Consider the following 57,671-nt stretch of genomic DNA (forward strand, 5'->3'; position numbering starts at 1 on the left):
GGTGGTGAAGATAACATCATTAGCGCGACTCGCTGCGCAACTCGGCTTCGAATTGTATTAAAACGATCGCAATCAGATGCTAAGCGTAAGGTTGCTGCAATGCCTGGCGTTATTACAGTCGTTGAAAACAGCGGACAATTTCAAGTGGTTATTGGTCAACACGTCGGGGAAGTATATGACGAATTTATCGGCTTAGTCAATATTGAAACAAATGAAGAATCTCAGGAGAATAAAGGAACTATTTTAAACCGAATTATTGCGACTATGTCCGCAGTATTCGCACCTTTTATTTATATTTTGGCTGCTGCGGGTATTTTGCAAGGGACGCTTATTTTAGTTAACTTGGCTTGGGAAAGCTTTGCCGCGACCGGGACTTACCAAGTATTGAGCTTTTTATCTTGGGCCCCATTCACTTTTCTACCAATCTTTATTGCCATTACCGCATCCAAGCATTTTAAAACAAACATGTATATTGCAGTTGCTTGTTGCGCTGCGCTCGTTAGTCCGACATGGGCAGAAATGGCAGCAAGCATCGCAGACGGGAATACTATTACGTTTTTAAATTTACCTTTAACAGAAACTGTGTATACGTCTTCTGTTTTACCACCGTTATTTTTAGTTTGGATTTTGTCTTATGTTGAGAAGTTCTTAAATAAGCAAATTAACGTTATCGTTCGACCATTATTTGTACCATTGCTGTGCATGGTCATCATGGTTCCTCTAACAATCTTGTTAATTGGTCCAGCTTCAACAATGGGAGCTAATGGAATTGCAAACGGATACAACTTTTTAGCAGAAAATGTCCCTGCTTTAGCCGGAGCAATTATCGGAGGTTTTTGGCAAGCAATCGTTATTTTTGGCGTCCATTGGGGTGTAACGCCAATGGTGCTGGCTAACTTCGATCAATACGGCAGAGATTCTTTCCAAGCATATCAAACCATTGCGGTTATTGCTCAGGTTGGTGCTGTACTTGGGGTATTCTTAAAAGCAAAAAGTCAGGAAGTGAAAAAAGTAGGTGTCTCTGCTGGCATTACAGGTATTTTTGGTATCACAGAGCCGGCCATTTATGGAGTTAACCTTCGCTTTAAAAAGCCATTTATTTTTGGATGCTTATCAGGTGCGACCGGAGCGGTTGTAGCAAGCTTTTTTAATCCATATTATTTTGCATATGCAGGTTTACCAGGTCCTCTAACACTTGTAAATGGTATCAGTTCAGACTACCCAAGTTCCATTTGGGGAATTTTAATTGGAAGTGCTATCGCAATTATTATGCCAATTGTTCTTATTCAAATTTTTGGTTTTGGTGAAGATACTGCAACAGACGGTGCGGACAGCAATGCTATTGAAAATCAAGAGGTAGCAGCCGCTTCAGACAGTCAAACAATGAATAAAGATGAAGAAATGACGAGCCCAATGACCGGAAAAGTCATTCCTTTATCACAAGTTCCTGACGAAGTATTCAGCTCTGGTGCCATGGGTGAAGGAATAGCAATTGAACCTTCTGATAACAAACTTGTTGCTCCATTTGACGGTGCTGTTATCATGATTGCACCATCAAAGCACGCTATAGGCCTTCGTTCAGACAGCGGTATTGAACTTTTGATTCATATCGGTCTAGATACTGTAACCCTAGACGGACAACCGTTTACTTTACATGTTAAAGATGGAGATAAAGTAAAAAAGGGCGATTTAATAGCTGAATTTGACCTTGAATCTATTAAACAAGCAAACTTAAAAACGATTACGCCAATCATTATTACAAATTCACATGCTTATAAAAAAGTCATTGCTGAAGATGTTCAATCCAGCACAGTAACAACAAACCTATTTACCATTGTGAAATAAGGAGGAAATAACAATGAAGAACATGCCAAAGAACTTTTTATGGGGAGGCGCTTTAGCTGCGCATCAATTTGAAGGTGGGTGGAACGCCGGAGGCAAAGGACCGAGCGTTGTGGATGTCTTAACAGCGGGCGCACATGGCGTACCGCGTCGAATTACTGACAAAGTTGAAGAAAATGAGTTTTATCCAAATCATGAAGCGATTGATTTTTACCATCGTTACAAAGAAGATATCGCTTTATTTGCTGAAATGGGCTTAAAATGCCTTCGCACATCAATTGGATGGAGTCGCATCTTCCCTCGTGGTGATGAAGAAGAGCCAAATGAAGAAGGATTAGCATTTTATGATAACGTTTTTGATGAACTACTAAAACACGGTATTGAACCTGTTATCACTCTATCTCATTTCGAAATGCCACTTCATTTAGCGCGAGAATACGGCGGATTCCGCAGCAGAAAAGTAGTTGACCATTTTGCTAAATTCGCAGAAGTATGCTTCAAACGTTATGAACATAAAGTGAAGTATTGGATGACTTTTAATGAAATCAACAACAAAATGGACGTGAATAACCCCCTATTTTTATGGACGAATTCAGGAGTAATCGTTAAAGAAGGAGAAAACGCAAAAGAAATTATGTATCAAGCTGGACACCATGAGCTATTAGCTAGTGCTTTAGCTGTGGCAAAAGGAAAAGAAATCAATCCTGAATTCCAAATTGGTGCCATGGTTTCACATGTTCCTATCTACCCTTATTCTTCTAATCCAGAAGATGTAATGTTAGCTGAAGAAGAAATGAGACAGCGCTACTTCTTCCCAGATGTTCAAGTTCGCGGTTATTATCCAAGCTATGCTTTAAAAGAATTCGAAAGAGAAGGCTATCATATTCCATTTGAAGACGGAGATTCAGAGATTTTAAAGAACGGTAAAGTTGATTATCTAGGATTTAGCTACTATATGTCTACCACTGTAAAAAGTGATGTTCAAAACGACAATACTGGTGACGTTGTGAACGGTGGATTACCGAACAGCGTTGAAAATCCATACATCGAGTCAAGTGACTGGGGCTGGGCAATTGATCCTACTGGCTTAAGATATACGTTAAACCGCTTTTATGATCGTTACCAAATCCCATTATTCATTGTCGAAAATGGCTTTGGCGCTATCGATACGCTAGAAGAAGATGGATCAATTCATGACGCTCAGCGAATTGATTATTTAAAATCTCATATTGAAGCTCTTGAAAAAGCCGTTACGTATGATGGAGTGGACTTACTTGGATATACACCTTGGGGAATTATTGATATCGTGTCCTTTACAACAGGCGAAATGAAAAAGCGCTACGGTATGATTTATGTCGATCGTGACAATGACGGAAATGGCTCAATGAAACGTTTAAAAAAAGATTCATTCAACTGGTATAAGCAAGTTATCCAAACAAATGGTGAACAGCTATAAGAATGGACATAGAAAAACACAGCGGCTAAGCCGCTGTGTTTTTTAATTAAGCTTCATATTTTTTAAAGATAATTGTTGCGTTGTGACCGCCAAAGCCTAAAGAGTTACTTAATACTGCCTTAACTTCTTGCTTTCTAGCTTTATTTGGAACATAGTCTAAATCGCACTCTTCATCAGGCGTTACATAGTTGATTGTTGGTGGAATAATACCATCAGCAATTGCTTTTACGCTAAAGATTGCTTCGACACCACCAGCTGCCCCTAGCAAATGACCTGTCATTGATTTTGTCGAGCTGATTGCTACTGATTTAGCATACTCTCCAAACACTTCTTTAATCGCCATTGTTTCAAACTTGTCGTTGTACTCAGTGCTTGTACCGTGAGCATTGATGTAGCTGATATCTTGTGGTTCAAGACCTGCATCAGAGATGGCTTTTTTCATCGCGCGAACGCCGCCTTCTCCTCCTGGAGCTGGCGCTGTGATATGATGCGCGTCGCCTGTAGAACCATAGCCAACAATTTCTGCATATATGCGTGCACCGCGTGCTAGCGCATGTTCAAGCTCTTCCAATACAACAATTCCTGCACCTTCACCCATGATAAAGCCATCACGGTCTTTATCAAAAGGACGACAAGCTTTTTCTGGATCTGGATTAGTGGATAGCGCTTTGTTTGCACAGAAACCAGCGATTGACAGCTTTGTGATTGGCGCTTCTGTTCCGCCCGTAATCATCACATCAGCATCTCCGCGCTGAATAACTTTAAACGCATCTCCGATTGAGTTTGTACCAGTTGCACATGCCGTCACGGTACAAGAGTTTACGCCTTTTGCACCTAGAGCAATCGATACTTGACCAGTAGCCATATCCGGAATCATCATTGGAATAAAGAATGGGCTTACGCGACGCTGACCTTTTGAAAGCAATGTTTCAAACTGGTTTTCGAACGTTTCCATTCCACCAATTCCAGACCCGATCCAGACTCCTACGTTTGGTGCGATTTCATCTGTGATGTTTAAGTCCGCATCTTTAACTGCCATTAGAGACGCTGCTAATGCATACTGCGTAAAGCGGTCCATTTTGCGTGCATCTTTTTTATCGATAAACTCCTCAACATTAAAATCTTTTAATTCCGCAGCTACTTTGGCAGGAAATTCTTCTGGATTTAAGCGAGTTAATGGACCGATACCTGATACACCTGCAACTGCATTTTCCCAAGTTGTGTCCACGTTATTTCCTAATGGCGTTACCGCTCCAAGACCTGTTACAACAACACGTTTATTACTCATGTTAGCTTCATCTCCTTCAAAAAATTATCTACAATTATCTTCCCCATCTAATTGCGATTGCCCCCCATGTAAGGCCACCGCCAAAACCTACCATTACAAGTAGATCATCATCTTTAATTTTACCTTGCTCCAACTCATGCACAATTGAAATCGGAATTGACGCAGCAGATGTATTTCCGTAGTACTGAATCGTTTTTGACATCTTTTCTTCTGGTAAATCTAATCGCTGCCTTGATGCTTCCATAATACGAATGTTCGCTTGGTGTGGAATTAAGAAATCCACATCTTCTTTTGATAACCCAGCTTTATCAAGAACATTAATAGCTGATTCACCCATTTGACGTACCGCAAATTTAAATACTTCTCGGCCGTTCATGATGATGTGATCATGTTCATTTTGATATAGGTGCTTTCCACCTGTACCATCTGAACCTAGTTCAAATGATAGAATGCCTCGACCTTCTGATACAGGTCCAACAACAACCGCGCCAGCACCGTCACCAAATAACACGGCAGTATTACGATCGTTCCAGTCTGTAATCTTTGAAAGTTTTTCAACACCAACCACTAAGACATTTTTATAAGCATTCGTTTCAATGAACTGTTTTGCAGTAATGACGCCATACATAAAGCCCGCACATGCTGCGCTCACATCATAAGCTGCTGCTTTTTTCGCTCCTAGCTTTTCTTGTAACATACAAGAAACGGTTGGAAACGGTTGGTCTGGTGTTACCGTTGCGACGATGATCATATCAAGATCTTCAGCTGATATATTTGCATCTTCTAGTGCGTTCACTGCCGCTTTATACGCTAAATCAGATGTATCTTCATTGTCTGCAGCGATTCGTCTTTCCTGAATACCCGTTCTTGTACGAATCCACTCATCTGAAGTATCAACCATTTTTTCAAGGTCAAAGTTTGTTAAAATTTTTTCTGGTACATAGCGTCCAATTCCAATTACACCAGCGTTCATACTCTTCACTCCTTTTATAGAAGATGTGGGAACTACACACCTTAACGACTGCCTTTATGGAACAAAGCAGCCTCTTTTTGATCAATCCTCGCTACTAAGATGATCGTTTCTATATCTTTTACAGTTTATATAATCAAATATTATGAGTTGGTACTAATTTTACTTTATTTTTTATTTTTTGTCTATATAGGTGTTTGTCCTAGTCGAATTTAATCGCTTCTACATATAGTGTTTATACGCAATGTTTTTACTCTTACCAAGAAAGGATGAGCCAACATGGCGCGCAGACGCTCACCTGACTTTTTCTCACAAGTGATGTTTGGTCGTTCTCCTAAGCAAGAGGAAGAAAAAGTAGACTGGGAATCCTTGCTTGCTCAAATCGATGAGATTATCGTTTCAATCGATGAATTAGCTCCGCTGCTTCTGGAGCTTTCTCCACTGCTTGATCGCTTCCTCGACAAAAAATAACAGTCCACTCTGGACTGTTATTTTTCATTCTGTTCTTTTAACGCGTCTTCTTTACCAAGTTCATAAGCATCGTTCATTACTTTTGTTAGAAGCCCCAGAACTGGTTGAACGTGCTCCATAGATAGTTCTACGCCTGTTTGATCTAAAATCTCTTTTGCTTCTGGTAAATACTTCATTGCGATTTGCATAAACTGCATTTGTTGTTCCATTATTCTTTCTCCTTCATATAAAAATCTATTCTTTCGTTTCACATTTTATATTAGCGATTATTATGCAAAAGCACAACCAGTACAGCTTCTCCTTTTACTCACTCATGAACATCTTTAAAAGAATGTTCTCATATGCCTTCTTTGAGCGCGAATTCCCTCTTTTAAAGTTGTTTTTGTTTCATAGTTTAAAAGTGTTTTTGCTTTTTTACTATACTCGTAAACTTCGTGTCGATTATTTTCCTCCACGTAGTCTTTATTCAGCAACTGTGCACCATGCTCCCATTTTTCTATTTTGGGGTCAAGTAAGTGAATTACTTCATTTCCATTTGTTTTTTCTTCTTTACATTTTAAAAAGGCGGGTACAACATCTTCAATATACGCAATATAGTCGGTACCTTCTCTTATATCCGCTGGCTTTTGGTTACTTAATAGCTGTGAATAATACATGGAAAGCGGCTGCCATGGGCCATACAAGCTGGGGATTCGGACAATAATGCACGTTAACCCCTTGTCTCGATACTTATTAATAAGCTGCTCAAACTGGAGAAAGAGGCGCCCTTCACTATTGTCAGGTTCAGGTTTTGTTTCTTCTCTTACCTTTAACTGTTTTTTTCCAAATACGCGTAAAGATGATGTCAAGATTAGCTTAGTATGAGTTTGAATGCACTTTTTTACTACATCACGCAGCGTTTGATATGCATTGTTCATCTCTTCTCGTAAAAAATCATCATGATAAAAATCGCCACCGTCAAAGTATGCAAAGTATACAGCATCTGTTTCGAATGTAATCATATCTAGAACATCATGATCTGTTCGCTTTTCAAAATTAGCATTCCGTCCTAACAGCAACCCCATTTCATTTTGCAAACTTGTTTCAGAATTATGAGCTTTATGAACAGATCCACTCACTTCTTCTCCATTTTCTAACAGCGCCGTACAAAGATGGAACCCCAAAAAACGGTTCGCTCCTATCACTACACAATTCCCCATTTCTTCTCCCCCAGTCTTATTCATAAAAAAAAGCCCCTATGATATGTATAATCATAGGAGCTCTCCTTATAACACTTTTTCATTTAGTTTATAAAATTGTAAAAGCGAACGTTCAAACAGATATTTTTTTTCCATTAGATAAAGCGACAATGAAATCGGTGATTGTAAGCTTAGGCGGTGCTGCTCATACTGCTTGCTGTGAATAAGCGGATAGTGAGTCACTTCATTAGCAGTGGTCCAAATTTTCACAGGCAGTGTAGACGTTAGTTGTTCACATGTAGGATACTGAGCAATCATTTTCGCAACTTGTTTACGCTCTACATCATAGGCTAGCGTCATATCTCTTGTAAATTGCTTGTAAAAAAATTTATTCTGTTTCTCATGACTAGCATGCGTATGCAAATCAATACACGGATTCAAAAGAGCTACCGATCGAATAAACGTTTCTCCGCCTTCCATTAATTGCATGGCGAGCAGTGCCCCCATACCTTCTGCCAAAATGTGAATGCGTTTATTTAAGATTTCTTGTTTCATAATCAAGTGATATAACTGTTTGGCTAAGCGGTTTGCTTTCGGGCTGCCCCAATGGCGTCCGTATAAATTGGAATAAAAAACAGTATAGCCTTCATCTTGTAAATATTGCAGCAGTTGAGATCTGCCACCGTGCTGAATCCAAAGACTTGTAGAGCTTTCAACAAAGTGGTCTTTATCACCAAGTACTAACACACCGAAACCGTTCGGCTTTTCTGGTACATGTACGACATTCCATTGAGTATCTAGACTAAAAAAACGCCGATGCATCATGACTGATCCTCCGTATAAAAAGCTACTTTCCTTTCATACAGCTTATGATAAAGCGTCACAATGTGACCGATTCGAATGCCTATTTATTCATGAGTTTATCAATAAGGTATACACTTTTTTAAAATAAAAACGGGCTCTGTGTATAAACAAACTTAATAAAAAATACTATTCATAAAAAATTCAATTTCTTCTTTGTAAACGCTATGATAAAATAAAGTCAAACTGTACTGTGAATGGGGTGAAAGTTGTGCGCGTTATTGCTGCTTTATTTTGGGGATTTTTATTAATTAACATGTCTGTATACGTTATTTCTTCTATGTCTGGTCAAGCGTTTGATTTTGCAACCGCTTCGATTATCAGCGTGGTATTCACGTTGCTTGTTATTATACTTGGTGAAGCTGGTGTTCCAAACGAACCGGTTGAAAATCATCATTAAAAAACCGCTAGCAAAAGCTAGCGGTTTTTTTTATTCTTTGATTAACACTACTGCTTGAAGCGGCTTCAGCGGTAATTCACCTTTTACAAGCTCATTGGTTGCGGCTGCCTTCCATTTTCCATTCGGAAGCGCAACTGATGTTGTCTCTGTTGTTGAATGATTCAAGAAGCTATAGAATTGACCTCTTTTTACAACTTCAACTTCACCCTTGGTTTTAAATGTATCTACTTGTGCTTCAGCTAAGATATCATCATACAATCCGTCTAGCATAGCATCTTCAACGGCTGTACCGATATAATACACAGTTCCTTTTCCAAAGCTATTTTTTGTAATAGCTGCAGTACCTTCATAGAAACAATCTCTATACTCTGCCAGTACTTCAGCCGTTGTTGGTTCAATTAAATCACACCAAATTGTTGCTGTTGATGCTTGCCCTTTTATCGCACCTTTTGTACCTACAATCGTATTTTGCTGTGATGTTTGTAGAGATTCATATTCATGAATTTGAATACCCGTAAACTCCGATAATGCACCGGGAAGCGTTTGTCCTGTGACAAAATTATTTTCTTCTTTTACACCTGCACGGTATGATAAAATAGCTGTTCCGCCATTTGAGACAAACTGTTGTAGCTTCTCCGTAAACTCACTATTTGTTAAAAAGTAAATCGGCACGATAACCACTTTGTAGCGCGCTAAGTCATCTGCAGCGGTAACCAAGTCCGTTAATACGTTTGCACTATGCACCGGGCGATAGAAACGCAGAAACTCTTGCTTATAAGCAAATGCATCACTTTGAGGCTGAATTCCCCACGCCCATGCATTCTCAATATCATAGTAAGCTGCTACTTCCGCTTCATATGGAGCATTAATCCACTCATCACCAAACGTTTTTAGTTCTTGAATAACTTCTTTTACTTCCTCGTACTTGCGCTTTGGTAGTCCATCATGATCTAAAATGCCGTGACAAAATTCTTCTGTACCAAACTGCGCTGCGCGCCAGCGGAAATAAACAATTGCTTCTGCGCCTCGAGAAATAGCTTGGTACGTCCACAACTTAATATGACCCGGACGCGGTAAGTAGCCAATACGACTCCATCCTTGCGCTCCCGATAGTTCTTCCATTACCCAAAAGTTTTTCCCACCTTTTGCAGATCGACAAAGATCATGCTGTTGAGCAATCGCTGCTGGCTTAATTGGCTCAGCTAACCCGCCCCAGACAGGATAATTATCAAACGAGACAAAATCTAAATCCTTTGACATATCCCATTGATTAATGGCTTGATCTGTAAATACAAAGTTATGTGTAATAAATTGATCTTTACGAACAATAGAACGTAAGATATCAACTTGAAGTTTATTATAAGCAGTATAAGCATCTGCGCAGAATCGGTCAAAATCTAAAAGAAGACTCGGATTATGCTCTTGATAAACTTTACGCGGGGTTGGAATTTGTGCCCAGTCCGTATACGTTTGACTCCAAAATACCGTTCCCCATTTCTCGTTTAATTGATCAAGCGACTGGTACTTCTTTTGTAACCAGCGCTGAAACGCAACTCGGTCAAGCTCTCCATAGCTACGATCTGACTTCTCATGACCATATTCGTTGTCTACCTGCCAACCAATGACGTCACGGTGCTGACCATATTTTTCTGCCATTTTTGTTACGATTTTTTTCGTAAACTGATGGTATTTTTCACTATTAACCGTGTAATGTCTACGCGCTCCAAACGAGATCGTTACTCCATTTTCATCAACCGGTAAAATTTCTGGATAGTTGTGAATCATCCAAGCTGGTGGAGTAGCAGTTGGTGTACCAAGCACTACTTTGATTCCGTTACTTGTTAATAGTTCAATGGCTTCATCATATAGTGAAAAGTCGTATACTCCTTCTTTGGGCTCCATTAACTGCCAACCAAATTCAGCAATACGTACAACATTAATACCTAGCTCCTTCATTAAGCGTACGTCCTCTGCCCATCTTGTTTTAGGCCATTGTTCTGGATAATAGTCAACACCAATATACATATCTTTCAGTCTCCCTTTAGCTGTTTATTTATCACATGAATATAAGAATGTTTTCTAGGTTATTCGCTACGCGCCGTTTGTTTTTGTAGCTGTTTTGTAAATTGATGAAAAGCTTCTTTCCCCTGCTCGTCTCGCTTGAACACACCAGCATGCTCTAAAATCGTCATAAACGTGGTACCAAGCTCCTTACGAATAATTTGCTGAACAGTTTCTTTAGTAAAATCCTCATAGCTTTCGCGGAGCTTTTTCATCCATGCTTCATGCTTTTGAATATGCGCATGTTCATCTCGAATCGCACAATCTCCATTAATCAAGTATTCACTGACTAGACGCATTTCTTCTTGTAAGCGCCCCGGTAATACTGCAAGCCCCATCACTTCAATCAGTCCAATGTTTTCTTTTTTGATGTGGTGGACTTCTTTATGAGGATGGTAAATGCCATCGGGATGCTCACCACTCGTTCGGTTATTTCGAAGCACAAGGTCTAGCTCAAATAGCTGTTCTCTGCGCCTTGCAATTGGCGTCACCGTATTGTGTGGCGTATCACCTGTAAAAGCATGAATCCCAACGCTTTCATCACTGTACTGCTGCCATGTTTTGTATACATGATTAGCGCATTCTACTAGTTCATTTTTATCCGTGCTCTGCAAGCGGATAACGGACATCGGCCACCTTACAATCCCCGCTTGAACTGTTGGATAATCTTCCATTGTAAAAGTTGCTTCTACTTTTGCTTTAGCCATTGGAAATTCATGATTTCCACCTTGAAAATGATCGTGAGTTAAGATGGATCCTCCTACAATTGGCAAATCTGCATTTGATCCCAAAAAGTAATGCGGAAATTGATCCGTAAATGACAGCAGGCGTTCAAACGTAGCCGCTGAAATCTTCATTGGCGTATGTTCACCTGAAAAGACAATGGCATGCTCATGATAATAAACATAAGGTGAAAACTGCAGGTACCACTGTTCTTCTGCAAGTTCAACAGGGATGATGCGATGATTTTGCCTAGCTGGATGATTAACACGTCCGGCATAGCCTGCATTCTCTTTGCAAAGCAGACAGTTTGGATACGAGCTCTCCTTCAGTGTCTTGCTTGCAGCAATTGCTTTTGGGTCTTTCTCTGGTTTTGACAGATTAATTGTAATCTCTAACTGGCCATACGGTGTATCAGTCAGCCACCCTTCATTTTTAGCAATTCGATCTGTTCGAATATAGTGAACATCTTTTGAGTATTGATAAAAATTTTGCGTAGCTTGCTGAGCACCCTCTTGTTGGAATGTTTGATAAAAACGACGATTAACCTCAGATGGAAGTGGGACAAAACTGCCCATGATTTTCGTATCCAGTAAATCTCGGTAAGTGATGGTATTTTCTATTAGATTGTGTTCAGCCGCCCAATCAAGCATTTTCTCTAAAATATCAACCGGATTTTCATAGATTTCTTGATCAACAGCTGCTGGAATATATTCATCGAGCTGCAGTGTCTCTAATAGCCTATTCCGAACAACATCAACGTCCCATACTGTTATAAGCTCTTTTTGCAATCCGTATTGAATAAGTCTTTGAATTTGTTCATGAATGTTGACTGACATACAATCTTCCTTTCTTCTCGTTCCGTAATCTATCGATAAGCTATTTTCTCACAGCTTTTATCGTTGAGGCTGTTTATATCCTTCTGGATGTGCTTGAAACCATTTCCATGCACTTTCAATCATTTGCTCCATTGATGTATAGCGTGGATTCCATCCTAATTCATCCATTGCTCTTTGAGAAGACGCTACCAGTTTGGCTGGGTCTCCCGCACGTCTTGGTGCAACAATAGCTGGAATGGAGTGATTCGTTACTTTACGCGCAGCATCAATTACTTCTTTAACCGTAAAACCATTTCCGTTCCCTAAGTTATAAGTACCGCTCGTATTGTCACGAGCTAACTTTTCAAGCGCTAATACATGCGCGTCAGCTAGATCTGTTACGTGAATATAATCTCGAATACACGTGCCGTCTTTTGTATCGTAATCATCACCGAAAATTGAGATATGCTCTCTCTTCCCAAGAGCTACTTGTAAAATAATTGGTATTAAGTGTGTTTCTGGCGTATGATCTTCCCCTAGCTTCCCATCCAAATGAGCACCTGCAACGTTAAAGTAGCGAAGAACAACATAACGAAGTCCATATGCTTTCTCTGACCATTTCAGCATTTTCTCAATCGCTAGTTTCGTTTCACCATAAGGGTTGGTTGGCTCTGTTGGATCATCTTCTAAAATTGGAAAATTCTTCGCTTCTCCATAGGTTGCAGCTGTGGATGAAAATACAATGTGCTTAACACCGTGTTTATTCATCACCTTTAACAAGCAAAGTGCACCGTACACATTGTTATCGTAATACGTTAAAGGGTCCGTTACGCTTTCTCCAACAAGCGAATCTGCTGCAAAATGTACAACGGATTCAATCTCATTTTCCTGAAAAACTTCATCTAAAAACTCGGTATCTCTTAAATCTCCAACATATAAACGTACACCTTCTAAAATCGCTTCTTTATGGCCTTTTTGAAGGTTATCAACAACGACTACGTCTTTCCCTTTATCCAATAACTCTGCTACTGTATGGCTACCGATATAACCAGCGCCTCCACATACTAATACAGCCATTCTTGCTCCTCCTTTTATACCGTTTCTAATGCTAATTCTCGTGCGCCTTCTCCGACTTCTACCACATAGAAATCTGCTTGTAAACCTGTTGCTTTTGTATAAACAGCACCTACTTCATCAATAAATGAATTCACCTTATCTTCTTTTACTATGCTAATTGTGCAACCCCCAAAACCTGCTCCTGTCATTCGAGAGCCGATTACACCTTCTTGAGCCCAGGCTGCTTCAACTAATGCATCCAATTCTTCCCCCGTAACTTCATAATCATCTCGCAATGAACGGTGAGATTCATTCATTAATAAACCTAACCCCTGCAAGTCGCCGTTGTTCAGTTTTACCACAGCTTCTTTTGTTCGTTCATTCTCATAAACTGCATGTTTTGCTCGCTTTTGATTCGTCGGGTTCTTAATCAAATGTTTTAACTGCTCAAACTGTACTTTCGTTAAATCTCCTAATGATTCAAGTTCATAACCGCTTTTTAAATCTGCTAATGCTTGATCACATTCAGATCGACGCTCATTATATTTCGAATCTGCTAATCCTCTTCGCTTGTTTGTGTTTGCAATTACTAACACTGCATTTTCTAGCTGGAGCGGACTGTACGTGTAGTCAAGAGTTTGACAGTTTAAAAGAATTGCCTTGTCTGCTTTTCCCATTCCAATTGCAAATTGATCCATGATTCCACAGCTGACGCCAATAAATTCATTTTCCGCTTGTTGTGATATCTTAACCATTTCAACCATATCAATATCTAAATCTTCTAATTGATTTAATAAAACAGCTGTTGCTAATTCAATAGATGCTGAAGAGGAGAGCCCAGCACCATTTGGAATATTGCCATAGAATAACACGTCAAATCCATTTCTTAGTTGATGGCCATTTTTAATAAATGTACTGATTACCCCTTTTGGGTAATTAGCCCAATCATGTTGTTCTTCATATACAAGATTATCAAGGTTATATTCAATGACACCTTTATGCTCAAAATTGGCCGAGTACATACGAATCTTCTGATCAGTTCGTTTGCACACAACTGCGTATGTTCCAATACTTAAAGCACATGGAAATACGTGCCCCCCGTTATAATCTGTATGTTCACCAATCAAATTGACACGTCCTGGCGCGAAGAAGCAGCGAACGTTTTCCGTTGTTTGAAAGATTTCCTGAAACTTTTTAATTAATTCACCCATCATGTCACATCACCTGTTTCTTTTTTATATCGTTATCTCTAAACTGTAAACGTATTCATGACTCTATTTTAAAAGCGTTAAGCCCGTTTTCTCAATGGTAAAAATAATCCCTGTAAACGGTAATTTCTTGCTAAGAAACAAACTAACATTCATGAACACCTTCTGCTAATAAAAACGGTGAATATCTGTCGATAATGTGAAGCTAGTTAAGACTATAAAAAGCCTTTTTTAATATTTTCATAAATAAAGTGAAATATATGTAGCAAAATGAAAACGATTACGTTAAAGTATAAATAACAATATTTTTTAAAAAAGAAGGTGAAAATTTGCTACCACAATTTCAAACAAAGGAATATGCCACCTATGCTTATCGTTTCTTTGAATCTCGTACTAGTGATGTTGCACAGCTATGGTCAGTAGGATGGGACGAGGTATACTCTCCTCTTTATAATTGGAGCGGGAAACAGCGAAAAGAAGTAGGAAAATATATTTTTCAATATACAGTGTCTGGATATGGAATGATTGAAGTTGACGGAACTCAATATAAGGTAGATGCAGGTAAAGCCTTTATTGTCAGCACGCCTGGCGACTATAGATATTATTTACCTAAAGAGAGTGAAAATTGGGAATTTATTTTTTTAACGTTGTATGGTGATGAGGTGAAAAAATGCTGGGATTACATCCAAACAAAGTTCCAGTCAGTCATCCGATTTCACCCTGAATCAGCACCGATACAACTTCTCGCTCAAATCTATAAGCGTGCAAGTGAAAAAAATATCACAGACCCATTTTATGCATCAAGCCTGTGTTATCGCTTTGTAATGGAGCTTTATCAATATGTAAAGAATATGGACTCTTTTACTGAAGACTGGCCTGAGAGCATTATTAGCTCTATCTTGTTTGCTAGAAACCATTACCATGAAGAGATTGGTCCAGATGAAATGGCGGAATCAGCAAATTTATCGCGTTATCATTTTAGCCGCTTATTTAAGCAAACAACGGGCTTAACTCCGATTCAATATTTAACAAAAATGCGGATTCAAAAAGCAGCTGAACTTTTGAACCAAACAAAATACTCAATTGAAGAGATTGCAGAAAACGTAGGCTATGCAAATGCAAATTATCTTACAAAGGTATTTAGAAAAACTACAAGCATGACGCCTGGACAGTATCGAAAGAGCAATTCATCAATTGATGAACTTTTTACTCTTCCAAAATAATCGTTTAAGCAAAAAAATCCCCCTTGTTGTCTAGGACTCTCGACAACAAGGGGGTTTTTATTTATTTTTCCGGTATCTCGACAACAACGGATCCATTTTCATAAATAAAAGTAAGCTTCTTACCCGGAATAATCATATTCTCTAAGATATCGCGTGCTGCTTGCAAAGCAATTTCTGTACGCTGTCTTTTTTCTTTTATTTCATCATCTGCTTCTTCAGTGCATTCAACGCTTCTAATTTGTTGAAGTGCTTGATCAATAAAGTCATATGCCTCATCATATACGCGCTCAACATGTTCTTTCATAAATTCAATCGATTCCTTTCTTTAACCTCTAATCGAATTACGCTTTGTGCTTATTATCTTAAAGGATAGTACTTCGTTCGACAATATGCAAGACAAGAAATATTCATTCCATATGTAAGATCCTGTACTCTCTAGAGACAATTTTGTTACATCGCGCTCCAAACACTAGTTTTTAACTTGTTTTCCCAACAAACAAAAATATCCGAACGATTGCAGACTAGCAATTGTTCGGATATCTCGTTGACTGAAATAATTATGTCCAAGCCTCTTTTGTCTTATGAAGCAATTCCAATTGGTGAAAAGAGCGCGTAAACCACTAACATTGCAAGAACCGCTGCAATTCCCATCGGATACAAAAGCTTCCAAGGAGTTAAGTCTACTGCTTTTTGATCTTCTAACACATATACATCTTGTTTTGGAGCAATTTTTCCAATAATAAGCATTAATCCGCTGCATAAAACGAATAGGATTGCTAAAATATGAAGATAGTGTAAACCTGTATCCCATACTAGCTGCGTTACCGCATAGATTGAGATAAATACAGCTAATGACACTTTGGCTGCAAGTGCAGGCACTCTTTTCGTCACATAGCCGATGAACACAATTGTAAAGATTGGAACATTGTAGAATCCATTAACCATTTGCAAGTATTCAAAGAATCCGTTTGGTACATTTGCAATTAAAGGTGCAACACACATTGCGAAAATAGCTAAGAATACACCTACTACCTTACCGTTTTTAACAAGCTCTTTATCTGTTGCTTTTGGCTTAAAATAAGGCTTGTAAATGTTTAAAACAAAAAGCGTAACGCTCGAGTTTAACGCTGAGTTAAATGATGATAAAATAGCTCCGAATAACACAGCTGCAAAGAATCCAACAAGCGGCGTAGGTAATACATGGTTAACCAGCTTAGGATACGCTTCCATAGGTGCAAGCCCTGGGCCAAAAATATTAAACGCAATAATACCAGGTATAATTAAAAATGCTGGTCCTAATAACTTCAAGAAAGCCGCAATGAGTAAACCTTTTTGTCCTTCTTTAAGGTTTTTGGCAGCCAATGCACGCTGCATAATATGCTGTGCTGTACCCCAGTAGAACAAGTTAACGAGTAGCATTCCAGTAAACATTGTACCAAATGGTACAGGATCTTTTTCTCCACCAATTGAATTTAGCTTTTCAGGTGTATTTTCCATAATTTTATTAAATCCATCAACTGGAGATCCATCGCCTAAAACCATTAGCCCTAATACAGGAATCATTAACCCTCCGATTAATAATCCAATTCCATTTACTGTATCTGATACAGCAACCGCTTTCAATCCTCCGAATATTGCATAAATTGAACCAATAATACCAATGGTCCATACTGTAATCCAAAGTGCTGTTGTGGAACTTACTCCGAACATACCTTGTACATTAAAAATGCTGCTCAGTGCAGTGGCTCCTGAATATAAAATAGGGGGTAATAAATTTAGTACATAACCAAATAAAAATAAAATGGTAACAATCTGTTTAGTACCTGAATCAAATCGAGATTCTAGAAAATCCGGAATCGTTGTAATTCCGCCTTTTAAATAGCGTGGAAGTAAAAATAATGCAACCAATACAAGAGCGATTGAAGACCCTACTTCCCAGCCCATTGCAGACATATTAAACGAATAGCCATCAGCATTTAAGCCTACAAGCTGCTCTGTCGATAAGTTCGTTAATAAAAGAGAGCCTCCAATTACCCAGCCTGTTAAGCTTCTTCCACCTAAGAAATACCCGTCTGATGTTTCTAAATTTTCATCGCGAGTGAAGCGATATGAAATATATGCTACTAAAACGGTAAAGAATATAAACGATCCCACAGTGACTATATTCATTGATGAACACCCTTTTCTATTTTCTGTCGTGTGCATTTTTGATGAAGGAGAGATACTTTTGAGCCAACCATCTATTTTTGTACCGCTTACAATTAGTTGTTTTCATATTATCATACTGTTTTTTGTCAGACAGTTAGATGATAGCTATACCTCTTTAGTGAATCTATTTATACTGCTACTTACTTTTTTTTATGTGCTATTGATTCAGCAAGCATTAAACAAAGTAATGAAAGTAAGAGCCTGTCTTCTTTTTGTGCAAATTAACGACTTGTTTTTCTTCATATTATATATGGTCGTAATTTTCAATGGAATTTTTTCATTTGTAAACGAGCAAGTGTTGCATAGTTATCGCTTATTTACGCTCGTATGTATGATTCCATTCTATTTCATTTTAATCTGGCTTTCTCTTCAGCTCTTTATAGAAATGAAAAGAACCGGATTATTGACTGTTTCATTAGGTGCTCTGCTATTAGCTTGTTATCCTTTAACATCGCTTATTTTGTTAGCATCACCTTTATCTAGTTTACTATTGCTTTCCTCCTTTATCTCTATAAGTTCTTTTGAAACCAAACAAGTACATACATAATTGTTTACTGTCCATTGTTTCTTTTAGGATCCTAAATAGTGCTTTACTAAGAAAGCGAATTCAATAATTTATACTCATTCTATAAGCGCTTACAATTATAGTCAATAGTAAAAATCCACGCTTACAAAGGTAGTTTTTTGCTCAACGAAAACACAGATACTATCTTCCTACTATTTGCGATAATGTACTTCATTTTTTCAAAGCAAAAAAAGACCATTTAGCAACTACTAAATGGTCTTTTTTTTATTATTCAATAACGAACTGGTCTCCTTTATTATCAATAACTACATCGCTGTGATCGGTGATATGTCCAGCAATTAATTCCCTAGCAATTTTTGTTTCAACATACTTCTGAATAAACCGTTTCAGCGGGCGCGCACCATAGACAGGATCAAAACCTGCTTTTGCGATGTAATTTTTTGCTCCCTCAGTTAGCGTCAGCGTAATATGTCTTTCTTGCAAACGATTTTCAAGCTGCTTTAATAGCTTTTCAATAATTGATTTTACTTCACTCACTGATAATGGCTTAAATAAAATTGTGTCATCTACACGATTTAAGAACTCCGGACGAAAATGCTGTCGAAGCTGCTGAAGTACCTGTTCTCGACTTTCCTCCTCAATGTTTCCATCTTCTGTTAAACCTTCCAGCAGTGTTTGTGAACCAATATTAGATGTCATAATGATAATCGTATTTTTAAAATCAACTGTTTTTCCTTTTGAATCAGTTATTCTTCCATCATCCAGCATTTGAAGGAGTACGTTAAACACTTCAGGATGTGCTTTTTCAATTTCATCTAGTAAGACCACAGAGTACGGCTTTCTGCGAACGGCTTCTGTTAACTGACCTCCTTCTTCATACCCAACATAGCCTGGAGGAGCACCAATCAAGCGTGAAACCGCATGCTTTTCCATATACTCAGACATGTCAATACGAATGATATGATCTTCACTGTCAAACAACGTTTCAGCAAGCGTTTTAGCTAATTCCGTCTTTCCAACTCCAGTTGGACCTAAGAAGATAAACGAACCAATTGGCCGGTTTGGGTCTTGAATGCCTGCTCGCGCTCGAATCACCGCATCAGTTACAAGTGATACAGCTTCATCCTGTCCAATTACGCGCGCTTTTAAAATGGACTCCATTTTTAACAGCTTTTCTCGCTCTCCCTCTACGAGCTTTGATACTGAAATACCTGTCCAGCGTCCCACAATCTCTGCAATCTCTTCTTCTGTAACCTCTTCACGAAGCAAGCGTGACTCTTGTTTTTTCGAAGCTTCAGCCTCAAGCTGTTTTAATTCTTTTTCATAGGCTGGAATATGCCCATGACGAAGCTCTGCAGCTTTATTTAGGTCATAACGTCCTTCTGCTTCTTCTAAATCTCGCTTTGCTTTCTCTAACTTTTCTCTGACATCTTGGACAGCTTGAATAGACTGCTTTTCCTTCTCCCATTGAAGCTTCATCACATCGGCTTTTTCAGTTAAGTTTGCCACTTCTTCTCGAATAGCGTCTAAGCGCTGTGTGCTAGCAAAGTCCGTTTCTTTACTTAATGCTGCTTCTTCAATCTGCAGCTGCATGACTCTTCTTGTTACTTCGTCTAGCTCCGCTGGCATAGAATCAATTTCTGTTCGAATGGTTGCACACGCTTCGTCTATTAGGTCAATTGCTTTATCAGGCAAAAACCGGTCAGATATGTAGCGATCTGACATAACTGCGGCTGAAACAAGAGCCCGATCATGAATATTTACACCGTGATGGATTTCAAATCGTTCCTTTAATCCTCGAAGAATAGAAATCGTATCTTCTACTGTTGGCTCTTCAACTAATACTTGCTGAAAACGGCGCTCTAGCGCTGGATCTTTTTCAATATATTGACGGTATTCATCAAGGGTTGTTGCTCCAATGCAGTGAAGTTCACCACGAGCAAGCATTGGCTTAAGTAAATTTCCCGCATCCATGGCTCCGTCTGTACGACCAGCTCCTACAATAGTATGCAGCTCGTCAATAAATAATAAAATCTGTCCATTGCTCTTTTTTACTTCTTGTAACACAGCTTTTAGACGCTCTTCAAACTCACCGCGAAATTTTGCTCCTGCTACTAAGGCTCCCATATCTAGAGCAAACACCATTTTATCCTTTAATCCTTCGGGAACATCTTTTCGCACAATCCGCTGTGCAAGCCCTTCCACAATCGCTGTTTTACCCACTCCAGGCTCTCCGATTAACACTGGATTATTCTTTGTTTTACGAGAAAGGATTCGAATGACGCGACGAATTTCTTGATCTCGGCCGATGACAGGGTCTACTTTTCCTTCTCTTACTTCTGCTACCAAATCACGACCATACTTGCTTAAGACTTCGTATGTCCCTTCAGGTGTTTGATTCGTAATACGTTGATTGCCACGAATTTTTTGCAGAACGTCCATTAGCTTTTGCTTCGTGATTCCGTATTGGTTAAACAGCTTTCCCAAACTAGTTTTTGAATCTTTATTAGCCCCGGCTAAAAACAGGTGCTCTACTGCCATATATTCGTCTTTTAAGTTATCTGCCTCTTCTTGAGCTTTAACAAGCAGCTGCTGTAGAGCCGACGTAATATATACTTTACCAGCTTCAACACCTGAACCAGTTACAGATGGCTTTTTAGCTAACTCTGCTTCAAGGCTTTTTATAAACTGCTCTGTTTCAATATGTAAATGATCTAAAATACGAACCGCAATGCCATCTGGCTGATGAACTAACGAGTAAAGTACGTGAAGACTATCAATTTCTTGATGACCTCGCTTAATGGCTTCAGATTGTGCACTCATAACTCCTTCCTGAAGCTTTTGCGTCATTTTATTTACATCCATTGTAATCCCTCCACCTTTGACTATTCTTGACCTTTATTTCATATTATAAAATGGTTTTTGTACGCAAGTAAAGCCATCTGCAGGAGATGGCTTTACTTGTATATTAAGGCTTTCTAATATATGTCCAATGACGATCATCATTCGACGTTTCTGGAAAACGATCTCCAGCTTGCAACTTCACTTTTTTAGGATTATTTACGTTGCTTCCCGTTTCACCAATTTCTATATAAACACCGTTATTTGGTGCTTTTTGACCTGCTGTAAAATGACGGTTTTGTCCCATTTCCCTTCCTCCTTCATTAATAAAAAATCCAGCTCTTCTCTTATACTATGCCCCCTGTTTTTCATTTCATAATCAGGATATGAACTAGGAAAACATTAGAAAAAGCGTTTACATTTAAAGGAATTTCTCTTTTTACTTCACAGTGAAGCAAAGTTTTTTTATACTGAAAGATGTACCTTTAACAAATATTTAAATTAACTATTGAAAATGTAGAAAGGATTTACGCATGGAACAATTTTATTTGCTTTTGAAGTATTTATTTTTAGGCCTTTTCCAAGGGATTACAGAACCGATTCCCGTCTCGTCTAGCGGACATATTGTACTTGCTCAACATTTATTTGGTTTAAATATTGAAGGCCTCAGTTTCGAAATTTTAGTAAATACAGCTTCTTTGATTGCAGTACTTATTATTTATCGTGAAGATATTCTTCGACTTATTGTAAATGGTCTTAAGTTCTTAAAAACAAAGGATCAAGACGCAAAATCTGATTTTCAATTTATCATTTACTTAATCATCGGAACAATTCCGGCCGGTATTATTGGAGTACTTTTTGGTGATGTGATTGAAGCAAATCTAAAATCGTTGAAAGTACTTGGTTTTGCTTTAATTGCTACGGGTATTGCCCTTTGGATTATTCGTAACCTTCGAGGACGAAAAAATGACGCAGCGCTTTCTGTAAAAGACGCTATTATTATTGGACTAGCGCAAGCTGTAGCACTTATCCCTGGAATTAGTCGCTCAGGAGCAACTATTGTTGCTGCTATGCTACGCGGAACAAAACAAGAAACGGCTCTTCGTTTCTCATTCTTACTTTACATTCCCGTAAGCTTAGGTGTAACAGTATTAGGGATTAGCGACATCTTAAATGATCCAAACTTTTCTGAGCTATTATTACCCTATACAGTAGCTTTCTTTGCTTCATTAATTGCTTCTTATTTCTCATTAAAGTGGTTTATGGGTATTATGGCGCGAGGAAACTTAAAATATTTTGCTTTTTATTGTTTTATTGTCGGTGCACTAGTGGTTATTTTTCATTAAAAAAATGCGGATGGAAAACCATCCGCATTTTTTTAATGAGCAAATTGAATCGCTTGTTCAATTTCTGTTTTTCCGCTTAGTATTTCAAACGTTTTTCCAATTGTTGTTTCCTCATCTAAGCTTGCTACCAGTGCTTTTGCTACGTCTGCTCGAGGAATTGTTGCAGATTTGTCCGCAATGTCTGTGTTCACATCAATTTTTCCAGTGGCTTGATCATCGGATAAACTTCCTGGGCGAACAATTGTATACGCTAAATTTGATTGCTTTAAGTATTCATCAGCAATTGCTTTAGCACGAAGATAAAGTTGAAGCCCCTCTGGGCCTTGCTCAGGCGCGTCTGTTCCCATTGAACTTAACATAACAAAGCGCTTCACTCCTGCTTTTTTGGCCGCATCAATGACATTCTTCGCTCCATTTTGATCCACAGCAATTGTCTTATCATCTCCAGTGTGACCACCGGAACCCGCTGCAAAGATGACAGCATCCATTCCTTTAACCGCTTCTGATACATCTTTTTCTAAATCCGCTAGTATCACATCTACATTTTGCTGTTCAAAAGCTTTCTTTTGCTCTTCTTTACGTATCATGGCATATGGTTGATGTTGACTGGAGTTAGCTAATAATTCCACTACCTGTTTACCTGTTGTTCCATTTGCTCCTACTACTAAAACTTTCATAGATGTCCTCACCTTTCGTTCTGCTTAATATGTTTATGGTGTTCCCCTGGAATGTACAAATTAAACCCGATATGAAAGAAACATATAGACAACAGGCTTGGATCTAACGAACTAATTCCACCTTAAAGACGAATCATGACGTTTCTAGACTAGTTAGGTTAAAAAAACCACGTTCCTTCCATTGTGCTCCACTAGTTGTTAATAATTTTTCGTTCTACCAAAAAATATCCGAGCTACCAAAAGTAATTAACTTTTAATAGTTCGGATATTTCATCAATTAAAACCCTTATGTCACGGCCTTTTTATACCATCATTAAGCTAAGATTGCTTGTAGCAAGGCTTTTTGTACATGCATGCGATTTCCAGCTTGCTGGAACACAACAGAGTTTGGCCCATCAATAATGCTCGCCGTTACTTCTTCTTCACGATGTGCAGGTAAACAGTGTAAAAACAGATAATCTGACTTGGCATGTTGAACAAGTTCATCGTTTACTTGATACGAAGCAAATACTTCTAAACGCTTTTTCGCTTCTTCTTCCTGTCCCATACTCGTCCATACATCTGCATAGATTGCATCAGCATTTTGAACGGCTTCAACAGGATCTTCTGTAATAGTAATGGTTGCTCCAGTTTCGTTTGCAACTTTTTTTGCATATTCCGTTACAAATGCCTTTGGTTCATAGCCAGAAGGACAACCAATTGAACAATCAATCCCCATTTTTGCACATGCAATCATTAACGAATGAGCTACATTATTTCCGTCACCTACGTAAGCTAACTTTAAGCCGCGGAACGTTTGTTTATGCTCATAAATTGTGAGCAAATCTGCTAGTGCTTGGCACGGATGATAATCATCCGTCAAGCCATTAATTACTGGGATAGATGCGTATTCCGCCAGCTCTTCTATTTTAGAATGTTCAAACGTACGAATCATAATTGCATCGATAAACTGAGACAGCACTTGAGCCGTATCACCGATAGTTTCACCACGACCAATTTGAAGGTCTTGACTGCTTAAAAACAGTGCATTTCCGCCTAACTGAAGCATACCTGCTTCAAACGATACTCGCGTTCTTGTTGAAGACTTTTCAAAGATCATGCCTAAAGTTTTTCCTTCAAGCGTTTTAACGATTTCTCCATTTTTATGCTTTTCTTTTAAGCTAATAGCACTTTCTAGTAAAAACATAATATCTTCTGGTGTTAAATCTTTTAATGTCAGCAAATCTTTACCTTTTAAATTTGCAGATGCTGATACGGTACTCATGAGATTGTCACTTCCTTTTCATTATGTTGAAACCACTCTTGTAATGACGATACGCTATACTCACTTACATGATATGACTGTAAGAACAGTTCGAACGTTTCTAGTTCTGTTAATACTAGCAGACCGTGCTTTAATGCAAGCATACGATTATCTTTCTTTGCAGAATCAAAACTTACAAATAGTAATGCTTCTTTGCTTTTTGTCCAAGCTTGTAGATCTTTCGTATCTACAAGTTTCAAACCAGCCTGAGTAATCGCTACTTTTAATTTTTCTGGTACTTCTACTGCATCGATATAGATTTCAACTGCTTCTTTTTTAGACGTTGCATACTGATGAAATACTTTCTTAGACGCTTCCTCGATTGTAGAAGCAATCGCAATTCCTTCTCCTGTTGATTTCATTTCTGGTCCAACAAGTGGATCTACTCCTGATAATTTACTTGTCGAGAAGACAGGAAACTTTACTGTTACGTATGCTGGGTCTGGCAATAAACCTGTTTGTTCGCTCATTTCCGACAAAGATTTCCCGAGCAATACTTGCGTTGATAGCGAAATAAGCGGAACATCACATACTTTACTTACAACAGGAACTGTACGACTTGCACGAGGGTTTACCTCTAAAACGTATACTTCATCGTTATAGATTACATATTGAATATTCATAATCCCTTTATAGTTAAGCTTTTGAACAATTTTTTGAGCATATAAAACCATTTGTTGTTTATGAGCGTTCGTTACACTTTGGGCTGGTAAAAGCGCATAGCTGTCACCAGAGTGAACACCTGCTTTTTCAACATGCTCAACGATCGTTGGAATTAAAACGTCTTTTCCGTCGCAAACGACATCCACTTCAGCTTCTTGCCCAGGATAGTAAGCATCAAGCAGCATTGGGAAATGTGATGATTTAATCGATGATAAACAATCCATAAGTTCCTGTTCATTTTGAAGCGTAAGCATTCCTTTCCCTCCAATAACGTAAGAAGGACGAATTAATAGTGGAAAGCCCATTTCTTTTGCCTTTGTAACCAGCTGTTGCTCACTATCTGCCATCTCACCAGGAATATGTGGAATGTCACAATCGTCTAACAGCTGATAAAACTGCTCGCGATCTTCTAAGGCGTCTATCATGCTATTCGTAATACCTAGCAAGTTAACTCCTGCCTCTTCAAGACCTTTAACTAATGAAATAGCCGTTTGTCCACCGTATTGAACAATAACATCATTTACGTTTTCTGCTTCTAAGACATTTAAGACATCTTCAACCGTAACTGGTTCGAAATAGAGACGATCTGCTACCTCAAAGTCTGTGCTAACCGTTTCTGGATTATTGTTAATCAAAATGGTTTCATAACCCGCCTTTTCAAGCGCCCACACACCGTGTACTGAACTGTAGTCAAATTCTACACCTTGCCCAATTCGAATCGGACCAGATCCAATAATTGCTACTTTTTTATTTGAAGACGGTTCAATTTCGTTTTCTCCATAGTAGCTAGAATAAAAATATGCAGTGGATGATTCAAATTCTGCTGCGCACGTGTCAACCATTTTATAGCTTGGATAAATCTTTAAATCTTTAAGCTTAGCGCGCACCTGCATCTCTGACACATTCCAAATAGAAGCTAAATATGCATCCGTAAAGCCATGTTCTTTTGCATGCTTTAGTGCTTCTTTATCAATTGAATCAAAATTAACGTTCTTTAATTCTTGTTCTTGATCAATTAAATGACTGAAATGATTTAAGTAGAAGTAGTCAATTTTCGTCTTTTCATGAATTTCTGCTGTTGTCACATCACGACGCAACAATTCTAAAATGATAAAGATACGCTCATCGCTTTGGTCTGCTAGCTTATCAAATAAAGCATCTAAAGATAAAGCCTGTAGTTCTTCTACTTCTAGTCCATTTAAATCAATTTCAAGAGATGATAATGCTTTTTGGAAGCTTCTTGTAAAGGTGCGGTCAATGGCCATCACTTCACCAGTTGCTTTCATCTGCGTTCCTAGCGTTCTTTCTGCATAGAAAAATTTATCAAAGGGCCATCTAGGAAACTTCACAACCACATAGTCTAACGCTGGTTCAAAGCTAGCATACGTATCTCCTGTAACAGGATTTAATAGCTCATGAAGGTTATACCCGACCGATAGTTTTGCTGCAATCTTTGCGATTGGATATCCCGTTGCTTTTGATGCCAAAGCAGACGAACGACTGACGCGGGGATTGACCTCAATTAGATAATATTGTTTGCTGTTAGGATCAAGTGCAAATTGGATATTACAACCACCAATAATACCGAGAGCCGAGATAATTTTAATTGATGATGATCGCAGCATCTGATACTCAACGTCTGTTAATGTTTGTGAAGGTGCGACTACAACAGAATCTCCTGTATGTACACCAACTGGATCAATGTTTTCCATGTTACAAATCGTAATGCACGTTCCGTTAACATCACGCATAACTTCGTACTCTACTTCTTTAAATCCTGCGATGCTTTTCTCAATTAAACATTGATGAATAGCACTTTCTCGAAGGCCTGATGTGGCAAGCTTTTCAAGCTCTTCTAATGAATGTGCAATTCCTCCACCCGTTCCACCGAGAGTGTAAGCTGGTCGAACAATAACCGGAAAACCAATTTCTTTAGCAAACGTTAACGCTTGCTCAACTTCAGTTACAACTTCACTTTCAGGAACTGGCTCATTTAATTCCTGCATGAGGGCACGAAACTCTTCACGACTTTCTCCTTGCTTAATGGATTCAATTGGTGTACCTAGCAGCTTCACGCCGTATTTTTCTAAAATTTGATGTTCGTGTAGCTCTAATGCTAAATTCAGTCCCGTTTGTCCTCCTAGCGTTGCTAAAAGGCCATCAGGCTTTTCTTTTGCAATAACTTTTTCAACAGAATCAACCGTAAGTGGCTCAAAATAAATACGATCAGCTATATGTGTATCCGTCATAATTGTAGCCGGATTGTTGTTAATTAAAATGACTTCATATCCTTCTTCTTTCAGTGAAAGACACGCCTGTGTACCTGAATAATCAAATTCGGCTGCTTGCCCAATCACAATTGGACCAGAGCCAATAACTAAAATGGTTTGTAGTGTTTTATCTTTAGGCATATACTTTTTCGCTCCCAACTTGCTGTACTTGCTTCATAAATTCATCAAAGATATATGTGCTATCACTTGGTCCTGGATGTGCTTCTGGGTGATACTGTACCGATAACACCGGAAGTTGCTCATGTACAAGACCTTCAACTGACTGATCATTAACATTTTTAAATCGTACTTTAAGAGGCGTTTGCTCGACTGTCACTTCATCTACCACATAGCTATGGTTTTGTGATGTCATACATACTTTATTTGTAAATAAATCAATAACCGGCTGATTTGCTCCACGATGACCGAACATTAATTTCTTGGTTTTTGCACCGAATGCTAACCCGATTAACTGATGACCAAAGCAAATTCCAAGCGTTGGATATTTACTGATAATTGCTTTGATTTCTGATAATTGATCTGCTACTTGCATTGGGTCTCCCGGTCCGTTTGATAGAACAATCCCATCTGGCTTTAACGCTTTAATTTCTTCAAGTGAAGTCGAGTAAGGAACCACCGTCACTTGGCAGTTGCGATTTAATAGCTCTTGTAAAATTGATTTTTTATAACCAAAATCCATTAGTACAATATGTTGTTTATCTCCAGCGTGTGATACAACCTCTTTCGTTGATACTTGCTTAACCACGTATGGTTCAGAGTCCGTTACTACGTTACCTTGAGCAGAAGCGGAAAAGGCTGCTTGCATTGTTCCCTCTTTTCGAATTCGTTTAACGACCGCTCTCGTATCCACATGTGTGATAAGAGGAATATTCCACTTTTTTAAATATTGCTTAAAGCTATACATCGCTTCATAATGGAATCCTTCATCGGAACATTCGTATACGACAACGCCTGCTACATGAGGCTTTTTACTTTCAAAGTCTTTCTCATTAATCCCATAATTTCCAATCAATGGATAGGTAAAAACAATAATTTGGTCTTTATAAGAAGGATCCGTCACAACTTCTTGATAGCCTGTCATTCCTGTAAAAAAGACAATTTCTCCGCTTGCTTGGTGAGAGGCAGTATTTTCAATACTACCTTCAAATGAATCTCCGTTTGCTAAATGTAAATATCCATTCATTTTGCATCCCTCTTCGAATAATTATTTATTTTAAAGAATTTTTATACATTACTTTCAAAAAAATAACTGTTTATATCGTTATCTTAAGCTCTTGAAATACTTGCTCAATAACAGTCAGTGCTTCTGATAACTCTTCACTGCTAACTGTTAATGGTGGTAGTAAACGTATTACGTGAGGACCTGCACCTAACACTAACAGTCCTTTTTCACGCATAGCAGTGATTAACTGGGCTTGATATTTCCCGCACTCAATACCAATCATAAAACCTTTTGCACGAACTTCTTTCACAATTGAATAGCTTTCTAACATGTCGGTTAGCTGTTTTTTGAAAGTGGCTGACTTGGCATTTACTTCTTCTAAGAATTGTTGATTAAAAATAATTTGCAGCGTTGCTTTAGCCGATGCTAAGGCAATTGGATTCCCCCCAAATGTCGTACCATGGGTTCCAGGTCCGAATGATTCCTTTAAAAGACCTTTCCCAATCATTGCACCAATAGGCATTCCGCTTCCTAAGCCTTTCGCAGCTGTGATAATATCAGGCGATAAATTAAAGTGCTGATAAGCAAATGGTTTACCTGTTCGGCCAATTCCTGTTTGTACTTCATCGACAATAAACAGCGCACCGTATTCCTGACATAGCTTTTGAATAGTTGTTAAAAAACTTTCTGTTCCTGGCACTACTCCGCCTTCACCTTGAACAACCTCAGTCATAATTGCAGCTACCGTATCATCCATTTCTGCCTCTAAGCTTTCTACATCATTATAAGGAAGATAAACAAATTCATTAACGAGTGGTCCAAATCCTTCATGAATCTTTGCTTGCCCAGTTGCCGTCATCGTTGCAAACGTACGGCCATGGAACGATTTCGTAAACGTAATAATTTTATGCTTTTTGGTATGCTTTCTTGCTAGTTTAATAGCCGCTTCGTTAGCTTCTGCTCCACTATTGCAAAAGAACACTGCGTCTCCGCTTGAATTAGCAACAAGTAAGTTGGCTACTTCTTCTTGGATGGATTGGTGAAATAAATTAGACACATGCCACACTTTATTTAACTGTTCTTCTACTGCTTTTTGAACTTCAGGGTGACGATGCCCTACGTTACATACAGCAATTCCTGAAATGAAATCTAAATATGTTTGGTTATTTTCATCCGTTAAATACGTTCCATTCGCTTCTTTTACATGTATATCAAGACGTTGATACGTTGGAAATAACGAGCTCATCTTTATCCTCTCCACCTTTAATAATATGTTTAATTGCAGTTCCAACTAAGTTTCCACTTTGATCTAAAAAGCCGTTAATACCACTGATGATATTGACCTCGTGTAGCGTTGGAGACAATGCTTTGACTGCTGACATAACCTTAGGAATCATCCCTCCATAAATGGTTTTCTCTTCGATTAGCTGGCTCACTTCTTCTACCGTCAACTCTGTTAACAACTGCTGGTCTTTTAAAACTCCTTGCACATCTGTTACAAACATAAGCTTCTGTGCTCCGAGTGCCTTAGCAATTGAACCTGCTGCTACATCAGCATTAATATTAAACATCTCACCTTGACTATTTACACCAATCGATGAAATAACAGGGATGTAGCTTTTTTCTATCAGCTGCTTTAAAAGGTTTTCATTGACAGAAACCACTTCCCCAACATAACCTAATTTTTCAAAATCAATAGCTTCAGCTTCTAAAAGCTGAGCATCACACCCTGACAAACCAATTGCTTGAAGACCTTGAATTTGAATATCACGCACAAGCTGTTTGTTAACCTTTCCTGATAGCACCATTGTCACCACATCTAAAGCTTCTTTAGATGTTCGTCGTAAGCCATCTACGAATTCTGCTTTAATATCAAGCTTTGCTAACATATTCGCAATATCTGGCCCCCCACCATGTACTAATACAATGTTATGGCCACTCTCAATCAGCTTCTTTAAGTCTCTAAAAAATGAATTTGTTAACTGATTAATGATGCTTCCTCCACACTTTATAACAATTGTTTTTGCATCCGACATCGTCTTCTCTCCTTACGTTCGGTAACTTGCATTAATTTTCACGTAATCATAAGTTAAATCACAGCCCCATGCTTTTCCTTTAGCTGTTCCTTCATTAAGAAATACATTCAAAGCTACATGTTCCTGCTGTAAATAGTTCTTAGCCGCTTCTTCATCGAAAGCTTGAGGCTGACTATTTTGCAACATCACGATGTCACCTAACGCCACCGTTATATCATTTGGATTAATTTTGACCCCGCTGTAGCCAACTGCGCAAATAATTCTTCCCCAGTTTGCATCCGCTCCGTACACAGCTGTTTTAACAAGGCTTGATCCAACAATTTGCTTCGCAATTGTATTGGCATCTTCATTTGTAGCAGCACCTTCAACATTTACTTCAATAAGCTTTGTTGCACCTTCTCCATCGCGAGCAATTTGCTTGGCAAGATCCTCACACACAAGTCGAAGTGCCTCATAAAATGCGTTCCAATCAGAGTGATTTACCGTTAGCATTTCGTTTTCAGCTTTTCCATTTGCAAGGACTAACACCATATCATTTGTGGATGTATCTCCATCAACCGTAATCTGATTAAAGCTTTTATTCGTAATAGATCGAAGGGCATCTTGTAAAACTATTGATTCAATATTGGCATCTGTCGTGACAAATCCAAGCATAGTTGCCATATTCGGATGAATCATCCCTGATCCTTTCGCTGCTCCACCAATCGTAACGGTTTTTCCATCGACAACCACTTCGTAGCAAGCAGTTTTCATTACTGTGTCAGTTGTTAAAATCGCCGTTTGGAAAGCTTCTGCTCCTTCCTTTGTATTTGCTGGTTGAAGCTGCTTGATTCCTGCATTAATCTTCTTCATATTTAATAGTTCACCAATCACACCTGTAGAAGCGACGGCTACATAATGAGCAGGTATTTGAAACTGTTCGGCGCTTGTATCCCGCATTTCGTATGCGTCTTTTAACCCTTGTTCACCTGTACAAGCATTCGCACAAGCGCTGTTCACAACAACAGCTTGTAGCTTTTGTTCTTGGCTGATGCTATCTTTTGTCACATATAAAGGTGCTGCTTGAAACGTATTTAGCGTATAAACCGCCGCACAGTTAGCAGGCACATCGCTCATAATGACGCCAATATCTTTTTTCTCATATCGAAGTCCGGCATGAATTCCCGCAGCGGAAAATCCTTTTGGACTAACAATCGTACCATTCTCGATTTTTTTAATATCTACCAAACTCTTTTTTGCTGTAATCACATTATTCCCTCCTACGCTGCTCATCATGGATAAACAGGTAATCCGTTAATACCCAAGTTCTCTTCAAAGCCCAGCATGATATTTGCATTATGTACCGCTTGCCCTGCTGCACCCTTCATCAAATTATCAATCACTGAGACGATTGTGATCCTTTTCGTGCGCTCATCATAATCAAGGCCTATATCACAATAGTTTGATCCGCTCACTTCTTTTGTTGACGGAAATTCTCCTAGCTTTCTCACTCGAACAAAAGGCTTTGCTTCATACGCTTGCACATACAACTCATGAAGTTCTTCTATCGACTTCTCTTCCTTTAACTCTGCATACATCGTGGTCATAATCCCCCGCGTCATCGGAACAAGGTGCGTATTAAACATTACGTTACCAATTTCAGAATCCCATCGCGATAAAACTGATTCAATTTCAGGAATATGCTGATGCTTGTTAACTTTATAAATTTTCATATTTTCATTGATTTCAGCATAATGTGCCAGTTGAGATAATCCGCGACCTGCTCCTGAAATACCGGACTTTGCATCAACGATAATGGAATTAGAAACCACTATTTTTTCTTGAGCAAGCGGTGCTAACCCCAATAACGTTGCCGTTGGATAACACCCCGGATTTGAAATGAAATCAGCGGATGATACTTCATCTGCAAACCATTCTGACAAACCATAAACGGCCTTCTCTAAGTCTTCCAAACTAGCAGAAGGCTTTTTATACCATTTTTCATATAGCTCTTCATCTTTTAATCGAAAGTCTCCCGAGAGATCTATTACTTTTAATCCTTCGTTAATTAATGTAGGAACTAGCTTACTCGATACACCTGAAGGAGTTGCTGTAAAAACCATTTCAAGCTCTTCCGCCATTTCTTTAGGGTTAATTTCTTTTAATTTATATGCAAAATGTGATAAGTGAGGATAAACTTCAGATATTGGCAAATCATTCTGTGAAGATGAATACACTGAATGAATATTTAAATATGGATGACCGTCTAACAACCGAATTAGTTCAGCGCCACCATAACCTGTTGCTCCAACAATACCGACGTTAATCTGTGTCATAATACTACTCCTTTTTCTACGTAACTATTTGAATTATTTCTCATTATAATACTGTATAAAAATAAAATCAAACGAATATTTAAAAAAATTTTATCTTTTTTGAAGTTTGTTAATTTGTTTTAAATATACACACAAATTTATTTTTATTAAAAAACACTCAAAAAAAGTACTTCAACTTTTAAGCTGAAGTACTTTTTTTCACTGAATGCCTAGTGCAATTTTCGCATAGCGTGACATTCTCTCCTTTTCCCACGGAGGGTTAAAGGTAATATTCACCTCGACATTTTCAACGCCATCTAGCCCAATTACGTTTTTCTTCACATCTTCTGTAATTGCTCCTGCTAATGGGCAACCAATGGATGTTAGCGTCATCGTCACAACAACTGTTTGATTTTCTTCCATCATTACATCATAAACAAGGCCTAAGTTTACAATATCAACGCCTAGTTCAGGATCAACTACCTCTTCAAGTGATTCCATAATCTTTTCTTTTAATTGTTCATCCATGTCGCAATCTCCTTTCATATTATGAGATTCTTTTTCGATTGTTTTACCGTAACAATCTCGTTTCTATCTGTCAAACGTTGTGCTTTGTTCTTTTCACAAACTTATGTAAGATAGAAAATAAGCGAATGAATTACGCTGATTTTTAATATATATAAAACCAACTAATTAAGTTCGATTACTTATTAAGATGTGTAAAGGAGATCCTATGAATACAGAAAAACATTTAATCGCTTTAGATTTAGACGGCACGTTATTAGCTGATAATAAAACCATTCTACCTAAAACAAAACGGACGCTTGAACGAGCGAAAGAACTTGGACATATCGTCATGATTGCTACTGGAAGACCTTATCGTTCAAGCGCGATGTATTATGCAGAAATGGAACTCACGACCCCTATCGTTAATTTTAACGGAGCATTGGTTCATCATCCACGTGAAAAAAATTGGGGAGTGTATCATGAGCCGCTTCATAAACAAACCGTTGATGATATTGTCGAAGCAATGAGCAACTTCCGCATTAACAACATTTTGGCTGAAGTAAAAGATGATGTGTATCTACACTTTGAAGATCGAAAGCTGATGGATGTTCTAAGCTTAGGAAATCCACGCTTGGAAACAGGAGATTTGCGTCAACGACTTCATCACAACCCAACTTCTCTACTTATCCATGCGGATGAAGAACACGTAGCTGACATTAGGTCTCACCTATCTGATGTACATGCTGAAGTGATTGAACATCGCCGCTGGGGCGCTCCTTGGCACGTTATTGAGGTTGTCAAAAAAGGATTAAATAAAGCTGTTGGGCTTGAACGCGTCGCAAATTATTACGGAATCTCCCAAGAAAATATTATTGCCTTTGGTGATGAAGACAACGACCTTGAAATGATTAAATTTGCTGGTCATGGGATTGCAATGGGCAATGGAATTCAGGAACTAAAAGATATTGCTCGTGAAGTCACGTATTCAAATGAAGATAATGGTATTGCTTATTATTTGGAAAAGACCTTAAATTTATAACTTAACTATTTTTTGAAAGCACAGGTAATTTTTTTACGCTATCTTTTCATTAAAGCTGCACACACTATAATCGACGCTTAGTTAAGTGTCGATTTTCTTTATTTTAGAGGAGGAAGATATGATGGGTAGAAGCAATCGATCAAAGCGTTTTGTCAAACAAGGTGCAGATTCAGTACAAAAGCATGATGAACGTATTCCTTATCATATGACAATGGCGGAGGCTGAAGCGTTTCAAGCCCAGCAAAGTCAAGCTCCTCATGGAGGTCAGTAACGTATGAAACATTCGTTTTTTCAACAAGTAAAAGAAACAATCCAAAATGTTGTTTCAAATCGCTCTGAGAATCATAAAGGAGAAGGTCAGTCAAATCATGAAAATCATAAAAGCCATAACGGCGAACTTGATATTTCAAGCGAAATGTTAAAAGCCGTAATGACTGATGCTTCACCTCAAGAACAAGAGCAAATCCAGCATTTTGAAAATTCTTTAAATCAAACATATAACACAAAGCAAGCTGCTTCATCACACACACCAGCAGGTCAGATGGAAATTGCGGAAGATATGTTATCTCATATTGAAAACAATGCCTCTCCATCTGAACAAGCACAGCTACATGAGCTTGCTGAAGATTTAGAGAAAAAGAATTAACAAAGACAAAAGCACGCTACATATCATAGCGTGCTTTTATCTTTTATTCGTCTTTGCGAAATAACCCAAATATGCCTGTCGTTTGTACAATGTTTGTGAATGCATGAGGATCAACCTCTTTAATGGTTTTTTCTAAATCAAACAGCTCATACCTTGTCAAAACAATCATTAGCATTTCCTTCTCTTCATTTGTAAAACCACCTTTTGCAGGAACAGCAGTGATACCTCGTACTAATTTGGAATGAATGGCTTTTCTAAGCTCCTCGCCTTTTTTGGTCACAATCATAGCTGTCACTTTCACGTGGCGCGTATGAATAACATCGATGACCCTTGTCGTCGTATATAAAGCAACCAACGTATATAATGATTTTTCCGCACCATATAACAAACCTGCAGCTGCAATAATGACAGCATTTAACGTAAATAAATAACCACCAATTGGCTTATCCTTCATACGTGATAACACCATAGCAATGATGTCTAACCCTCCCGTTGAAGCACCAAACTTCAGCGTAATTCCTACTCCTACAGCTAAAATGACTCCTCCAAATACCGCGTTTAAAATGATGTCTTGAGATAAAGCTTCAATCGGTACAAACTCTAAAAACACCGTTGTAGCTAAGACGCTATAGAAGCTATAAATCGTAAATGTCTTACCTACCTTTTTCCAACCTAAAATCGTTACGGGAATGTTTAATAAAAGCAGCAGAATACCTGTAGAAATTGTAAATGGCGTATAGTCAGTTACAACACTTGAAATTAATTGGGCAACTCCTGTAAATCCACTGGAATAAACATTCGCTGGAATTAGAAATAAGTTTAAAGCAACTGCGTTTAATAAAGCACCAACTGTAACAACAATAATTTTTTTGACTTCCAGCCACTTGTTCAATTGTTTCAGACCTCCAAACTATGTATACATGTAGTATTTGCTCATTCTTTTTTTATAGTATGAACATTTTTACTTTATAAAAAAATTATTCATAAATTGTATTTTTTCCTCAGTACTTATACACTAGTATTATTATTGTATTTATTTTCTTTCCGTCAAACTGTAAAAAAGTAAACGCTTAGATAAATGTAGTAGGAAGGTGACATTTATGTCAATAAAAATTTTAACAGACAGTGCTAGTGACTTACCACGTTCTTTTTTCGAAGAAAATAACGTTTCGTTACTCCCTCTTCGTGTTCATTTACGCGATACAGAATATTTAGATTTAGAAACAATCAACCCTGCAGAAGTATACAAAGCCATTCGAGAAGGAGCAATGCCGAAAACATCTCAAGCTGCTCCAACTACTTTATATGAAACATTTGAAGAGTTGGCCAAATTAGACGAGCAATGTGTTTATATTGCATTTTCTTCTGAACTCTCAGGAACTTATCAAACGGCTGTGATGGTTAAAAATGAACTATTAGAAACGTACCCTAACTTCGAGCTAGAAATTATTGATACAAAATGCGCTTCTCTTGGGCAGGGTCTTGTTGTACACTATGCCGTTCAACAGCTGGCAACTGGCCTCAGCTTTAAAGAACTTGTAGCAAAGACAAAACAATATGCGACTAGCATGGAGCATATCTTCACGGTAGACGACCTTGATTTTCTTGCACAAGGTGGACGCGTAAGCAAAGCTTCTGCATTTGTTGGAGGATTGCTAAATATCAAACCTTTATTACATGTTGAAGATGGTAAGCTCGTTCCAATTGAAAAATTAAGAGGACGCAAGAAAGTGTTAAAGCGTATGGTCGATATCATGGAAGAACGCGGTGCAAAAAATCTAAGGGACCAAACAATCGCAATTAGCCACGGTGATGATGAAGAAACAGCTAAGCAGTTAAAAGTACTAATTGAAGAGCGATTTGGCTCCAAATCGTTTTTAATTAACATGATTGGAGCAGCTGTTGGTTCTCACGCTGGACCTGGGACGATTGCACTTTTCTTTTTAAACGACATTATCGAATAATGCTTATAGTTCAGGGTAATCTAACGATATGTTCTAAAAAGGAGTGTGTGTTAGAATGCCTCATACAAGTGATAATGATAAAAAAGCAAAAGATAATCAAGCAAAGCAAGAACAAAAGAATCTACATGAACAAAGAAATCGACAAGCAGGAAAACATTCATTTTCTAAAAAGACAGATCACCTATAAATTCATGACAAAACCGCTTGGATGGTTCCAAGCGGTTTTGTTTCGTCTTTATTTATCTTTTTTAAAGTATGTCCAGCCCTCTTCTTGATACACCTTGTCTTCTTTCATTAGCTTTCCTAAGGCGCGCTTAAACGCTGCTTTACTCATATTAAAACGTGTACGAATATCTTCTGGGTAACTTTTATCCCAAAATGGCATAACGCCTCCGCGACTTTCCATGTAATCGTATAACACCTGCGCATCTTCATCCATACTTTCTTGTTTTCGGGGTAGTAACGAAACATTCAATGTACCGTCTTCTTTTACATTCACAACACGTCCCGTTACAAGCGCTCCAATCTTCGGCTCTTCCTTACGTTCTGATTCGTGAATAAATCCAACATAACCTTCTTCTGTCATAATAAAAGACCCTACTCGTAGCACGCGATAGATACGACCCGTGACTTCGCGATTAAACAGATGACTTGGAGCCGGCTTAGCCATTGCTTTCATAACGTCATCTGTGGCAACTTTGCCATAAATTTTTCCACGCTTTGATATTTTCATCGTACAATAAAGCTTGTTGCCTACATCAGGCCACAGGCTTTCTAGAGCTGGAAGGTCCGTTGAACCGATAAGCATGTCTTTGCTCATACCGATATCCACAAATACACCTAAATCATCATTTACGTCAACTACTTCAACCCACGCATACGTTCCCTCTTCAACAACTGGCATATGCATCGTAGCTGTTAGTCGACTTTGGTTATCTAAGTATACAAACACTTCTACTTCTTCTTGTTCTGCTAACTCTTGCGTTGTTTCATTTTTATGAAGAAGAATCTCTCCATCTTCGCTATCAAGCATATATCCCATCGGCGTTTCACGGCTTACAGTCAAATATGCTCTTTGGCCTGGTTCTACTCTACTCATTTTTTATCCATCCTTTATGTGAAGTTCATTTATTCCTTTTATAATCGAATTGTACTCTCATCATTGATTCTACACTACGAAAACAAACGTTCAAAATTGTATTGTATCAATTTCAAGATGCTTGTTCAATATCAGTTGTATCCCCTTTTCGTTTTATTTATAATTAAAGAAAAAAACAAGGAGGATTCTATGGCAAAAGATAGCTCATTTGACGTAGTATCACAGGTTGACTTACAAGAAGTAACAAATGGAATCACAATGGCTTTAAAAGAAATTCGAAACCGCTATGATTTTAAAGGAAGCAAAAGCGACATTTCTGTTGATAAGGAAGAGCTCGTATTAGTTTCAGATGATGAGTTTAAGCTGGAACAACTGAAGGATGTTATGGTTTCAAAATTAATTAAGCGCGGTGTACCAACAAAGAATATTGAATATGGTAAAGTTGAGAACGCTTCAGGTGGTACAGTCCGCCAGCGCGGTAAGCTGATTCAAGGTATCGATAAAGAAAATGCTAAAAAGATTACTGCTCTAATCAAAAAAAGCGGATTAAAAGTAAAGAGCCAGATTCAAGATGATCAGCTGCGTGTAAGCGCTAAAAGCCGCGATGATCTACAACAAGTCATTGCCGCAATTAGAGAAGCAGATTTATCAATTGACGTGCAGTTTATTAATTATCGCTAAGTTTATTCATTATTATTAAGGGTAAAGACCAGTAGCTATGCTATTGGTCTTTTTTTCCTTTACGCATACTTATTCTAGCACCACGCATACTATTTACGTTCAATATCATCAATTACTTTTAAAGGAGTGTATGAGCAAATGAGTCAACAACAGCAAAAACAAACCTTTCCCCCACAGCATCAGCAAACACAACCTGGCATTGAATCAGAAATGAATCCAAAACCAACTTCTATTGCCACAGACTATAAAGCCAGTGGCAAACTTTCTGGAAAAGTAGCGATTATTACAGGGGGTGACAGCGGTATTGGACGTTCGGTTGCATACCATTTCGCAAAGGAAGGTGCCAATATTGTTCTTACGTATTTAGATGAGCATGACGATGCAGGTGAAACGAAAAAGACCATTGAAGAATGTGGCGTGTCGTGCTTAGCTCTTTCTGGAGATATCGGTGAAGAGCTGTTTTGTGAAAAAGTGGTTCATGAAACCGTTCAGAAGTTTGGACAACTTGATATCTTGGTAAATAACGCAGCTGAGCAGCATCCTCAAAAAGATATTACACAGATTAGTGCAGAACAGCTACAGCGAACGTTTCAAACAAATATTTTCTCATTCTTTTATTTTACAAAAGCAGCGATGCCTCACTTAAAAAAAGGAAGTTCTATTATTAATACAACGTCTGTGACTGCTTATCATGGTCACGATCAGCTTATTGATTACTCATCAACAAAAGGAGCCATTGTATCATTCACTCGCTCGTTGTCAGCATCATTAGCAGCAAAAGGGATTCGAGTAAATGGCGTTGCTCCTGGACCTATTTGGACACCTCTTATCCCTTCAACATTTGATGAACAGCAAGTAGCTTCATTTGGAGCAGACACGCCGATGCAGCGTGCTGGTCAGCCTTCTGAGCTTGGACCTGCTTATGTATTTTTAGCAAGCAGCGATTCATCTTATATATCTGGACAAGTTATCCATATAAACGGTGGAACCATTGTAAATGGATAATTTGTTATTGAAGCTGTAGACTTCTCTACAGCTTCTTCTTTTTGCATATAAAAGACATATCTGCTTAAATAATAGATGATACGATGCTGCTTTAAAGGGGATTGAGGAAATGACAAAGTCTAACTATTCTACACCGCTGGTTCAGTCCATCTTCGAAAAAATTATTAATGAGGTTGATGCTGGTATTCATGCAATTGATGAACATGGTACAACCATTATTTATAATGAACAAATGATGCAAATGGAATCCATGGAAAAGCACGATGTGCTTCACAAGAACGTGCTGGATGTTTTCATGTTTCAAGATAATCAAGAGAGTACGCTTGTCAAAGCTCTACGTGAGGGTAAATCAACTATTAACGTAAAACAAACGTATTTCAACAATAAAGGAAAAGAAATTACGACCATCAATAACACATTTCCAATCATTGATAATGGGAAAATTAAAGGCGCAGTTGAAATTGCGAAAGATGTAACTCAGCTTGAGAAGCTTATCCGTGAGAACAACCGACATCGAGAGCCAAAAATGATAACATTTGAGCAGATTATCGGTAGCAGTACAGCTATGCAAGATGTAGTAAATGTCGCGAAACGAGCCACGCGCACTCCTTCATCCGTTTTAATTGTAGGTGACACAGGCACGGGAAAAGAATTGTTTGCTCAAAGCATACATAATGGGAGCAGTCGATCGGCTAAACCGTTTATTTCACAAAACTGTGCTGCAATTCCAGATACTTTAATGGAAAGCCTCCTTTTTGGAACAGTTCGAGGTGCTTTTACAGGCGCAGCAGACCAGCCTGGACTTTTTGAACAAGCTAATGGAGGAACTTTACTATTAGATGAAATAAATTCGCTTCCTACAAATCTTCAAGCGAAGCTGCTTCGTGTTTTGCAGGAAAAAACGATTCGTCGCATTGGCGACACGAAAGAAAGAACGATAGATGTTCGTATTATCGCTAATATGAACGAAGACCCTATTAATGCTATTAACGAACATCGATTACGAAAAGACTTATACTATCGCTTAGGGGTTGTCACGATACAGATTCCACCTCTAAGAGAGCGTAAAGAAGATATACCAGCGCTCGTTAAAACATTTATTCAAAAGTACAACGATCGCTTTCAAATGGAGGTAATGGGAATTGATGAGCGAGTCATGTCATCTTTTTTACATTACGAATGGCCTGGTAACGTTAGAGAGTTAGAACACGTTATTGAAGGTGCGATGAACTTGATGATTGGTGAAGAGGAAATACACTACCATCACTTACCATTCCAGTATCAAAATCGCTTCCTTCCGCCTGTTAATACCAGAGTGATAAGCCATGTCCGGAACGAAGATCAAGCTTATGTCCCCTTAAAAAGTCAGCTTTTGCAGTTTGAAGCTCACTGTATTAAAGAAGCACTAGAGCAACATGATGACAACATTTCTCAGACAGCTAAGGCACTAGGAATGAGCAGGCAGAGCTTACAATATCGAATGCGCCGTTTGAACATTACGAAATAAGGCTTCTGCCTTATTTCGCTTTCAACAGCTCCGTTGTCACCTGTTGGATAAATTGAGGTAAAATCTTAAATGAATAAGGCTTATAGACTCTTTCCGTCCATTTATGACCATCTTTTCCGTATACGCCAAGGTTGATAGACGGAAGGTCCAACTCTTTAATTTCTTGAAACGGAATGGTCTGATTAAATTCCCAACCTGGAAAGTTCCTCGTGAACGAATGTATTTCTTCGTTTGTTTCTGAAAATGACAAAAAACTTCCATCAGATAGATAAGGGAAAAACTTTCGCACTTCGAATTGCTCATTCGTTTCAGATGTGAACTTTTCTACACAAGCATGTATCGCGTTCAAAACCTCATTTCCCTTTTCAGTACTTATATCGACGTGATTATGCGGTAAATAAGGTGGTGCATAAAACAAAATAACTCGCGGCTTATGAGAAGTATCCAAAGCTTGAAGTACTTCTACTAACTTAAAAGCTTTCATTCGAGCTTCTAACAGCTCATATTTAATTAGGGTTTGCTCGATATGGGGGCGCGGATCGATGCCTTGTGTCTGTAAGTCTAAAAGGTATTGATGTAGCGTGACAACTTCTATCTCAAATGATAGGGTGCGGTTAGGCAATTGAGCTCTTCTGCAAAAATCTTCATACGCTTGATTAAGTCTGTTTTCAACCTCTTGACATGCTTGACGTGCAACCTTCAGCAATTCATTCGTTACTTCATTGATTTTCTTTTCATACATGAAGTAATTAAAGTACAAATGCGTATATACAGCTGTCTGCACATTATATGTTTCTTTGCCATCTCTCTGGTACAGACAAGTCGGTGGTAAAATCATTTCACCTTCAATCTCCTCCGCTAAGCTCATGTTATTATGAATGCTTCGTGTAAGCTCAGAGGCAATCACATTTGGATCAATTCCTCGTAGCGTATCGCCTACGTGTACCGTACGACCATGAACATAAAAGCATGGCAATACTTTTCCAGCTGTACCTGTATAGAGATAGCGGGTTTGATCTCCTTCATACAAAGGCGCAATAAAGTCATTGTTAATGGCTGTTACATAGTCTAACTGATATTTTATTTTCAAGCGTTTCAATTCTTTAACAGCAGCTAAAATTCCTCTATGTTCACTTTCTTCATCTCCATTAATGACCAATAAGATATTTCCTTCCAGCTCCTTGATCTTTTCTGTAAAGTAAAGGATGTTAACAAGATGAACGGCAATTCCACTTTTCATATCAAGGGCTCCACGCCCAAACAGCCAATCACCTGATGCTGCATCAGCTTGAACTTCTGGATCTTTTTGCTGAATCATGAAATATGTCTTTAATTCATCAGCATCGTATGCAATATGCTTAAGATGTCCATAATCATCTATCCCCACTGTATCTAAATGCGCATGGTATACAATGGTTTTTGCTGATTGCTTTGCGCCTTTCACAAATGCAAAAACATTTTTCCGGTTCACGGGGTCATGAGGAACATGTTGTATCCATAGATGATGAGGATTTTCACTAAAATAAGGAAATGTTTGAAGTAACTCTTTTACAAATTCAGCAAGCTTCTCCTCTCCTTCTGTTCCATTGACGCTTTCGATTTCTACCAATGTTTTTGTAAGAACTTCTACTTTTTGTTCTAATGACAAGTGAGCAAGTTGTTCATACATATTCGCAACATCTCCTTCTATTATAAAAAAGCTCAGCCGCACGGTTTAACACCGTACGACTGGGCTTTTTAGGCATAAAATACTTTTTGAATTCGCTCAATTGCCCAATCAAGCTCTTCTTTTGAAATTGTGAGCGGTGGAGCAAATCGAATAACTGTGTGATGCGTTTCTTTACATAAAAGACCTTCTGCTTTTAATTTTTCACAATATGGTCGAGCTGCTTCGTATAGCTCTACACCAATAAATAGACCGCGACCGCGAACTTCTTTAATAATCGGGTTTCCAATTTTATTTAGCTCTTCTTTGAAGTAATTGCCTAATTCTAATGAGCGGTTTGCTAATTCTTCTTCTTCAATTACTTCTAACGATGCTAGGGAAACAGCACAAGCGAGTGGATTTCCTCCAAACGTAGAACCGTGCGATCCTGGATTAAATACACCTAAGATATCATCATTTGCAACAACGCATGAAATTGGGAACACGCCTCCTCCTAATGCTTTTCCTAAAATCAGCATGTCAGGTTCAAAACCTTCCCACTCGTAAGCAAATAGCTTACCAGTGCGAGCCAACCCTACTTGAATTTCATCTGCAATGAAGAGAACGTTATTTTCTTTACAAAGATCAAAGGCTGCTTTTAGGAATCCTTCTGGCGGAAGCACTATCCCTGCTTCACCTTGAATCGGTTCAATAAGAAACGCTGCTGTATTTGGTGTAATAGCAGCTTTTAATGCTTCTAAATCACCATATGGAATTGTTTTAATCCCTGGTAGCATCGGACCGAATCCTCGCTTATACTCTGCTTCTGATGATAGCGAAACAGCAGTCATTGTACGGCCATGGAAATTCCCTTCACAAGCAATAATTTGTGCTTGATTTTCAGCAACGCCTTTTACATCATAAGCCCAACGACGAGCAGCTTTAACTGCTGTTTCAACCGCTTCGGCTCCCGTATTCATCGGTAGTGCCATATTTTTATTTGTCATTTTACAAATTTTCTCATACCATGGACCTAACTGGTCATTATGAAAAGCGCGTGACGTTAACGTAACTTTATCTGCTTGACGCTTTAGTGCTTCAATAATTTTAGGGTGACGATGCCCTTGGTTAACCGCTGAATACGCGCTCAGCATATCCATATATCTATTATTTTCTGGATCATGCACCCACACTCCTTCTGCTTTTTCAATAACAATTGGTAGTGGATGATAGTTATTTGCGCCAAATCTTTCCGTTTGTTGAATAATTGTGTCTGTTTGTTTTACCTGTACCATTCAAGTCATCCTCCTTCATTTTATCTTACGTATGTGATTAGAACATTTCAGATGTTGTTTTCGCCTGCATATGAAGTAATAAATAATCAGGACCACCAGCCTTTGAGTCAGTGCCTGACATATTGAACCCACCAAATGGCTGATAACCAACAATCGCTCCCGTACACCCTCTATTAAAATATAAGTTTCCAACATGAAACTCTTCGCGCGCACGCTCGATATTAGCACGCGTATTCGATAGGACTGCGCCTGTTAATCCATAATCTGTATTGTTTGCAACTTCTAACATGTGATCAAAGTCTCTTGCTTTACAAATTGCCACAACTGGCCCGAAAATTTCTTCCTTCATTAAACGAGCGTCTTGGTCTACGTTTCCAAATACAGTTGGCTGGACAAAGAAACCGTTAGATGAGTCTCCTTCTCCTCCTACTAATAAATCTCCTTCTGTTCTACCAATCTCAATGTAACTCATAATTTTATCAAACGATGCTTGGTGAATAACTGGTCCCATGTACGTATCTACGCTCTCTGGATTCCCGACTGTTAAAGTTTGTGTTAAAGAGACAACCTTTTCGACAACCTCATCATATACGTCTTCATGAATAACGGCTCTTGATCCTGCTGAACACTTTTGACCAGAAAAACCAAAAGCAGAGTAAACGATGGATGAAGCAGCTAACTCTAAATCGGCATCGCGATCAACCAATACCGTATCCTTACCACCCATTTCTGCAATCACACGCTTTAGCCAAATTTGGCCTGGTTGTACTTTCGCTGCGCGTTCATAAATACGACATCCCACTTCTCGAGAACCCGTAAACGAAACAAATCTTGTTTTTGGATGTTCAACTAAATAATCTCCAATAATAGATCCTTTACCAGGAGTAAAGTTAAGAACACCTTTTGGCAAACCTGCTTCTTCCATGAGCTCTACAAATTTAGCAGCAATAACCGGCGTTGCATCAGCTGGTTTTAGTAAAATAGTGTTTCCACTCACAATGGCTGCAATTGCCGTTCCAGCCATAATTGCTAACGGAAAGTTAAAAGGTGAAATAATGATACCCACACCTAACGGAACATAGTTATACTGATTATATTCACCTGGACGGCTGTTAACCGGCTGTCCTTTTGTAAGCTCCAGCATTTGCCTTGCATAATATTCGATGAAGTCAATAGCTTCTGCTGTATCTGCATCTGCTTCGTTCCAAGGCTTTCCAGCTTCTTTTACTAAATAGGCAGAAAATTCGTGCTTACGGCGTCTTAGCATTGCTGCTGCGCGGAATAAAATATTTGCTCGATCTTCAGCTTTCCACTTTTTCCATTCTTCAAAAGCCTCTAACGCCGCATTCATTGCTTTTTCAGCTAGCTCTTGATTTGCTAATGAGACGTAGCCAATTACTTCTGTCTTGTTTGAAGGGTTAATAGACGTTGTTTTTTCTTCTGTTTCAATACGCTCACCGTTAATAATAAGTGGGTATGTTTTTCCCAATTGTGTACTCACGTATGATAAAGCTTCTTGAAATAGCTGTTGATTCTTTTCATCTTTAAAATTAGTAAATGGTTCATGTTGATATGTACGTACCATGTAAATACCTCCTAAGATTAACTTTTCTACTCACTAATCTTTATTGCAAGATTGATGCCAACATGCGTATCTCCGTTTTTTTCTTATTTTTCAAGAAATTAAGCTCAAATTAATAGCAAAAAATATTTGCATGCAAAAAAAGTTTTTGTTAATAAGCAAAATTTTTTTGCGTAATCTTATTCGCACTTACTACCACAAGGTTTTTGACATTTAAACAAACGTTTGATTAATAGAAAAAACGACTGTATATATACAGTCGTTTCTTACCTATTACCGCTTTTTACATGAGTGCCTTGTTACAATTGAATGTGGAATACGAATACTTTCAATTGGTTGAGAAGACGCTTCAATTTTTTTCGTCAAGCTACGGACAGCCTGATAGCCTAATTCAAAGATATTAATATCAATCGATGTAAGTGCGGGTCTTGCCATTTCAGCAATTAGTACATTATTGAAGCTAATAATGGACATATCTTCTGGGACTGAAATTCCAATCTCATCAAGGGTATTGAGTACACCTAAAGCCATTAAATCATCAGCTACAACGAGAGCAGTTGGTCGTTCTTTTAAACTTAATAACTCACAAACAGCTTCTTTCCCACCTTCTTGTAAAAATTCTTCATGAATTACATATTCACTACGATAGGGAATCCCGGCTCCTTGTATTGCTTTATCGTAACCTGTTAAACGATCAATCGTTACAACAAGATCTAAACTACCTCCAATAAACGCAATTCGATTATGCCCTAGTTCAATTAAGTATTCTGTTGCTTCTTTTGCTGCTTTAAAGTTATCGTTGTCTACATACGTGATATGCTCACTATTTTTGAATGGCTTTCCAACTACAACAAACGGAATATTTTGCTCCTGTAAATACGCTAATACTGGATCATCAATTTTAGAATATAAGAGAATTAGTCCGTCTACTCTTCTCCCTTGTACCATTTGCATTACTTCTCTTAAAATTTCTGATTCCGCTTCACCAGTTGACATATAAATAGCTCGCTTTTTTTCGTGAGCACCTGTACTAATCCCGCGTAGCACTTCTGGGAAAAATGGATTTTGAAAAACGTTCCCAGCAGAGCTTGGCATCACTATACCAATTGCTTCTGTTGTTTTATTAGCTAAATTACGAGCAATGATATTAGGATGATAGCCTAACTCTTCCATCGCTTCACGTACTCGTTGTTTTGTTTTCTCACTAATTCTTGAACTATTTGCAATTACGCGTGAGACTGTAGAAGGAGCTACCTTTGCTAAATTTGCTACATCTTTTATTGTTACGCTCACCGTATGTCCCCTCCTATATGATCATCTCTTCATCACTTGATAGCGCTGACATTTTATAATCAAATAGTATCATCAAACGATTGAAAATCCTATTGTTTTTCAGCATTGGTTAACTTACGTTTTTTTCTTTTTTTAGAAGCTGCAATTAAAAAAATCAAAAAGCCGCCATAAACAAAAACCATCATACTAATATACCATATATTAACTCCTTTATCTTTAGCTATTCGATATATATTAGAAGAATCTGAATCTAGTTGTATGCTATACTGTCCATTTAGAGCTCGGATGATGCCGCCCTCTACAAGGCCTCTTAGCTCTTGATCTTCACCGATTTCTTTTTCTTCTATTTGAACAACTTGTGCACGGGAATTATTATTTATCACAAACAGCGCTTGCTCACCTTCATCTTTATAAAGGTACACGCCCATTCCTTTGTCATTTGAAAGTTGAGTGACCTCGCCTTGACGGACGGACATAAGTTCAGCTCTCACTCCTGCCAACTTTGTGATATACTCAATAATTTCCGGGTTCGATTGAAAATTCATCAGACGATGCGCGTCAGTTCCTTTGCCCCCGTCTAGCGCAATTTCTGTACCATAATAAACAATAGGCACTGAAGAAGACAAATATAAATACGTTAATGCTTGCTTAGTACGCACCACTGGATGCTCGCTAGCCTGGAGTATGGTTCGCGTGAAACGCTCCGTTCGCGGACTGTCTAAGAAAGCACCGCCAACTTGATTAAAATAATTGCTTAGCTGAGGAAGTGAACCGCTTCTACTTAATTCTTTTGCTTGTTCAATTGATTGCTCTTGGTTCACAAATAAATCTAATGAGCGAGATTTTATATCTTCTCCATTTTTACCTTCACCAATTAAATAAAAACCCTTTTTCTCATGCTTAAATTGTTCTGACAATCGATTTACAAAAGCCGCTGGAAAATCATTGATATCAGTTAAATAGTAGCCATCTAAATTTGTCTGTTTAATCCACCACTCTCCGACATCTTCTATATATGCTTGCACACCAGGTTGATCACTTTTTAAACTTATCGTTTCTCCTTGCTTAGTGAACCAATCGTTCTTACTGGAATCTTTGAGCATCGGGTGTTTTTCACTAATTGTTAAAGGCAGTTCCATTACCACTTTCATTTTTTCTTTATGAGCTTGTTCAATAAATTGTTTCATTTGTGGCAACGTTCCAAAGCGCTCATCCATTTGATAATGGTCGGTAACGTTATAACCGTGGTATCCACGTTCATCGTTTTTAAATACTGGCGTTATAATAATCGTTGTAAACCCCATGTCCTTTATGTATGGAATTCGGTTTTGCAGTCCTTTTATATCTCCACCGTAAAAACTGAGAGGATTATTATAGTCTACGTTCAAGTCATTACGCTCGTCTCCGTTTTGAAAACGATTCACCATCACATGATACATAATCTCGTCTTTAATTGGTTCTCTTGCATCAGCTTGTACAGGAATAAAGCTAACAAACAGCATTCCTAACAGCAAGCTAATCAATTTTCTCCCCACTCCTCATCTCCCCTGTCATAGAGCCTTTTCTCTAGAGTATCGCTTTTAACAATTAAACGTCAACGCTTTCTTATCAACTCTTATTAACACACAAAAAAAGCTAGGTGATAAACACCTAGCTCAACATCTTTCTAAACCGATTCCTTCACACCGCTATTTACTTTACTAGAGCTTTTTCCAACGCTGTTTAAGCGGTCAATCAGCCCTAATCCGAATTCTGGGTTGATATCCGAATTTCCTTTAGATAATAAGTTTTCACGGAATTCGTAAGCTGATGAGCCATGCTCTGCAAAATCTAGACCAGCAATTTCTTCTTCACTTGATACACGAATAGATGTAATTCTTGTTAAGAGGAATAAGAAAATTCCAACTGTCCCCATTGTCCAAGCCATAACCGCTAGGATACCAATTGCTTGAACTCCAAGTAATTGAGCGCCTCCACCGTAGAACAACCCATTTGCTGTATCAAATAGCCCAACTGCTAACGTTCCCCAAATTCCACATACACCATGAACTGTAATTGCTCCAACGGGATCATCTAGCTTCATTTTACTATCGATAATATTAACAGCTTCAACAAGAATTACACCGGAGATTAAACCAATTACGATTGCACCTGGGATCGATACATTTGCTGTTCCTGCTGTAATACCAACTAATCCAGCTAAAGCACCATTTAACGTTAAACTTGCATCTATACGCTTATAACGTAGCTTCGTATAAAGAGCTGAAGATAATACTCCACACGATGCTGACATTAGCGTTGTAGCGATAATTGAAGGCACTAGTGAAGGATCAGCAGCTAGTGTACTTCCACCATTAAACCCAAACCAACCAAACCATAAAATGAATACGCCTAGCGCTCCAAGAGGAATATTATGTCCTTGAATTGCATTTACAGAACCATCTTTACCATATTTACCAAGACGTGCTCCTAAGAATGAAACTGCAACGACTGCACCTAATGCACCTGTTAAGTGGACAACTGTTGAGCCTGCAAAGTCAACAAAGCCTAGTTCTGATAGCCAGCCACCACCCCAAATCCAGTGGCCTACAACCGGATAGATAATGGCTACCATTACAATCGTTAACAACATATAGCTCGATAACTTCATACGTTCTGCAACAGCACCTGAAATAATCGTTGCACATGTAGCAGCAAATACAATTTGGAATACAAAGAAACTCATTTGATCACTTTGACCATTTAAGAAAAATCCACTTGTTCCAATAAAGCCACCGCTTGAATCTCCAAACATTAAAGCAAAACCAATAACAAAATATAGGACTGACGAAATTGCCACTGTGAGCATATTTTTCATCAAGATGTTTAATGCGTTTTTAGAACGTGTAAAACCTGTCTCTACCATGGCGAAGCCTGCATGCATTAAGAATACTAGTACCGCTCCAAACATGACCCACATCATATCGATTGAAGCACTGACCGATTCCACTGTTGGATCTGCAGCGTAAGCTGTCGTTGATGTTAATAAACCTAACATCAACAAAGCACCTATTTTCTTCTTCATACAATGATCATCCTTTCAGACTGTTTTTATAATATAGCTTGTAAACCCGCTTCGCCTGTGCGAATACGAACTGCATCTTCAATTGAATATACAAAAATCTTACCGTCACCAATTTGGTTTGTGGAGCACGTAGATTGAACGATTTTGATAATTTCATCAACGTGTTCGGCTTCTACAACCATTTCAACCTTCACTTTAGGAACGAGCTTAATTTCAAAACTTTGACCTCTAAATAGTCCTTGCTCTCCCTTTTGTTGACCACAGCCTGCAACTTCTGAAACGGTTAAACCGTTAATTCCCACTTCTTCTAACTTCTCACGTAACGACTGAAACTTTTCTGGACGGATAATTGCTTCCACCTTCTTCATTCATCGTTCCCCCTGTTTTGATGTAAGATTTTATTACATTATATGTTATGTTTAATATCATATGATGATTTTTCAAAAAATTCAAGCTAATTTCAATAAAAAATAAGATTTTTTTCAAAAACACGTTATGTAATCGTTATCATTAAATTTTTAAGAGAAAAGTTTGTATTTATTGTAAAAAAATTGAATTTTATTATGTTTTTAGACACAAAAAAGCAAGTAGTTCAACTACTCGCTTTTTTAGGAAATTGATGTTAAAATTGTTTGTTTTTGTAGACTTGTTACGTAATGCTTTTGAGTAAATACACGATATTCTTCTTTTCGAATTTTCTCTAAGATCGCTCGATACAAATGGGCAGCTCCTTTTAAAGGAAGCCGTGAAGAAATTGGGTATTTGTGAAGAGACTGTAATCCTTCTTCATAAAGCCGCTCTGCTTCAGTCGCAAGTTCTTCCCACATTGAAACAAATGCAGGGTTAACTTCTTGATTATAAAGCATCCCCATCGTATAGCCTTTCTCTTCCATGATATCTTTTGGTAAGTATACTCGCTTCCGTTCTAGATCTTCTCCTATATCACGTAAGATATTTGTAATTTGCATCGCAATTCCAAGAGAAACTGCATCTGCTTCCAATTCGCGATGCGTTTTCGGAGCTAGTATCGGCAATAGCATTAAACCTACTGTACTAGCAACATGATAAGAATACAATTTAACTTCGTTAAGCGTTTCATATTCATGCTTCACTAAATCCATCTCTTGACCAATAACCATATCTTCAAAAGCTTTTTCATTCATTTCGTACTGATCAAATACATCTCTTAAAGCAATCCACATCGCTGTATCTATCGATTCTCCCTTTCTAAATCTAGAGAACTGCGCTTTAAAATGCTCTAATTCTGCTTTCGGGTTGTTTCCTTCGTCGACAATATCATCCACTTGGCGACAGAATGCATAAACAGCCCAAACCGCGTTCTTTTGTTTAGATGGCAACATGGAAAAAGCCTTATAGAATGTTTTCGAATTCGCTGCAATAATTACTTCACATTGTTTATAAGCTTCCGTTAATAGTAGGCTCATAGTCGTTACTCCTCTCGTTTTAAAAGGATAATTAATATTCAATACAGTCTACCATCTTTCATGATGTTCACTTATGACAACTTTTCAAACGATTGATGAGATGCTTGAACCAACGAGTCCGCTAGCAGTTTAGCACCTTGCATCACAATAGGTACTCCTCCACCAGGGTGAATGGACGCTCCAACGGCGTATACATTTTTGTACTCGTAGGGTTGAAGCTGTGGACGAAACACACCGGATTGAAAAAGCTCTGGCGCAATTCCAAAAGAACCTCCTTCATACAATCCAAATTCGTAAGCATCCTTTGGTGTACGAATTTGCTTCCATTCAATTGCTTGTCGCAAGCCAGGGAACCCTTTTTGCTCCAGCGTATCAATTATTCGGTCCATAAATGCGGATTCTGTATCCCAATCAATGTCATGACCCGAGGGTACTGGAACAAGCGCATAAAGTACACCTTTTCCTTTCGGCGCAAGAGTGTCATCAATAAGAGACGGATAAAACGTGTAAATAGCAGGGTCAGTTGGAACAGTTTTATTCTTAAATACTTGATCCATATGCTCATTGAAATCCTGTCCCATAAAATACTGATGTATATTACTATGAGCGTACCGCTTATTTAATCCAAAGTAAAATAATAAGCAACTTGAAGAAGGTACATATTTCTTTTCTTTTACTTTTGAGACTTTTGCCATACTTGGAAAGTCACCGTTTAAAACCACGGAGTCAAATTCATTAATTTCACCGCGTACTTTTAAACCTTTAGCTTCATTCTCTTCAATAATTAGCTCATCTACAGGCGCATTTAAATGAATTTGCACACCAGCTTTTTTTAAAGCTTTCTCTAGTACTGGAACTAAGCTTGCATAGCCCCCCTTCACATAAAAAATGCCATGAGCATGCTCACTATATGGAATTAATGAATAAATTGCTGGTGATGAATAGGGGTTGCCACCAATATAGAGAGATTGTAAAGCATAAGCACTAGCTAAGCGCTCATCATTAAAATAACGTGACACAAATTTATGCATAGACTGATTAGCATTTAGCTGCTTTAAAAACTTTACATTTTGCCACGTCCAAAAATCCCATTTATTTACGAAAGACTTTTGCAAAAAGGCTTTCTCTCCCACTTCAAAGCGTTTTTTCATATCAATCATAAAACGTTTATAATTTTCGGATTCACCCGGAAACGAACGTTCAATTTCACGTAGTTGCTCTTCTTCTTTAGCTCTCTTGGTATATGTTGTACCATCAGAAAAGTGAATTTTGTAAAGAGGATCACACTGGATTAATTCGTACTGGTCTGAAGATATTCCTGCTTCCTCTAGAATTGTTGTTAGCATTTTTGGTAATAAAACAATTGTTGGTCCTTCATCGATGCGATAACCATTGTGTTCAACAAACGCTAAACGGCCTCCCAACCGATTTTCTTTCTCAAATATATCGATTTGAAACCCTTGCTTTGCCAACAGTAAAGCGGTTGTTAAACCTCCTATACCTCCTCCAACAATTCCTATTTTCATAAGGCTCTCTCCAATTCATTCGTTGTTTTATATGGTTCATTTAATAGCTGTTGATCTTTCTTTAAGATTGCTTTTGCCGTAATGCGCGCTGACTCTAAAATAGTAGGCAATCCGCTACCTGGATGTGTTCCTCCACCAACAAGCCAGCAGTTTTTCACTTCTTCAAATTGATTATGGGGACGCAAGACCATCATTTGTGACAGCTGATGTCCTAAATTAAATGTTGCCCCTTTGTATACAAGTACATCTTCTTCCCACTGCTTTGGTGATAAGATTTTTTCGACTTCAATATGCGCCTCTAAGTTTTTAAAGCCCGTTTTTTGCGCTACGATTTTTAAGATAATATCACGAAATTCTTTTTGCTTCTCATCCCATTCAATTTCGCTAAAATTATTTGGAACGGGTGCTAAAATATATAAAGCAGACTTCCCTTCAGGCGCTAGTGTTTTGTCCGTTACAACTGGGTTATGAATATAAATGGAAGGATCTTCTGAAAGCAGTAAGCTTTTCGTAATTTCCTCTACATTTTTCTTGTAATCTTTTGAAAACACAATTGTATGATGAGGTAAATCAAATTGCTTATCGATTCCTAAGTAAATCATAAAAGTTGAGCATGAATATTTTTTCTTTGCTAATTTTTCAGGTTTATATTTTCTCAAAACGCCTTCATCAAATAAATTCGTCATAGCATGAGCAAAATCTCCATTTACCACCACTTGATCAGCAAATACTTCCTCTCCATTTTCAAGAAGTACACCTTTGGCTTGTTTATTTTCAACTAATATTTTCTTTACCCCTCGATTGAGATGGATGGTTCCTCCATGTTCTTGAATCACCTTCGCCATTGCTTTAGACAACTGATTAACGCCACCAATTGGATGAAAAACACCGTATGCGTGCTCCATAAATGACAAAATTGAAAAAGCACCGGGACACTCCCAAGGTGACATTCCTAAATACTTCGATTGAAATGTAAAAGCTAAGCGCAGCTCTTCTTCGGTAAAATAAGAGCTCAATACGTCGTATAATGTTTTACCAAGCGATAGATGCGGTAAAGCCTTTAACGCTTCCGGCTTTAAATAGTGATGATATCGATCCATCTGACCTTGCAACAGAGGCATAAGTGCATTCATTTTCTCTTCTGTTTCTTTCATAAAACGATCGTACCCTTCGCCGTTTCCTGGAAAAACGCGCTCGATCTCCCGCTTCATTTCTTCATGATTATCCGTCATCTTTATATTATAGCGATCAAATATTAGCTCATACATCATATTCAACCGCTTTAAATCCATATAATCGTATGCGTTTCGATTTACAGATTCAAACAGCTCTTCAAAAATTTGAGGCATGCTGAGAAACGTTGGACCCATATCAAAGGTAAATCCATTAATATGAATGGAAGCATTTCGTCCACCAACGTACGGCTGTTTTTCGAATACATCTACTTGATACCCATGACCTGCTAATAGCATAGCTGCCGCTAAACCACCTGGACCTGCTCCAATTACAATAACACGCTTTCGCATGATAAACCCCCTAATAGTTATACATTTATTATACAAATATTATACAAATCTTCTTTCCTAAACACAATTAAAAATATGTGGAATTTATTTTCAATCTATTATTTAGTAAAAAATACTTAAAATTACTGCTCATACAATTGCATAAGTAGTAGTATCTATCCATCTTTTACCCTACCTCTATAAAAATATGTATGTGTTGTCCAAATAAAATAGACGTCTCTAGCATGCCATATAAAAAGCCTTTTGATTCAGTAGAAATCTCTGAATCAAAAGGCTACATGACTTTACTCTTTAATTTGAATATTATTATGTGCAAACCACACGTGAATTTGTGCTAAGTGAGCAAGAAGTTGAGGTCCCGTCATTAATTGACCAAACCAAGGCACTTTAAAGTCTTCTCCACCCGACTTAATAATTGTGTTTAATTGCTCACGATTAAAGAATTCGTGAAGCGCTGAAGATTTGTCTTCTAAAAGCGACTCTAGCCAGAGCGTTACTGCTTTTGTATAGGCTGGATTATGGGTTTTAGGATACGGGCTCTTCTTACGATATAAAACATCATGAGGTAATACTCCTTCTAATGCTTTTCTCAAGATCCCCTTCTCTTTATTACCAACCATTTTCATCTCCCACGGAATGTTCCATGCATATTCTACTAGCCGATGATCAGCAAATGGAACGCGTACTTCCAGACTAGCTCCCATACTCATACGATCTTTTCGGTCCAATAACGTTGTCATGAACCAAACCATATTTAAATAAAATAGTTTGCGGCGTTGCGCATCCTCACCTGACTCCCCATCTAGTTCAGGCACTTCTTTAATCGTCTTATCGTAGGTAGCTCTTACATAGTCTTCTAAATTAAGTTTCTTTCTCCAGGAATCTTGCAGTAAGTTCATTCGTCCTTCTAAAGAACGCATCCAAGGAAACGTATCGGATTGCAGATCGTGCTGGCGATGAAACCATGGGTATCCACCAAAGATTTCATCTGCACATTCTCCGGATAAGCCAACCACAAAATCCTTCTTGATTTCTCTACAAAACCATAATAATGAGGAGTCTACGTCAGCCATTCCAGGCAAATCACGTACTATTACCGCTTCTGTTAAATGATGCACAAGGTCTTCCGTTGATATAACGCAACGATGATGATTGGTTTGGAAGGTGTCAGACATAAGTTGAATATACGTATAATCTGAATTCGGCTGAAATTCATTTGCTTTAAAGAATTTGTCATTATCTTCATAATCAATTGAATACGTATGAAGCTGACCTTTTCCATTCTCTTTAAATGAATTAGCTGCAATTGCTGTAATCGCACTAGAATCTACTCCGCCTGATAAAAATGTACACACTGGAACATCTGATACTAATTGACGCACAATAGCATCTTCAACTAAAAACTTTACTCTTTCCGTTGTTTCTGCTAATGAATCCGTATGCTTTGCACTCTTCACATTCCAATATCTCCACACTTTAAGCCCGCTTTTACTTAGCGTCATGGCATGAGCAGGTCTTAATTCATCTATTCCTTTAAAGACACCGTGCCCTGGAGAGCGTGAAGGACCTAATCCTAACACTTCAGCTAACCCATCTAACCCGATTTCAGCTGGTACTTCTGGATGAGCTAAAATCGCTTTTAATTCTGATGCAAATTGTAACCCTCCATCGTACGACCGATAAAATAAAGGCTTGACGCCTAGACGATCACGTGCAATAAATAACTTTTCTTCAGATGCATCCCAAATAGCAAAAGCAAAAATTCCGTTAAAATAGTCCACACACTCCTCTTTCCATTCAACATAAGCTGTTAGTAGTACTTCCGTGTCAGAGTGCCCTTGGAATTGATATCCTCGCTTTAATAACTCTTTGCGAATATCTTCTGTATTATAAAGCTCACCATTATAGCAAATCGTATATTCTTTTTGCTCTTTCTTTCTAGTCATCGGCTGCTTGCCGCCTTGTGGATCTACCACAACCAATCGCTTATGTCCAAACGCCGCATGCTGTTGAATCCATACATTTGTATCGTCAGGACCTCGCTTTTCTAATGTTTCCGCCATTTTTTTAACGGTGCCTTGTTCACCTAACAAGGAGCGTTTGAAATCAACCCATCCGGTGATACCACACATTAGTTATCATCCTTTCCTTACGCGCTTTGTAATGAATGAAATAATGCCATTGTATGCATGGAATTCGCACAGTTGATTTGTCCACATATTTTATTTCAATTATTTTAGTTATAAACGCCTTCGTTTTAGGAAATACAAACAAATAACAATTTCGTATATGGAGGTCTTAAAAATGAAGAGTAATTCAAAATATTCAATTCTACAAAACCAGCCTCGTTCGTTTATGACGGGAACTGTTGAATACATTGATTCAGAATGGATTTTCTTTGATGAAGAAACAGATGAAGCATCTATGCTAAACGATATCCTCAATGAATCCGTTGAGGTATACATCAATATGAGTTGGGAAAAGGGACTATTTATCTCAGATCACCAGTTTAAGCTTCACAATATGATTTATCGAATTAAAAATGGTGATAAGCTTCGCGTAACGAGAAAGCTCCCATACGCATATGAACAACTACTGAAACACCTAAAAAAAGAAGCGTTTCACACGCTTACGAGCCACTTAAACTCTCTAAACATCTCTCTTTATGACTGCATCTATTGTCATAACACACTTATTTTCCTGCCGGAAGATAAACATACAAAAGGAGCAAATTTTCTCATTTTTGATAATGAAGAAATGATTTGTTCCGTTCAACACTTATTTGAGCGTGGCGAAAATGGTTTAGACCGTTTCGAATACACGTTAAGCGATGGAAGTCGTTCTATGAATTTAATTCTTCACTAAGGTGTAGAAATGCAACCATACGTCAATAAGCAACACAAGGAATATAAAAGGGCTATGGAGGAAACAAGGTGAATACAAGTAAC

The 57,671-nt window shown here is 38.2% G+C and carries 51 protein-coding genes (1 of these 51 cut by a window edge); 16 read left to right on the plus strand and 35 right to left on the minus strand.

What is annotated here, in order from left to right:
- A protein-coding gene (locus tag EPL02_RS06885; RefSeq protein ID WP_131887355.1) for a beta-glucoside-specific PTS transporter subunit IIABC crosses the window boundary here: on the plus strand, positions 1-1,845 show its 3' portion. It extends 57 nt beyond the left edge of the window; only the last 1,845 of its 1,902 coding nucleotides appear in the window; its start codon lies beyond the left edge, outside the window; the stop codon is at positions 1,843-1,845.
- Positions 1,846-1,858: 13 nt separating this feature from the next.
- Positions 1,859-3,298, plus strand: a complete 1,440-nt coding sequence (gene bglA, locus EPL02_RS06890; RefSeq protein ID WP_131887356.1) for a 6-phospho-beta-glucosidase BglA — start codon at positions 1,859-1,861, stop codon at positions 3,296-3,298.
- A 46-nt stretch (positions 3,299-3,344) separates the two neighbouring features.
- On the opposite strand, the gene fabF is transcribed toward bglA, so the two are convergent.
- Positions 3,345-4,586 (minus strand): beta-ketoacyl-ACP synthase II, encoded by a 1,242-nt coding sequence (fabF, locus tag EPL02_RS06895; RefSeq protein ID WP_094912830.1) that lies wholly within the window; start codon positions 4,584-4,586, stop codon positions 3,345-3,347.
- Positions 4,587-4,620: 34 nt separating this feature from the next.
- The gene (locus EPL02_RS06900; protein ID WP_094912831.1) at positions 4,621-5,559 is read right to left on the minus strand and encodes a beta-ketoacyl-ACP synthase III; all 939 of its coding nucleotides are present in this window, start codon (positions 5,557-5,559) and stop codon (positions 4,621-4,623) included.
- 276 nt (positions 5,560-5,835) lie between these two features.
- Here EPL02_RS06900 and EPL02_RS06905 point away from each other — a divergent pair, with 276 nt between their 5' ends.
- Positions 5,836-6,027 carry a hypothetical protein gene (locus EPL02_RS06905; RefSeq protein WP_094912832.1) on the plus strand — a complete coding sequence of 64 codons (192 nt, stop codon included), beginning with the start codon at positions 5,836-5,838 and terminating at the stop codon, positions 6,025-6,027.
- 17 nt (positions 6,028-6,044) lie between these two features.
- Here EPL02_RS06905 and EPL02_RS06910 read toward each other — a convergent pair whose 3' ends face one another.
- From EPL02_RS06910 to EPL02_RS06920, 3 genes are all read right to left on the minus strand, one after another.
- Positions 6,045-6,236: a ComZ family protein gene (locus EPL02_RS06910; RefSeq protein ID WP_179289286.1), complete on the minus strand. Its 192-nt coding sequence runs from the start codon at positions 6,234-6,236 to the stop codon at positions 6,045-6,047.
- Between the two features lie 114 nt (positions 6,237-6,350).
- Positions 6,351-7,250: an NAD-dependent epimerase/dehydratase family protein gene (locus EPL02_RS06915; protein ID WP_256993398.1), complete on the minus strand. Its 900-nt coding sequence runs from the start codon at positions 7,248-7,250 to the stop codon at positions 6,351-6,353.
- A gap of 42 nt (positions 7,251-7,292) precedes the next feature.
- Positions 7,293-8,030 carry an alpha/beta hydrolase gene (locus EPL02_RS06920; RefSeq protein ID WP_094912833.1) on the minus strand — a complete coding sequence of 246 codons (738 nt, stop codon included), beginning with the start codon at positions 8,028-8,030 and terminating at the stop codon, positions 7,293-7,295.
- Positions 8,031-8,277: 247 nt separating this feature from the next.
- On the opposite strand from EPL02_RS06920, the gene EPL02_RS06925 reads away from it, so the two are divergent.
- Positions 8,278-8,466 carry a YjzD family protein gene (locus EPL02_RS06925; protein WP_094912834.1) on the plus strand — a complete coding sequence of 63 codons (189 nt, stop codon included), beginning with the start codon at positions 8,278-8,280 and terminating at the stop codon, positions 8,464-8,466.
- A 30-nt stretch (positions 8,467-8,496) separates the two neighbouring features.
- Here EPL02_RS06925 and EPL02_RS06930 read toward each other — a convergent pair whose 3' ends face one another.
- From EPL02_RS06930 to EPL02_RS06945, 4 genes are read right to left on the minus strand one after another with little or no spacing between them, the layout of a single operon-like run.
- Positions 8,497-10,491, minus strand: a complete 1,995-nt coding sequence (locus EPL02_RS06930) for a beta-galactosidase (protein WP_131887357.1) — start codon at positions 10,489-10,491, stop codon at positions 8,497-8,499.
- A 59-nt stretch (positions 10,492-10,550) separates the two neighbouring features.
- Positions 10,551-12,086 (minus strand): UDP-glucose--hexose-1-phosphate uridylyltransferase, encoded by a 1,536-nt coding sequence (gene galT, locus EPL02_RS06935; RefSeq protein ID WP_131887358.1) that lies wholly within the window; start codon positions 12,084-12,086, stop codon positions 10,551-10,553.
- Positions 12,087-12,143: 57 nt separating this feature from the next.
- Positions 12,144-13,142, minus strand: coding sequence for a UDP-glucose 4-epimerase GalE (gene galE / locus EPL02_RS06940; protein WP_131887359.1), 999 nt, complete (start codon positions 13,140-13,142; stop codon positions 12,144-12,146).
- Between the two features lie 14 nt (positions 13,143-13,156).
- Positions 13,157-14,335 (minus strand): galactokinase, encoded by a 1,179-nt coding sequence (locus tag EPL02_RS06945; RefSeq protein ID WP_131887360.1) that lies wholly within the window; start codon positions 14,333-14,335, stop codon positions 13,157-13,159.
- Positions 14,336-14,658: 323 nt separating this feature from the next.
- Between EPL02_RS06945 and EPL02_RS06950 the strand changes: the two genes are divergently transcribed.
- Positions 14,659-15,552: an AraC family transcriptional regulator gene (locus EPL02_RS06950; protein WP_131887361.1), complete on the plus strand. Its 894-nt coding sequence runs from the start codon at positions 14,659-14,661 to the stop codon at positions 15,550-15,552.
- A gap of 61 nt (positions 15,553-15,613) precedes the next feature.
- On the opposite strand, the gene EPL02_RS06955 is transcribed toward EPL02_RS06950, so the two are convergent.
- The gene (locus EPL02_RS06955) at positions 15,614-15,856 is read right to left on the minus strand and encodes a hypothetical protein (protein WP_025908171.1); all 243 of its coding nucleotides are present in this window, start codon (positions 15,854-15,856) and stop codon (positions 15,614-15,616) included.
- Positions 15,857-16,131: 275 nt separating this feature from the next.
- Entirely contained in the window at positions 16,132-17,721 is a 1,590-nt protein-coding gene (locus EPL02_RS06960) for a solute:sodium symporter family transporter (RefSeq protein WP_205687703.1), read from the minus strand.
- Between the two features lie 58 nt (positions 17,722-17,779).
- Here EPL02_RS06960 and EPL02_RS06965 point away from each other — a divergent pair, with 58 nt between their 5' ends.
- Entirely contained in the window at positions 17,780-18,307 is a 528-nt protein-coding gene (locus EPL02_RS06965) for a hypothetical protein (RefSeq protein ID WP_131887362.1), read from the plus strand.
- Between the two features lie 246 nt (positions 18,308-18,553).
- On the opposite strand, the gene clpB is transcribed toward EPL02_RS06965, so the two are convergent.
- Entirely contained in the window at positions 18,554-21,151 is a 2,598-nt protein-coding gene (clpB, locus tag EPL02_RS06970; protein WP_094912841.1) for an ATP-dependent chaperone ClpB, read from the minus strand.
- Between the two features lie 103 nt (positions 21,152-21,254).
- A complete protein-coding gene (locus EPL02_RS06975) occupies positions 21,255-21,434 on the minus strand; it encodes a YjzC family protein (protein WP_094912842.1) in 180 nt (59 codons plus the stop codon).
- 226 nt (positions 21,435-21,660) lie between these two features.
- On the opposite strand from EPL02_RS06975, the gene EPL02_RS06980 reads away from it, so the two are divergent.
- The gene (locus EPL02_RS06980) at positions 21,661-22,473 is read left to right on the plus strand and encodes an undecaprenyl-diphosphate phosphatase (protein WP_131887363.1); all 813 of its coding nucleotides are present in this window, start codon (positions 21,661-21,663) and stop codon (positions 22,471-22,473) included.
- Positions 22,474-22,505: 32 nt separating this feature from the next.
- On the opposite strand, the gene EPL02_RS06985 is transcribed toward EPL02_RS06980, so the two are convergent.
- The 9 genes from EPL02_RS06985 to EPL02_RS07025 form a co-directional block, all read right to left on the minus strand.
- Entirely contained in the window at positions 22,506-23,150 is a 645-nt protein-coding gene (locus tag EPL02_RS06985) for an SDR family oxidoreductase (RefSeq protein WP_094912844.1), read from the minus strand.
- Positions 23,151-23,463: 313 nt separating this feature from the next.
- A complete protein-coding gene (gene argF / locus EPL02_RS06990) occupies positions 23,464-24,414 on the minus strand; it encodes an ornithine carbamoyltransferase (RefSeq protein ID WP_131887364.1) in 951 nt (316 codons plus the stop codon).
- Complete coding sequence (locus tag EPL02_RS06995) at positions 24,411-27,527, minus strand: carbamoyl-phosphate synthase (glutamine-hydrolyzing) large subunit (protein WP_131887365.1); 3,117 nt, start codon at positions 27,525-27,527, stop codon at positions 24,411-24,413. Before EPL02_RS06995 ends, argF begins: the two co-directional genes overlap by 4 nt.
- Positions 27,520-28,590, minus strand: a complete 1,071-nt coding sequence (locus EPL02_RS07000) for a carbamoyl phosphate synthase small subunit (protein ID WP_094912847.1) — start codon at positions 28,588-28,590, stop codon at positions 27,520-27,522. Before EPL02_RS07000 ends, EPL02_RS06995 begins: the two co-directional genes overlap by 8 nt.
- Before the next feature lie 70 nt (positions 28,591-28,660).
- The gene (locus EPL02_RS07005) at positions 28,661-29,815 is read right to left on the minus strand and encodes an acetylornithine transaminase (protein WP_131887366.1); all 1,155 of its coding nucleotides are present in this window, start codon (positions 29,813-29,815) and stop codon (positions 28,661-28,663) included.
- Positions 29,781-30,605, minus strand: a complete 825-nt coding sequence (argB, locus tag EPL02_RS07010; protein ID WP_094912849.1) for an acetylglutamate kinase — start codon at positions 30,603-30,605, stop codon at positions 29,781-29,783. The genes EPL02_RS07005 and argB overlap by 35 nt, the downstream gene beginning before the upstream one ends.
- Positions 30,606-30,617: 12 nt before the next feature.
- Positions 30,618-31,850: a bifunctional ornithine acetyltransferase/N-acetylglutamate synthase gene (gene argJ, locus EPL02_RS07015; RefSeq protein WP_434223161.1), complete on the minus strand. Its 1,233-nt coding sequence runs from the start codon at positions 31,848-31,850 to the stop codon at positions 30,618-30,620.
- A 26-nt stretch (positions 31,851-31,876) separates the two neighbouring features.
- A complete protein-coding gene (gene argC, locus EPL02_RS07020; RefSeq protein ID WP_094912851.1) occupies positions 31,877-32,920 on the minus strand; it encodes an N-acetyl-gamma-glutamyl-phosphate reductase in 1,044 nt (347 codons plus the stop codon).
- A 198-nt stretch (positions 32,921-33,118) separates the two neighbouring features.
- The gene (locus EPL02_RS07025; RefSeq protein ID WP_094912852.1) at positions 33,119-33,427 is read right to left on the minus strand and encodes a metal-sulfur cluster assembly factor; all 309 of its coding nucleotides are present in this window, start codon (positions 33,425-33,427) and stop codon (positions 33,119-33,121) included.
- 205 nt (positions 33,428-33,632) lie between these two features.
- Here EPL02_RS07025 and EPL02_RS07030 point away from each other — a divergent pair, with 205 nt between their 5' ends.
- From EPL02_RS07030 to EPL02_RS07035, 3 genes are all read left to right on the plus strand, one after another.
- Positions 33,633-34,445 carry a Cof-type HAD-IIB family hydrolase gene (locus tag EPL02_RS07030; RefSeq protein WP_094912853.1) on the plus strand — a complete coding sequence of 271 codons (813 nt, stop codon included), beginning with the start codon at positions 33,633-33,635 and terminating at the stop codon, positions 34,443-34,445.
- 118 nt (positions 34,446-34,563) lie between these two features.
- Positions 34,564-34,716: a hypothetical protein gene (locus EPL02_RS20820; protein ID WP_165932522.1), complete on the plus strand. Its 153-nt coding sequence runs from the start codon at positions 34,564-34,566 to the stop codon at positions 34,714-34,716.
- A gap of 3 nt (positions 34,717-34,719) precedes the next feature.
- Positions 34,720-35,091: a hypothetical protein gene (locus EPL02_RS07035; protein ID WP_094912854.1), complete on the plus strand. Its 372-nt coding sequence runs from the start codon at positions 34,720-34,722 to the stop codon at positions 35,089-35,091.
- Between the two features lie 43 nt (positions 35,092-35,134).
- On the opposite strand, the gene EPL02_RS07040 is transcribed toward EPL02_RS07035, so the two are convergent.
- The gene (locus EPL02_RS07040; protein WP_094912855.1) at positions 35,135-35,983 is read right to left on the minus strand and encodes a YitT family protein; all 849 of its coding nucleotides are present in this window, start codon (positions 35,981-35,983) and stop codon (positions 35,135-35,137) included.
- A 208-nt stretch (positions 35,984-36,191) separates the two neighbouring features.
- On the opposite strand from EPL02_RS07040, the gene EPL02_RS07045 reads away from it, so the two are divergent.
- The gene (locus EPL02_RS07045; protein WP_094912856.1) at positions 36,192-37,055 is read left to right on the plus strand and encodes a DegV family protein; all 864 of its coding nucleotides are present in this window, start codon (positions 36,192-36,194) and stop codon (positions 37,053-37,055) included.
- A 55-nt stretch (positions 37,056-37,110) separates the two neighbouring features.
- Positions 37,111-37,242: a DUF3941 domain-containing protein gene (locus tag EPL02_RS07050; protein ID WP_076513403.1), complete on the plus strand. Its 132-nt coding sequence runs from the start codon at positions 37,111-37,113 to the stop codon at positions 37,240-37,242.
- A 48-nt stretch (positions 37,243-37,290) separates the two neighbouring features.
- Here the strand turns inward: EPL02_RS07050 and EPL02_RS07055 are convergent, their stop codons facing one another.
- Entirely contained in the window at positions 37,291-38,154 is an 864-nt protein-coding gene (locus tag EPL02_RS07055) for a CvfB family protein (RefSeq protein ID WP_094912857.1), read from the minus strand.
- A gap of 189 nt (positions 38,155-38,343) precedes the next feature.
- Between EPL02_RS07055 and EPL02_RS07060 the strand changes: the two genes are divergently transcribed.
- From EPL02_RS07060 to EPL02_RS07070, 3 genes are all read left to right on the plus strand, one after another.
- Positions 38,344-38,835 (plus strand): YajQ family cyclic di-GMP-binding protein, encoded by a 492-nt coding sequence (locus EPL02_RS07060; protein ID WP_131887367.1) that lies wholly within the window; start codon positions 38,344-38,346, stop codon positions 38,833-38,835.
- 138 nt (positions 38,836-38,973) lie between these two features.
- Positions 38,974-39,840, plus strand: coding sequence for an SDR family oxidoreductase (locus EPL02_RS07065; protein ID WP_131887368.1), 867 nt, complete (start codon positions 38,974-38,976; stop codon positions 39,838-39,840).
- A 109-nt stretch (positions 39,841-39,949) separates the two neighbouring features.
- A complete protein-coding gene (locus EPL02_RS07070; RefSeq protein WP_094912860.1) occupies positions 39,950-41,347 on the plus strand; it encodes a sigma-54 interaction domain-containing protein in 1,398 nt (465 codons plus the stop codon).
- 10 nt (positions 41,348-41,357) lie between these two features.
- Here EPL02_RS07070 and EPL02_RS07075 read toward each other — a convergent pair whose 3' ends face one another.
- The 11 genes from EPL02_RS07075 to asnB form a co-directional block, all read right to left on the minus strand.
- The gene (locus EPL02_RS07075; RefSeq protein WP_094912861.1) at positions 41,358-43,016 is read right to left on the minus strand and encodes a M20/M25/M40 family metallo-hydrolase; all 1,659 of its coding nucleotides are present in this window, start codon (positions 43,014-43,016) and stop codon (positions 41,358-41,360) included.
- A gap of 68 nt (positions 43,017-43,084) precedes the next feature.
- A complete protein-coding gene (locus EPL02_RS07080; RefSeq protein WP_094912862.1) occupies positions 43,085-44,287 on the minus strand; it encodes an ornithine--oxo-acid transaminase in 1,203 nt (400 codons plus the stop codon).
- A 37-nt stretch (positions 44,288-44,324) separates the two neighbouring features.
- Positions 44,325-45,872, minus strand: coding sequence for an L-glutamate gamma-semialdehyde dehydrogenase (gene pruA, locus EPL02_RS07085; protein ID WP_094912863.1), 1,548 nt, complete (start codon positions 45,870-45,872; stop codon positions 44,325-44,327).
- A 270-nt stretch (positions 45,873-46,142) separates the two neighbouring features.
- Entirely contained in the window at positions 46,143-47,162 is a 1,020-nt protein-coding gene (locus EPL02_RS07090) for a LacI family DNA-binding transcriptional regulator (protein ID WP_094912864.1), read from the minus strand.
- 89 nt (positions 47,163-47,251) lie between these two features.
- A complete protein-coding gene (locus EPL02_RS07095; protein ID WP_131887369.1) occupies positions 47,252-48,697 on the minus strand; it encodes an alpha-amylase family glycosyl hydrolase in 1,446 nt (481 codons plus the stop codon).
- A gap of 131 nt (positions 48,698-48,828) precedes the next feature.
- The gene (locus EPL02_RS07100; protein WP_131887370.1) at positions 48,829-50,226 is read right to left on the minus strand and encodes an ammonium transporter; all 1,398 of its coding nucleotides are present in this window, start codon (positions 50,224-50,226) and stop codon (positions 48,829-48,831) included.
- Positions 50,227-50,252: 26 nt separating this feature from the next.
- The gene (locus EPL02_RS07105) at positions 50,253-50,594 is read right to left on the minus strand and encodes a P-II family nitrogen regulator (protein ID WP_094912867.1); all 342 of its coding nucleotides are present in this window, start codon (positions 50,592-50,594) and stop codon (positions 50,253-50,255) included.
- Between the two features lie 240 nt (positions 50,595-50,834).
- The gene (locus EPL02_RS07110) at positions 50,835-51,671 is read right to left on the minus strand and encodes a phytoene/squalene synthase family protein (RefSeq protein ID WP_131887371.1); all 837 of its coding nucleotides are present in this window, start codon (positions 51,669-51,671) and stop codon (positions 50,835-50,837) included.
- 71 nt (positions 51,672-51,742) lie between these two features.
- Positions 51,743-53,197, minus strand: coding sequence for a phytoene desaturase family protein (locus tag EPL02_RS07115; RefSeq protein WP_131887372.1), 1,455 nt, complete (start codon positions 53,195-53,197; stop codon positions 51,743-51,745).
- Positions 53,194-54,723, minus strand: coding sequence for a phytoene desaturase family protein (locus EPL02_RS07120; protein ID WP_131887373.1), 1,530 nt, complete (start codon positions 54,721-54,723; stop codon positions 53,194-53,196). The genes EPL02_RS07115 and EPL02_RS07120 overlap by 4 nt, the downstream gene beginning before the upstream one ends.
- A 284-nt stretch (positions 54,724-55,007) precedes the next feature.
- Positions 55,008-56,855 carry an asparagine synthase (glutamine-hydrolyzing) gene (gene asnB / locus EPL02_RS07125; RefSeq protein ID WP_094912871.1) on the minus strand — a complete coding sequence of 616 codons (1,848 nt, stop codon included), beginning with the start codon at positions 56,853-56,855 and terminating at the stop codon, positions 55,008-55,010.
- 172 nt (positions 56,856-57,027) lie between these two features.
- Here asnB and EPL02_RS07130 point away from each other — a divergent pair, with 172 nt between their 5' ends.
- On the plus strand, positions 57,028-57,588 hold the full coding sequence (locus tag EPL02_RS07130; RefSeq protein ID WP_131887374.1) for a DUF2777 domain-containing protein: 561 nt from the start codon (positions 57,028-57,030) through the stop codon (positions 57,586-57,588).
- The last annotated feature ends 83 nt before the right edge of the window (positions 57,589-57,671 follow it).

This window comes from Bacillus sp. CBEL-1 (assembly GCF_004348885.1).
Lineage (GTDB): Bacteria > Bacillota > Bacilli > Bacillales > Bacillaceae_H > Priestia > Priestia aryabhattai_A.

Excerpts from the sequence above, each read along its gene's own strand:
- EPL02_RS06960 (WP_205687703.1), bottom strand. The coding sequence starts at position 17,721 with ATGAATATAGTCACTGTGGGATCGTTTATATTCTTTACCGTTTTAGTA.
- galE (WP_131887359.1), bottom strand. The coding sequence starts at position 13,142 with ATGGCTGTATTAGTATGTGGAGGCGCTGGTTATATCGGTAGCCATACA.
- pruA (WP_094912863.1), bottom strand. The coding sequence starts at position 45,872 with ATGGTACGTACATATCAACATGAACCATTTACTAATTTTAAAGATGAA.
- EPL02_RS07080 (WP_094912862.1), bottom strand. The coding sequence starts at position 44,287 with ATGGTACAGGTAAAACAAACAGACACAATTATTCAACAAACGGAAAGA.
- EPL02_RS06915 (WP_256993398.1), bottom strand. The coding sequence starts at position 7,250 with ATGAATAAGACTGGGGGAGAAGAAATGGGGAATTGTGTAGTGATAGGA.
- clpB (WP_094912841.1), bottom strand. The coding sequence starts at position 21,151 with ATGGATGTAAATAAAATGACGCAAAAGCTTCAGGAAGGAGTTATGAGT.
- EPL02_RS07005 (WP_131887366.1), bottom strand. The coding sequence starts at position 29,815 with ATGAGCTCGTTATTTCCAACGTATCAACGTCTTGATATACATGTAAAA.
- EPL02_RS06920 (WP_094912833.1), bottom strand. The coding sequence starts at position 8,030 with ATGATGCATCGGCGTTTTTTTAGTCTAGATACTCAATGGAATGTCGTA.
- bglA (WP_131887356.1), top strand. The coding sequence starts at position 1,859 with ATGAAGAACATGCCAAAGAACTTTTTATGGGGAGGCGCTTTAGCTGCG.
- EPL02_RS06995 (WP_131887365.1), bottom strand. The coding sequence starts at position 27,527 with ATGCCTAAAGATAAAACACTACAAACCATTTTAGTTATTGGCTCTGGT.
- EPL02_RS06930 (WP_131887357.1), bottom strand. The coding sequence starts at position 10,491 with ATGTATATTGGTGTTGACTATTATCCAGAACAATGGCCTAAAACAAGA.
- EPL02_RS06945 (WP_131887360.1), bottom strand. The coding sequence starts at position 14,335 with ATGATGGGTGAATTAATTAAAAAGTTTCAGGAAATCTTTCAAACAACG.
- EPL02_RS06955 (WP_025908171.1), bottom strand. The coding sequence starts at position 15,856 with ATGAAAGAACATGTTGAGCGCGTATATGATGAGGCATATGACTTTATT.
- EPL02_RS06910 (WP_179289286.1), bottom strand. The coding sequence starts at position 6,236 with ATGGAACAACAAATGCAGTTTATGCAAATCGCAATGAAGTATTTACCA.
- EPL02_RS07120 (WP_131887373.1), bottom strand. The coding sequence starts at position 54,723 with ATGCGAAAGCGTGTTATTGTAATTGGAGCAGGTCCAGGTGGTTTAGCG.
- EPL02_RS07045 (WP_094912856.1), top strand. The coding sequence starts at position 36,192 with ATGTCAATAAAAATTTTAACAGACAGTGCTAGTGACTTACCACGTTCT.
- EPL02_RS06900 (WP_094912831.1), bottom strand. The coding sequence starts at position 5,559 with ATGAACGCTGGTGTAATTGGAATTGGACGCTATGTACCAGAAAAAATT.
- fabF (WP_094912830.1), bottom strand. The coding sequence starts at position 4,586 with ATGAGTAATAAACGTGTTGTTGTAACAGGTCTTGGAGCGGTAACGCCA.
- EPL02_RS07105 (WP_094912867.1), bottom strand. The coding sequence starts at position 50,594 with ATGAAGAAGGTGGAAGCAATTATCCGTCCAGAAAAGTTTCAGTCGTTA.
- EPL02_RS07000 (WP_094912847.1), bottom strand. The coding sequence starts at position 28,590 with ATGAATGGATATTTACATTTAGCAAACGGAGATTCATTTGAAGGTAGT.
- EPL02_RS06985 (WP_094912844.1), bottom strand. The coding sequence starts at position 23,150 with ATGAAAGTTTTAGTAGTAGGAGCAAATGGAACAACAGGTAAACAGGTA.
- EPL02_RS07060 (WP_131887367.1), top strand. The coding sequence starts at position 38,344 with ATGGCAAAAGATAGCTCATTTGACGTAGTATCACAGGTTGACTTACAA.
- EPL02_RS07050 (WP_076513403.1), top strand. The coding sequence starts at position 37,111 with ATGCCTCATACAAGTGATAATGATAAAAAAGCAAAAGATAATCAAGCA.
- EPL02_RS07065 (WP_131887368.1), top strand. The coding sequence starts at position 38,974 with ATGAGTCAACAACAGCAAAAACAAACCTTTCCCCCACAGCATCAGCAA.
- EPL02_RS06980 (WP_131887363.1), top strand. The coding sequence starts at position 21,661 with ATGGAACAATTTTATTTGCTTTTGAAGTATTTATTTTTAGGCCTTTTC.
- EPL02_RS20820 (WP_165932522.1), top strand. The coding sequence starts at position 34,564 with ATGATGGGTAGAAGCAATCGATCAAAGCGTTTTGTCAAACAAGGTGCA.
- EPL02_RS06975 (WP_094912842.1), bottom strand. The coding sequence starts at position 21,434 with ATGGGACAAAACCGTCATTTTACAGCAGGTCAAAAAGCACCAAATAAC.
- EPL02_RS07115 (WP_131887372.1), bottom strand. The coding sequence starts at position 53,197 with ATGAAAATAGGAATTGTTGGAGGAGGTATAGGAGGTTTAACAACCGCT.
- EPL02_RS07030 (WP_094912853.1), top strand. The coding sequence starts at position 33,633 with ATGAATACAGAAAAACATTTAATCGCTTTAGATTTAGACGGCACGTTA.
- argB (WP_094912849.1), bottom strand. The coding sequence starts at position 30,605 with ATGTCGGATGCAAAAACAATTGTTATAAAGTGTGGAGGAAGCATCATT.
- EPL02_RS07075 (WP_094912861.1), bottom strand. The coding sequence starts at position 43,016 with ATGTATGAACAACTTGCTCACTTGTCATTAGAACAAAAAGTAGAAGTT.
- argF (WP_131887364.1), bottom strand. The coding sequence starts at position 24,414 with ATGAGTACCGTATCAGCATCTGCAAATTTAAAAGGTAAAGATTTGCTG.
- EPL02_RS07110 (WP_131887371.1), bottom strand. The coding sequence starts at position 51,671 with ATGAGCCTACTATTAACGGAAGCTTATAAACAATGTGAAGTAATTATT.
- asnB (WP_094912871.1), bottom strand. The coding sequence starts at position 56,855 with ATGTGTGGTATCACCGGATGGGTTGATTTCAAACGCTCCTTGTTAGGT.
- galT (WP_131887358.1), bottom strand. The coding sequence starts at position 12,086 with ATGTCAGTCAACATTCATGAACAAATTCAAAGACTTATTCAATACGGA.
- EPL02_RS07055 (WP_094912857.1), bottom strand. The coding sequence starts at position 38,154 with ATGAGTAGAGTAGAACCAGGCCAAAGAGCATATTTGACTGTAAGCCGT.
- EPL02_RS06905 (WP_094912832.1), top strand. The coding sequence starts at position 5,836 with ATGGCGCGCAGACGCTCACCTGACTTTTTCTCACAAGTGATGTTTGGT.
- EPL02_RS07130 (WP_131887374.1), top strand. The coding sequence starts at position 57,028 with ATGAAGAGTAATTCAAAATATTCAATTCTACAAAACCAGCCTCGTTCG.
- EPL02_RS07035 (WP_094912854.1), top strand. The coding sequence starts at position 34,720 with ATGAAACATTCGTTTTTTCAACAAGTAAAAGAAACAATCCAAAATGTT.
- EPL02_RS07100 (WP_131887370.1), bottom strand. The coding sequence starts at position 50,226 with ATGAAGAAGAAAATAGGTGCTTTGTTGATGTTAGGTTTATTAACATCA.
- EPL02_RS07025 (WP_094912852.1), bottom strand. The coding sequence starts at position 33,427 with ATGGATGAACAATTAAAAGAAAAGATTATGGAATCACTTGAAGAGGTA.
- EPL02_RS07070 (WP_094912860.1), top strand. The coding sequence starts at position 39,950 with ATGACAAAGTCTAACTATTCTACACCGCTGGTTCAGTCCATCTTCGAA.
- argC (WP_094912851.1), bottom strand. The coding sequence starts at position 32,920 with ATGACACAGATTAACGTCGGTATTGTTGGAGCAACAGGTTATGGTGGC.